Origin of the sequence: Archangium sp., assembly GCF_036277355.1 — a bacterium.
In the GTDB taxonomy this organism is placed as follows: domain Bacteria; phylum Myxococcota; class Myxococcia; order Myxococcales; family Myxococcaceae; genus Archangium.
On the sequence record NZ_DASUNC010000034.1, the window covers coordinates 1 to 56,989 of the forward strand.

Sequence of the window (56,989 nt, forward strand, 5' to 3'; positions counted from 1 at the left end):
CGTTGCCGCCACAGGCACTACGGCAACGCGAGCCGAATGAAACGCCTTCTTCAGTGAACCCGACGCAACGTAATGACGTGGGACATAAACGCAGCGCTCTTGCCGACCCATGGCGTCGTGACGGACGTTTCGGGCAGCACCACTACACCCCACGAGAAACATGCAGAGCAGCGCGGTCCACCCGCGTGACATGCCGCACCTCCTGTCGTTGACCGCGTCCACTCGGCGAGGGCCGCCCCCGGCCAACCAAGGAAGCGGCCAGACCCTCTCAGGTGGCCGAGACCGGAGCAGCGGAGCGCGCCCGCCGCTTGCGGAGCGCCTCGGCCACGCGGATGGCGAAGAGCAACGCCAGCACTCCGCCGTAGACGAGCGGCTCGGTGAGGTCCTTCTTCACACGCCAGACGAAGTGCACCACGCCCAGCGAGGCCGCCACGTAGGCGAGCCGGTGCAGCCGCTGCCATGCGGGAAAACCCATGCGGCGCACCATGCGATTCGTGCTGGTGACGGCCAGCGGCACCAGCAGCACCAGCGCCAGGAAGCCCACGGTGATGAAGGGCCGCTTCGCGATGTCCTCGAGGATGACGCCGAGGGCCAGCCCCTGGTCCAGCACGACGTACGTGAGGAAGTGCAGCGAGGCGTAGGTGAAGCCCAAGAGGCCCAGCAGCTTGCGCAGGCGGATGGGCCACGTCCACCCGGACACCACCTTGAGCGGCGTGCACGCGAGCGACGCCACCAGGAAGATGAGGGCGAGCAGCCCCGTCTGGTTGAGCACGCGCTCGATGGGGTTGGCGCCCAGCGCCCCCTGTGCGAACGCGAGCGCCAGATGGGCCAACGGGTAGAGGCCGCCCACGAGGACGGCCGGCTTGAGCCAGGGGTGTGGAGGGGAGGCCATGGGCGTCAGAAGTTCTTGCTCAGGTCCATGCCCTTGTAGAGGCCGGCCACCTGCTCGGCGTAGCCGTTGAAGGGCAGCGTGGGGCGGCGGCGCAGCTCTCCGATGCGGCGCTCGGAGGCCTGGCTCCAGCGCGGGTGCGCCACCTCGGGATTCACGTTGGCGAAGAAGCCGTACTCGCGGGAGTTGGCCTGGCTCCACGTGGTGGGCGGCTGCTTCTCGGTGAGCGAGATGCGGACGATGGATTTGATGCCCTTGAAGCCGTACTTCCACGGCACCACCAGCCGCAGCGGCGCGCCATTCTGGTTGGGCAGGACGCGGCCGTACATGCCCACCGCCATCATCGTGAGCGGGTGCAGGGCCTCGTCCAGACGCAGGCCCTCGACATAGGGCCAGTCGAGCACGGGATACTTCTGGCCGGGCATCTGCTCGGGGTCCTTGAGGGTGGTGAAGGCCACGTACTTCGCCTTGCTGGTGGGCTCCACGCGGCGCAGCAGGCCCGCCAGGGGGAAGCCGAGCCACGGAATCACCATGGACCAGGCCTCCACGCAGCGCATGCGGTAGACGCGCTCCTCGAGCGGGAACCAGGACTGGAGCGTGTCCAGGTCCACGCGCTGGGGCTTGTGCACCTCGCCGTCGATGACGACCGTCCAGGGCCGGGGCTTGAGGGTGTGCGCGTTCTCGGCGGGCTCGCCCTTGTCGAGGCCGAACTCGTAGAAGTTGTTGTAGGTGGTGGCGTCCTCGTAGGACGTGGCGCGCTCATCCGTGTCGTACGGGCCGCGGGGCCGCACCACCTTGGGGGCGTCGCCCGGCGTGGCGAGCAGCGAGGGACCGTCACCCCCGGTGGGCCGGTTGCTGAGGAGCTGGAGCCCCGCGCCCACGGCCGCGGCGGTACCGGTGAAGAGGGCGGCGCTCTTGATGAGCTCGCGCCGGCGCAGGTACAGCGACTCGGAGGTGATTTCGGACCCCTGGGGCTCGGGCAGCTTCAGGCGCATGGTTCCCCTCAGTACGCCCGAAGCGGAATCCGGTTACAACCGGGCCTCCTGCGCGGGGGCGGACTGGCGCGCGTCCCTCATCTTCCACAGATGCCACCAGGGGGTGGAGGGCGACTGGTGGTGCTCCCAGTGGTAGCCGAAGAAGTAGCAGGAGAGCATGGCCCACAGGTGGTTGCGCGGCAGGGAGCGGGCGTGGTGGGGCACCATGTCCGGGGTGTCCGGCCGCCGGTGGGGCAGGTAGGTGCCGAAGTAGAAGAGCTGCACCGTGCCGAGCAGGGAGGGCACCACCCAGAATGCCACAATCCGCCACTGCGCCACTCCGAGGAGCAGCAACAGGTTGAACTTGGCGGCCATGACGAGAATCTGGAGCCAGGTGGTGTAGCGCACCATGAAGGTGGCGAACCACGGCCAGAAGGACTGGGTGCGGGTGGAGAAGTCCGGGTCGTCGGGGCCGGTGGGGTCGGCGTGGTGGGCGCGGTGGTTGACCACCAGGCGCCGGTAGGAGAGCCCGGCGAAGAGGAAGCAGGCGGCCATGCCCACGGCCTGATTCACCCACCGCAAGCGGCTCACCGTACCGTGCATCGCGTCATGGCCGGTGATGAAGAGGCCGGTGCACAGGTAGGCCTGCAGGGCGATGTGCAGGGACGTGAGGGGCGAGGCGAGGGACAGATTGGCCGCGGCCAGCAGCCAGACGAGATGGCCCAGCCACGCGCCGAGCACGGTCAGCGCGATGGGCACACCCCAGGGTCCTGGAGGAACGTGGTTCCGCATCTGGCTCATGTCTGCGAACCACCCGGCCCGCCGCGCACGGGAAAACGCACGCGGCGGGCGAGCGGACGGCGGGATTACTTCCCGGCGGGGGTGGAGAAGCCACCGAGCTCGGCGGAGAGCTTCTCGGCGGTGACGTAGCGCGGCGCGATGTCCACGGGCACGTTGCTCAGCTTGTCCAGGACGCGCTTCACCTCGGGACGCACCACGCCCATCTTCTCGAGCAGCGACTCGGCGTTGGCGCGGTTGCCGCTGGCCTGCAGCTCCATGAGCTGCTTCGTCAGGGCGGTGACGGACTCCTTGATCTTCCCGGGGACCACCGCGAAGGTGCCGTCCTTGTTCACCACCACCGCGCCGGTGTCGAGGAAGTGGTTGAGCTGCAGGGCGACGCCCTTGCCGTGCGCCTCGTTGAGGCCGAAGCGGATGGAGCGGAACGAGGACGCCAGGAAGGTGGTGTACATGGTGCGCTCCAGGTCCTTGGAGAGCACGCCCTTGTCCACCAGCTGCTGCAGGGCCCACAGGCCGGAGATGTCCGCCTTGGCCTCCTCGATGGCGCTGGAGGACGCCTGGAGCGCCTGACGCACCGTGGTCTGCTTGCCCTCGACGGTGATGTTGTGGGGCCCCAGGCCGTGCATCAGCTCGTGCATGAGGATGTGGGTGAAGAAGGCATCGAAGGAGACGTCCTTGCGGTCCTTCGCCGGGAGCGACACCTGGGCGATGGGCAGCAGCACGCGCTGGAACTTGGCCTCCTGGATGTTCTTGAGCATCACGCGCTTGGTGCCCTTCTCGGCCGCCACGCGCTCGTCATTGGGCAGGTTGTAGGCCGCGGTCTGCACGCCGCGGTAGCCATCCCCGGAGGAGAAGAGGCTGTTGACCACGCGGATGGGAGCGAGCGCGCCCAGCTTCGGGTTGCGCAGCTTCGGGTCGATGGGGAGGAGGTTCTCCAGGCCCTGGAGCTCGCCGCTGAACTTCGCGAGCTTCTGCGTCTCGGCGTCATCGCGCAGGGTGATGAAGGCCTCGAAGGCGGCCTTGGAGTTGAACCACTCGTCCTCGTAGACCTCGTAGGGCCCGATGGTGGGCTCGATGCTGGCGTCGAGCTCCATCCAGGCGACCTCGCTGGGGTAGTAGTCGTTGCTGAGGAAGCCGTCGGCGCGCTTCTCGAGGAAGGCCTTGAGCGTGGGCTGGGTGGTGAGCGCGGCGGCCTCGCGCAGCAGCTGCGCGGCCTGGGCGAGCTCGCCCTGGTACTCTACGCTGTAGGGGACGGTGACGAACTTGCCGGTGGTGTCGCGGCGAATGGTGGTGAAGAAGCCGGTGGCCTCGCGCTGCTGGGCCTCGGGGAGGGACTTCACCCAGGCCTCGATGTCGGCCTTGGAGGCGCCGGCCGGGTAGAAGTTGCCCTCGGGGGGCTTGGCGGGGACACCGGAGAGGAAGGGCGCGTTGTGGTCGAGCCGGGACCAGGGGCCCTTGTTGAGGATGAAGGAGTGCAGCCGCTCGCGGCCGAGCGGGGAGGTGTCCTCGAGGAGATCGAGCAGGAGCGTCTCGTTGCCGGCCCAGACCTGACGCAGGAAGAGCGAGTCCATGAGCTTCGCGGCCTGGACGGTCCTGGCGAGGGCTCGGCGCTCGTTCTCGGGGAGCTTGGAGACATCGACCTGGATGTCGACGGGGGCGAAGCGGGACGTCATGCGCTTGAGCTCGGCGGCGTTGGGCGGACGGGCGGGCGCCTCGGCGGCGGCGGAGCCCGAGAAGAGCAGCGCGGCGGCGGCGAGGGAGAGGAGTCGTCGGGTCATGGCGGCCCTTCTAGCCGGTGGAAGACGTGTAGGACAGCGCTCACCCACTCCCTCGCCCTCCGGGGGAGGACTGGGGGGGGGGGGTATCGGACATCGGCGGCCGGGAACCTACAATCAAGGCCCCAGAGCAGACCCCATGAGGCCCCCGCGTCAATCCATCGTCATTTCATCGTCACCCGAGCGTCAGCGTAACCCAGACGTTGCAAAACACGCTGGAACGGCGTCCAGGTGACCGATAGTCTTTGTGTGTCTTTGATGAAATTCTTCAGCTCATGAACGCGCGGCAGCCGCGGGAGCGGCAATCAGGCCAGGCGATGGTGGAGACGGCGCTGACGCTGCCGCTCATGGTGTTCCTCATCCTGGGGACGCTGCAGCTCTTCCTGATGTTCCAGGGGCGGGTGCTGGCGCAGTACGCGGCCTTCCGGGCGACCCGCGCGGGCAGTGTCAACCATGGCGACTGCGAGCGCATGAAGCACGCGGCGGTGCTGGCGCTGCTGCCTTCGTTCGACTCCTTCCTCTCGCCGAGCAAGCCGGGCGGCTCGCGGGCCCAGAAGCTGGCGCTCGCCTTCGCCGCGCGCAAGGACAACAAGTTCAACCCCGCGAAGGACTCGGGCCACGACGGCCACATCGTGTGGCTGATGCGCGAGAGCCCGCGCGCCGCGGACGTGGACGGAGACCAGGACCGCTCCTTCGATCAGCCGGGCAACCTGATGCGGCTCGAGGTGCGGCTCATCTACTGGTTCCCGATGCGCGTCCCCTTCGCCAACTGGGTCATCAGCCGCATGTTCCTCGCGCACCTGGGGCTGCGCGACTATACGGCCGCCAACCCGCTCATGCCCACCGACAAGGACCGGTGGACCCGGGAGCCGGGCAGCGGAGACCTCCGGGCGGACGTGAGGTCGGAGCTGCTCTCGCGCATCGGCAAGCGGCAATACACCCTGCCCATCGAGACGTCCTTCACCATGCGGATGATGACGCCCGCCATCCGCGCCCACTTCTCCTCCCCCATGTGCCGTTGAGGTGCCGTCCGATGCGAGCGCTCCGTTTCAACCGAGGTCAGACGCTGGTGCTCTTCGCGCTCAGCCTGATGCTGCTCACCCTCATGGTGGTGCTCACGCTGTCGCTGTCCATGAAGGTGCGCGAGCGCACGGAGCTGCAGACCGTCACCGACGCCGCCGCCTACTCCAACGCGGTGGCCACCGCCCGCACCTTCAACAACATCGCGGTGCTCAACCGCGCGCAGATCGCCTTCGCCGTGTCCCAGGCCGGCGCCCAGAGCCTCATCAGCTGGAGCACCGCCTACCTGGGCTATGTGGAGGGTGGCATCGACGGCTTCAAGAAGATCCAGAAGCCCTACAAGTTCTTCAAGAGCTTCGGCTGCCCCTGCTCCCCCTTCAGCAAGTTCTGCAAGCTGGCCTGCCGGTGCGGCAAGCGGGGCGTGAGTGACACCGACCGGTTCATCAACCGGCTGAGCCAGGAGCGCAAGCGCCTGCAGCAGGTCTTCAAGACGATGGACCCGGCAGCGGCCCGCCAGGTGGCGGCCATGCAGATGTTGATGCGCCTGACCATCTACGCCGACGAGGAGGTGGCCTTCCGCGGGCTGGTGGGCAAGCTCGGAGATCAATCGCTGGCCCGGAGCGTGGTGGACCACGCCGCCGGCGGCACGCGCTGGAAGGAGCAGTGGGTGGTCCCCTCGGGCGCGGGGGACGTGTCCGAGGGCGAGGTGGCGGGCGGCCCCTTCTGTCTGACCGGACAAGGCGCCGGCTGCGACCTGCCGCTCACCGTGGCCCACTCGGTGAACGCCGCCATGGGCAGCCGCGGCTATCCCTTCGTCACCTCGCGCCAGGGCTTCGAGACCGCCTTCAACGCGCAGTTCCTCCGGCTCATCCCGCCGCCGGACATCCTCTTCGTCTTCAACCACAAGGGCAGTGGCTGGTTCACCCAGGAGCATGGCGGCTCGCTGTCCATCCTCCCCGCCTACGCCAAGACGGCGGGCGCGGACGACCACGGCAACCTCTTCGCCATGTACCTGCACATCGCCCACGGCGGCGCCCTGCCGTGTCCTCCCGTGTGGTTCGACTCGAAGGGCGAGAACAGGATGAAGGTGGAGGTGCAGGGCGGCCCGTCCCCCGTGCACAGGTGGTTCAACGGAGGGGACGCCCAGCCCCAGGTGCACCGGCTCATCCCGTGCCTGGGCGGCATCTCGAGCTGCCCGGGCGTCTGGCCCCCCTTCGTCGACTACAACATCGGACAGGTGCTCAACCAGGACAACAACTTCGGCCAGCCGAAGAACTTCGCCATGGTGCAGCGCGACCCGGGCAAGCGCGGCGTGAAGGATCCCTGGAACCTCTCCTTCCGCTTCCGCTTCGCCTCGCGCGACTCGTCCTTCAACAACCTGGATCCCGCCACGGATGTCCAGACGGCGCTCTCCACGGGCATCGCCTACTACCACCGCAGCAGGCCGCCCCTCATCGACTTCGAGCACTGGAGCGAGCCGCCCAACCTCCTCAACCCCTACTGGCGCGCCACGCTCGTCGCCCCGGATACCGACGACAAGCGGCTGGAGGATGTGCGCAAGACGCTGAAGGCGGGGGGCAATGCCGAGGGCGCCGAGGTCGTCCAGGCCCTCCAGGACCAGGGCTTCAAGGGATTCCAATGAGCACGCGACACCATTCGAGGCACATCCGCAAACACGTCCGCGGCCAGGCGGTGACGGAGCTGGCCATCGGCCTGACCGTGTTCGTCACGGTGCTCGCCTTCGGCATCTACTTCGCCGAGGTGGGCTTCCTGTCCCTCAAGGTGCAGGAGTCCGCCATCTCGGCGCTCTGGGACGGCACGGCGGGGAAGATGCACACCCTGCCCGTGAGCTTCTCGGAGGCCGGGGGCTCCATGAAGAAGGCCGCCGAGCGCGCCGAGGAGCGCTACGCGGACTTCAACGGGCTGAGCTCCGAGACGAACGCCACGATGCAGCAGGTGTTCACCCGGGGCTCGCGGCTGGACGTGAGCTGTGACGTGGGCGGTGGCCCCTCGTATGGAGGCGCCATCCTCACGCGCATCGTGTACCGGGACAACGGCGGCGCCCGCTGCGGCGCCGAGGCCTCGCTCTCCGCCTACCGCTTTCCCCGCTCCTTCCTGGACCGGGGCCCAGGCGCGCTCTTCAACGAGCGGAACATGAAGAACACGCACACCACGCTGAAGGTGTGCGGGGTGGGACGGGCCGTGGGGGGCGAGTGCAACGGCAGCTTCGGCATGCTGGTGGATGACTGGGGACTGGCCGGCACGTCGGAGAGCCTGCCCTGCAACATGATTGGCAGCGGCATGGGGGCCTGCACCAACCCGCAGTACGCCGCGACCGTGTACGGCGTGTACAAGCCCATGTCCCTCACCTTGATGATGTTCGGCGGCATCTACGGCGCCTCCAGCAAGCTGGCCCAGGCCGCCGTGGGCTACTCCCCCATCGACGAGCACGCCTTCTTCATCAGCGCCGCCAACGAGGAGACGAACTTCACGCAGCTGCCCACCCTCCCGCGCGACAGGGGCGGGACCGCGTGGGGAACCAGCCCGGGCGCCGCCGTGAGCATCCAGACGCTCCCCTACACCCTGTCCTACGTGAAGCGGTTGTCCAACGGGAACTGCTTCCTCGGCAAGAAGTGCAAGAACCCATGAACACCTTGAGGGAGAAAGCCATGACGAAGACCGCCTGGTGGAGCGCCGTGCTCCTGGGGGGGATGCTGCTGGCCCTGCCGGCGGCCGCGGACCCGGAGAAGTGCGAGACCGACTGCGCGAGCAAGAGCTCCGAGGTCATCCAGCAGTGCGTCCTCAAGTGCCCGGAGCCGAGCAACCCCGCCAATACCCGCGCGTACCAGTCGTGCGCGATGCGCTGCTCGGAGCGGCACCAGAAGGAGTTCGACGCCTGCGCGAAGTCGTGCGACGGCGGCGGCAAGAAGAAGGCAAAGCGCTAGGAGCCGTCATGCCGTCCGCCTCGTCCCTCCTCGTCCTCATGCTGTTGCTCGGAGCCCCGGCTCCCGGAGCGCCTCCCCCACCCGGGAAGGCCGCCCCGGCGCCGAAGACCGCGCAGCCCAGTCGCCCGGCGAAGGCCTCGGAGAAGAAGCCGGCGCCGCCGCCCTCCGGTGGCAGCTGCGCCGCGAGCGCGGAGGCCACGGAGCCCATGCAATGCAACACCCGCACCGTGGCGGACCTGGTGAAGTCCGTGCAGGAGGCGGAGGCGGCGGAGGAGCCCGAGGAGGAGTGGAAGCCCGCGCCGCTGCCCTTCACCTGGGACGTGCCGCGCGTGCTGGACATCATCCCCATGAGCGACGTGATGGAGGCCAACGGATTCCCCGTGAAGCTCAGCGCGGTGCTGAGCGCCGAGCGTCCCGAGGTCATCCTCCAGCACATGGTGGATCGCTTCGCGCAGGCGGGGCTCTACCTCCCGCCCGTCGAGCACCAGCCCCAACTGCTGCGCGAGCCCCAGCTCACCGCGCTCGATCCGATGGGGCTCATCTCCTACACCTTCATCCTCCAGCCCAACCCCAACAAGACGACGACCGTCATCCTCGGGGAGACAAACGTGGGAGCGCGGAGGACTCCGGACTCGGACGTGGCGCCCGTCATGCCGGGGGCCTCGGCGGTGCTGCACAGCCGCCAGGAAGCAGCCCGGACGCTCGCCTACACCGTGGGCACGCCGGAGGAAGAGGTGCGCGCCTTCTACCGCAAGCAGCTGGGTGGCTCCGGCTACCAGGAGCGGGAGCCCGGTCTCTACCGCAAGGGCACGGACGAGCTGCGGGTGTCCGTCCACTCCGGCGAGGCGGGCCAGACGGCGGTGGTCATCATCCGCCGCACCGCCACGGGCGACGAGGACACTCCGTGAGCGTCACACCGCCGGCAGCAGGATGACGATGAGCAGATCCCACAGGGAGTGACTCACCACCGAGGCCACGAGGCCGCGTCTCCACTCAGCGAGCAGCCCCCACGCGAGCGACGTGGGGAACGCCGCCAGCGCCAGCAGCGGCTCACGGAAGGCGAGCAGCACCAGGCTCGACAGCGCCGCGGCCACCAGTGCGCCACCGGCGCGCCCGAGCCTCGGCCGCAGCGCCTGTTGCACCGCGCCTCGCCAGAAGAGTTCCTCGGCCGGAGCAATCACCAGCGCCAGCGCCAACGCCGCTCCCAGTGAGCCCTGGCCGAACGTCGCGTAGATGGCCGTCAGGGGCTCGCAGAGGACATTCGTGAAGCCTCCGCACATCGCCCACAGCACCGCCCGCGACCCCACGTACAGCACTCCCGCCAGCGCCACGCCCCACCACACGTCCGCGCGATTCGGCAGCAGGAGGGCTCGGGCCTCATGGCCCAGCGCCTTCCACGAGAGCCCGTTCCACACCGCGCAGTAGAGCGCCGCCCACAGGAAGAAGCGCGGCGGGTGCACGTGCACCAGCGCGGTCCACGGAAGCACGGCCACCGCCGCGGCCAGGAACCAACCCGGGTGACGGATACCCTCACCCCGACCCTCTCCCGGAGGGCGAGGGGAGATGGGCTCAGTCGAGGCCACGGTCCCTCAGGAGGGCTTCGGCGGCCCGGCGCCCCGAGACCATGGCTCCCTCGATGGAGCCGTTCTCCCGGTAGTCCCCACAGACGTACAGCCCTGGTGACAGCCGCACCTTCCGGTGGGGCTCCTCGAAGGACTCGGGCGGCTGGGCCGGCAACGCGTTGGGAATCGCGTACGTGCGCAGGTGTCTCCACTGCGCCACCCCCGTGCCGAACCACTCCGTGAGTTGCTCGCGCACCCGCGTCTCCAGCGTCTCCGAGTCCTCCCCCGCCTCCACCACCGACACCGAGATCAGCGCCTGACCTTGCGGCGCGTACGTGGGCGCCACCTCGCTCATCACCGCGAGGTTGTTCACCGGCCCCCTCCCCTCCCCGTTCAACACCAGGTAGGGCCCTCGCACCGGCGGCTCCGGCGCCGCGAAGTACAGGCACGTCACCGCGTTCATCGCCCTCGGCGGCATGCCCGGCAACAGCTCCTCCGCCGCGGGCGCGTCCGTGGCCACCACCACCGCGTCGGCCTCCTCCCGTGCCCCCGTCGTCAACCGCACCCGGTGGCCCCACACCTCCTCCACCGGCGTGTTCAGCTGTACCACCCCGAAGGGCAGCTTCGACGCCAGCTGCTCCGGGATCGCCCCCATGCCCCTCGCCGGTACCGCCGTGGCCCCCGTGGCGAACATCCGGAAGACGAACTCCAGCACCCGGCTCGAGGTGCGCAGCTCCTTCTCCAGGAAGATGCCGCCGAAGAAGGGCCGGAAGAAGGCCTCCACCATCTCATCGGAGAAGCCCACGTCGCGCAGGTACACCCGCGACGGCCACTGCCTGCGCAGGAGCACGTCCTCCACCGAGCCCGCCAGGGCCTGCTGACGCAAGTCGAGAATGTGCAACTTGTCGGCGAACGAGCCCACCGGGTTGAAGGCGTGCGCCGCGGCCTGCAGCGGCCGGCGGAAGGGATCCGCCACCTTGTGCAGCTTCCCCGCGCGCCACACCAGGGCCCCCGGGAAGAAGCGCTGGAAGTCGAGCGCCTTGTAGTCCAGCCACCGCTGAGGCTCCGGGTAGGCGGTGAGGAACACCTGGAAGCCCCGGTCCAGCAGGAAGCCGTCCACCGCGTCCGTACGCACGCGGCCTCCCACGCCATCGCCCGCCTCGAGCACCCGCACCTTCACCTTGGCCTGGTGCAGCAGCCGGGCACACGTCAACCCCGCCAGTCCGGCCCCCACCACGATGACGCTCGGCCTCGCCAAGGCGCACCCTCCGTAAAAATGAAAATTCCCGTCCTACATTGATTCCCGCATACCGCTTGGCGAGACTCTTCGGGAATTTTGAGAAGAAGTGGACACCTTTTCTTCCTGCGAAGTCCCTCCGCTCTTCTTACGCAGTGCTTCAACCCGGCCGCCCCCCCCTTGGCGGCCCACTTCGGAGACCCGAGTAGGCACATGACGCTCAAGGAAGCGCTGGGCAGAGTGGTGGGCCGGCGCGATCTGTCGCGCGAGGAGATGGCCCGCGTCATGGGACAGATGCTCGCGGGAGAGGCAACGCCAGCCCAGGTGGGCGCCTTCGCGGTCGCGCTGCGGATGAAGGGAGAGACCGAGGACGAAATCCTCGGGGCGGCGGAGGCCATGCGCGCCTGCGCCACGCGCATCCACCCCCGGGCCGAGGTGGTGTTGGACACCTGCGGCACCGGCGGAGACGGCGCGCACACCTTCAACATCTCTACCGCCGTGGCCTTCGTGGCCGCGGGCGCGGGGGTGACGGTGGCCAAGCACGGCAACCGGGCGGTGTCCTCGCGCTGTGGCAGCTCGGACGTGCTGGCCGCGCTGGGCGTCCCCATGGACCGCTCGCACGAGCAGGTGACGCGGGACGTGGACGAGCACGGCGTGGGCTTCCTCTTCGCCCCCTCGCACCACAGCGCCCTGCGGCACGTGGCGCCCGCGCGGCGCGAAATCGGCCTGCACACCCTCTTCAACCTGCTGGGCCCCCTGACCAACCCGGCGGGCGCGCGCTACCAGTTGCTCGGCACCTTCGCGGGCGAGCGCCTGGAGCAGACGGCCCGCGTGCTCTCCAAGCTCGGCAGCAAGCGGGCGTGGGTGGTGCACGGCCGGGACGGATTGGACGAGATCTCCCCCTGCACGGTGTCCGACGTGGCCGAGCTGCGCGAGGACGGCTCGGTGCGGACCTTCTCCCTCTCCCCGGAGGACGCGGGGCTGGAGCGGGTGCCGCCCGAGGCCATCGCCGGCGGCGACGTGGAGGACAATGCCCGGCGCCTCGAGGCGCTGCTGGCCGGTGAGCGCTCCGGCGTGCGCACGGCGGTGCTGCTCAACGCCGCCGCGGCCCTGGTGGTGGTGGGCAAGGCCCAGGACCTCGAGGAAGGCGTGCTGCGCGCGGTGGAGTCCATCGACTCCGGTGCCGCGGCGGCCAAGCTGCGGGCCCTGGTGAACGGAGGCGTGGCATGAGCGCGCCCGAGACGGACAAGCTCGCCCTCATCTTCGAGCGCAAGCGCCGGGAGCTCGCCGCGCGCAAGCCGCTGGTGGCCCGCGCGCCCCGCCCGCCATCGCGGGACTTCGCCGCCGCCCTCACCCAGCACCGGGCCGGACTGCCGGTGAACGTCATCGCCGAGGTGAAGCGCCGCAGCCCCTCGGGTGGCGACTTCCCCCACCAGGACCTGGTCGCGGTGGCGCGGGCGTACGAGGCCGCCGGAGCGAGCGCGGTGAGCGTGCTCACGGACGACGTGGACTTCGGCGGCAGCCTCGAGGACCTGCTCCAGGTGCGCGCGGCCATCTCGCTGCCGGTGCTGCGCAAGGACTTCCTGGTGGCGCCACAGGAGGTGGAGGAGAGCGCGGCGCTCGGCGCGGACGCGATCCTGCTCATCGCGGATGCGCTCGAGGACGGGCCCCTCGCGGAGATGGTGGCCGCGGCGAAGGCCTGCCGGGTGGCGGCGCTCGTCGAGGCCCACACGCAGGAGCACGCCGAGCGGGCGCTGAAGGCGGGCGCGGAGCTGGTGGGCATCAACAACCGGAACCTCGCCACGCTGCGCACCGACATCAACACCGCGCTGAAGGTCATCCCCACGCTGCGCAGCCGCGCGAAGGCGCTGGTGGCGGAGAGCGGCCTCAAGACGCGCGAGGACTTCGCGGCGGCGCGGGCCTCGGGAGCCGATGCCGTGCTGGTGGGCGAGTCCCTGCTGCGCGACGCCGAGCCGGGCCGTGCGCTGGCGCGGCTGCTCGCGGGGGCACCGTGAGCACCCGGGTGAAGATCTGCGGCGTCACCCGCGTGGAGGACGCACGGATGGCCTGGGCCGCGGGCGCGGACGCGCTGGGGCTCAACTTCTACCCGCGCTCGCCCCGGTACGTGACACCGGAGGTGGCGGCGGCCCTGGCGCGCACGCGGCCGGCCCTGGGCGCGGTGGTGGGCGTCTTCGTCAATGAATCGCCGGACGTCATCCGCGCGCGGGTGCGGGACTGCGGGCTGACGTCGGTGCAGCTGCACGGCGACGAGCCGCCCGAGGCCTGCGCGGGCTACGGCGTGCCCGTCATCAAGGCCCTGCGGGTGCGCGGGCCCGAGGACGTGGAGAAGGCGCGCACCTACGTGGGCGCGGGCGACGTGGCCACGCTGCTGCTGGACGGGGCGGCGCCGGGCTACGGGGGCGGCGGCGTGGGGTTCGACTGGTCGCTGGTGGCGCGGCTCGCGGACGCGGGCGTGCCGGTGCTGGTGGCCGGGGGACTCAACCCCGAGAATGTGCGGGAAGCCGTACGGGCCACCCGGCCCTACGGAGTGGATGTGGCGAGCGGGGTGGAAGCCAGCCCCGGCGTCAAGGACGCGGACGCGGTGCGCGCCTTCGTGCGCGCCGTGAAGACCCTGACTTGGGAGTGATGGAGAACATGGACACGCAAACCGCCCCGGGCCGCTTCGGGCGTTATGGCGGCCGTTATGTGCCGGAGACGCTCGTGCCGGCGCTGCTGGAGTTGGAACAGGCCTATGCCGAGGCCCGCAAGGACCCGGCCTTCGACGAGCAGGTGGCGCAGGTGCTGCGCGAGTTCGTCGGGCGCGAGACGCCCCTGACGCCCGCGCGCCGGCTCACCGAGAAGTGGGGAGGCGCCGAGGTGTGGCTCAAGCGCGAGGACCTCGCGCACACGGGCGCCCACAAAATCAACAACACCATCGGCCAGGTACTGCTCGCCAAGCGGATGGGCAAGAAGCGCGTCATCGCGGAGACGGGCGCGGGCCAGCACGGCGTGGCCACCGCCACCGCGTGCGCCCTGTTCGGCCTCACCTGCGAGGTGTACATGGGCGCGCTGGACGTGGAGCGCCAGGCGCTCAACGTCTTCCGCATGAAGGCGCTCGGGGCCACGGTGCACGCGGTGGAGTCGGGCTCGCGCACGCTCAAGGACGCGATGAACGAGGCCATGCGCATCTGGGTGGCCCAGGTCGAGGACACCTACTACGTCATCGGCAGCGCGGCCGGTCCCCACCCCTACCCCACCATCGTCCGCGACTTCCAGTCCGTCATCGGCCGGGAAATCCGCACGCAGTCGCTGGTGGCCTTCGGCAAGCTGCCGGACGCCATCATCGCGTGCATCGGCGGCGGCTCGAACGCCATCGGCGCGCTCCACCCCTTCATCGAGGACAAGGGCGTGCGGCTGGTGGGCGTGGAGGCCGGTGGCCACGGCCTGGACTCGGGCCAGCACGGCGCTTCTCTGACGCTGGGCACGGAGGGCGTGCTGCACGGCTCGCGCTCGCTCGTGCTGCAGGACGAGAACGGGCAGATCATCGAGGCGCACTCCATCTCCGCGGGCCTGGACTACCCGGGCGTGGGGCCGGAGCTGGCGCACCTGGCGAAGACGGGACGGGTGGAGGTGCGCACCGCCACGGACGACGAGGCGTTGGCGGCCTTCTACATGGTGTCGCGCACCGAGGGCATCCTCCCCGCGCTGGAGACGTCGCATGCCTTCGCGCGCGCGGCGGACCTGGCGCGCGAGCTGGGCAAGGGCAAGCACCTGGTCATCAACACGTCGGGCCGCGGCGACAAGGACGTGGCCACCATCGCGGCGCGGGGGATTCCTCCCGCCGTCGGTCAGGAGAAGTCATGAGCGGCGAGATCGCGGAAGCGTTCGCCCGGGCCAAGGCCCATGGTGAGGGCACGCTGGTGGCGTATGCCATGGCGGGAGACCCGGACCTGGCCCGCTCGGTGGACGTGTTCGCCGCGTGCGTGGAAGGCGGCGCGGACATCCTGGAGATTGGCGTGGCGTTCAGTGACCCCATCGCGGACGGCCCGGTCATCCAGGCCGCGTCCGAGCGGGCGCTGAAGGCGGGCGCCACGCTCAAGCGGGTGCTGGACGAGGTGGTGCCGGCGGTGCGCGCGCGCTGCCCGCAGACGCCGCTGGTGGTGATGACGTACGTCAACGTGGTGATGGCCCTGGGCGAGGAGCGCTACGCGAAGCTGGCCCGGGAGCGCGGCGTGTCGGGCACCATCCTGCCGGACCTGCCGCCCGAGGAGAGCGCGGGCATCCGCGCGGCCTTCGACCAGGAGGGGTTGGAGCTCATCCCCCTGTGCGCGCCCACCACGTCCCCGGCGCGGGCGGAGAGCATCGTCAAGGACGCGCGGGGCTTCGTGTACTGCGTGTCGGTGGCGGGCGTGACGGGCATGCGCTCGGAGCTGCCGGCCAACCTGTCCGAGCGGCTGGAGATGGTGCGGCGCGCGTCACCCGTCCCCGTGGTGGCGGGCTTCGGCATCTCCAACGCCGAGCAGGCGCGGGTCGTTGGTGCCCATGCGGATGGCGTGGTGGTGGGCAGCGCCATCGTCCGCGCGGCCGAGGCCGATGGGCCCGCGGCGGCCCGTCAGGTGTGCGCGGAGATCAAGCGCGGCCTGAAGCGCTAGGTCCGGGACTTCCACTCTCGGACGCCTTGCTGTTTACTCCGGGTGAAGAGCTTTACCCGGAGGTCGTCATATGTCGTCGGGCCATCGCAATCCGCCCGGAAGCAGCAGTGCCCCGTTCCCCATGGTGAGGAGAGCGGGAGTGGCCCTCGTGACGCTGCTGCTGGCGCTGGCCGGCGCGCGCACCTGGGCCGCGCAGGACTCCCACTCGGGCTCGAACGGTCCCGTCGAGTCCTTCTTCGGGGCCTACACCACCCGGGTCCCCCTCGCCGTGCCCCGGTTCCGCGGGTTGGAGCCGCCGCTCGAGCTGGCCTATGGCTCCACCGGCGCCAACGGGCCGCAGGGCATGGGCTGGAGCCTCACCGGCTTCTCCACCATCGAGCGCGCCAGCGCGGGCCGGGGAACGCCCCGCTATGACGGCGCGGACATCTTCCTGCTGGATGGGCAGGAGCTGATGGCGTGCACCGCCGGCAGCAGCAGCCCGAGCTGCCTCACGGGCGGTACGCACGCGACGAAGATCGAGAGCTACCAGCGCATCCGCTTCGACGGCACCACGTGGACGGTGACGCAGAAGGACGGCAAGCGCGCCGTCTACTCGCCCCTCTTCCCCACCTCGCGGGGCACGTTCCGCTGGGGCCTGACGAGCGTGGCCGACACCGTGGGCAACACCGTGTCGCTGGGCTGGTGGTGCGACGGCGCTCCGGTGGAGGAGTGCTACCCGGACAACGTCCAGTACAACGGGACGGTGGTGAAGCTGTACCGGGAGCCTCGCCCGGACGTGCTCACGTGGGCCCACGGCGCCGGCCTGGGGCAGACGCGCTACCGGCTGAAGACGGTGGACGTGACGGTGAGCGGCAGCCGGCTGCGGGCCTATGCGCTGCGGTACACGACGAGCGGGAGCACCTGGCGCTCGCTGCTGGTCAACGTGCAGCAGTACGGAAACGACGCGGTGCTCGATGGCTCGGGCACGGTGGTGGGGGGCACGGCCCAGCCGGCGTACACCTTCGGTTGGCAGGGGGGCGGCACCGGCTTCCGGGGGACGTTCGGCTCCGGCGTGGTGGACTGGGGTTATGAGTCCGGCCGCCAGTGGGTGGACTTCAACGGCGACGGCAAGGCCGACTACTGCCGCGTGGTGGGCAACACCAATGGCTCCTCCAGCTACCTGGCCTGCACCGTGTCCACGGGCACGGGCTTCGGCGCCACGTACGGCTCCGGCGTCATCGACTGGGGTTACGAGTCGGAGCGGGCCTGGGTGGACTTCAACGGCGACGGCAAGGCCGACTACTGCCGCCGCGTGGGTGGCACCAACGGCGTCAACAGCTACCTGTCCTGCACCGTGTCCACGGGCACGGGCTTCGGCGCCACGTACAGCTCGGGCGTCGTGGACTGGGGTTACGAGTCGGGACGAGCGTGGGTGGACTTCGACGGCGACGGCAAGGCCGACTACTGCCGCACGGTGGGCAACACCAACGGCTCCTCCAGCTACCTGGCCTGCACCGTGTCCACGGGCACGGGCTTCGGCGCCACGTACGGCTCCGGCGTCGTCGACTGGGGCTATGAGTCCGGCCGCCAGTGGACGGACTTCGACGGCGACGGCAAGGCCGACTACTGCCGCCGCGTGGGCGGCACCAACGGCGTCAACAGCTACGTGTCCTGCACCGTGTCCACGGGCACGGGCTTCGGCGCCACGTACGGCTCCGGCGTGGTGGACTGGGGCTACGACACCGGCCGCCAGTGGGTGGACTTCAACGGTGACGGCCGCGCGGACTACTGCCGAGTGGTGGGCAACACCAACAGCTCCTCCAGCTATCTGTCCTGCACGGTGTCCACGGGCATGGGCTTCGCGGGCACGTACTCCTCGGGCGTCATCGACTGGGGCTATGACAGCGGGCGCGAGTGGACGGACTTCAACGGCGACGGCAGGGCGGACTACTGCCGCCGCGTGGGCGGCACCAACGGCGTCAACAGCTCCATGTCCTGCACCGTGTCCACCGGCACGGGCTTCGGAAACACCTGGGCCACGGGAGTCGTGGACTGGGGTTATGACACCGGGCGCCAGTGGACGGACGCGGATGGCGATGGCCTCTCGGACTTCTGCCGCCTCGTGGGCAACACCAACGGCTCCTCCAGCTACCTGGCCTGCACCACCGCGTCGGGGCCCGTGCCGGATCTCCTCACGTCCGCGGCCAACGGCCAGGGCGGGACGACGACGGTGCAGTACCAGCCCTCCTCGGCCTGGGCCAACACGTACCTCCCGATGGGCGCGGTGCTGCAGACGGCCTCCGCGGTGACGCTGAGCGATGGCCGCGGCAACAGCTCCACCACGCGCTACCAGTACCAGGGCGGGCTGTGGTCCTCCCGCGAGCGGCGCTTCCTCGGCTTCCGCAAGGCCACCGCCGTGCTCGACGCCGCCGGCAACTACACGGAGACGTACTACCACCAGCACCTCGGCTGCATCAGCAAGCCCGAGGTGACGTACTACCGCGATGCCTCCGGTGCCCTCTTCAAGTACTCCACCTTCGAGTACTCGGAGAACGCGGCGCCGCCCTACACCTCGCTGATGACGTCGCGCTGGGAGCTCGAGTGCAACCAGTCGGCCTCCTGCCGCCGCACCCTGTTGCAGATCGGCTACGACACCTACGGCAACGGCTACCTCACCTACGAGCACGGTGACTACGACGTGGCCGGTGACGAGCGCACCTCGCTGCGCGGCCTGGTCCCCAACACCTCGGCCTACGTGGTGGGCCTGCCCGCCTACGAGAACATCTACGCCGGCCTGGGCACCGGCGGCGCGCTGCTGCGGCAGACGCTGTACGAGTACGACCACAGCGGCTCCTACACGCGGGCGCCCACGGCGGGACTGCTGACGCGGCAGCTGGCGTGGAACAACCAGACGGGCGGCTACTCGGTACGCGGCTTCGGCTACGACGCCTGGGGCAACCGCACCTCCGAGACCGATCCCCGCGGCTACGTCTCCACCGTCACCTACGACTCCACCTACCGCCTCTACCCGGTGAGCCGCTGCAACGCCCTGGGCCAGTGCTCCAGCCAGACGTGGGACGCAGCCCGCGCCCTGGTGAAGGCCGAGACGGACCTCAACGGCGGGGTGACGAGCTACGCGCATGACGCGCTGGGGCGGCCGATTCGCACCACGCTACCCGACGGCTCCGTGGAGACCTTCGCCTACCTCGACCGGGGCAACCCCTTTGCCCAGCGCGTGCGCCGCACCCTGTCCGACGGCTCCGCCGACGGGCTGTGGCTGGAGGCCTACGAGGATGGGCTCGGCCGCCGCTACCGCACCGTCAAGGAGGGCGGCGCCACCCAGGAGACCCTCTTCAGCAACGCCTCCAACCGGGTGTGGAAGCAGTCGGCCTGGTTCGGCGCGGGCGAGACGCCGCGCTACCAGACCTTCTCCTACGACGGCCTGGGCCGCCTGCGCACCGTCACCAACCCCGACGGCACCTCCGCCCAGCGCGTCTACGGCAACGGCTACGTCGTCACCTACGACGAGCTCGGCCAGGAGAAGGTGACCTGGACCGACGCCTACGGGCAGTCCACCCAGGTGCGCGAGCGCAATGCCGGCTCCTACGCCTACACCACCTACCGGTATGACCTGCTCGGCAACCTGGTGCGCGTCCAGAACCCGGCCGGCCACGCCACCTCCGTCACCTGGGACTCCCTGGGCCGCAAGCTCCAGGGCTGCGACCCCGACACCGGCTGCACCTCGTACGCCTATGACGCGGCGGGGTTGATGCTCAACCGCCGCGATGCCAAGGGGCAGCTCACCTCCTTCACCTACGACGCCCTGGGCCGCGTACTCACCACCACGTACTCCCATGGCGAGCAGGTGCGCCGCATCTACGACGAGGCGGGACGTGGGGCCAGCAAGGGCGCCCTCACCACCCAGATTGATGCCTCCGGCAGCGAGAGCCGCAGCTACGACTTCGCCGGCCGCGTCACCTCCTCCACCAAGTGCGTCACCGGCCTTTGCTACACCACCGGCCGCTCCTACGACTCCGCCGGCAGACTCTCCTCCGTCACCTACCCCGACGGCGAGCTGGTGCCCTACAGCTACGACGCCTCGGGCAACCTGCTGTCCGTGGGTGGCTACGCCTCCGGCCTCACCTACGACGCCAGCGGCCGTCTGCTCGCCCTCAATTACGCCAACGGCACACGCACCACCTACACCTACGACGCCAACCGCCAGTGGCTCTCCAGCGCCCTCGTCTCCGGCCCCTCCGGCACCGTCTACCAGGCCGGCTACTCCTACGACGCCAAGGCCCGCGTGCGCGGCATGTCCTCCTCCACCCACTCCCAGTCCAACCTCTCCTTCTCCTATGACGAGCTGGACCGCCTCACCGGCGTGAGTGGCGCTCAGTCCCAGGCCTTCTCCTACGACTCCCTGGGCAACCTCACCTACAACTCCCAGCTCGGCGGCTACGGCTACGCCGATGCCTCCCACCGCCACGCCGTCACCGCCGCGGGTGGCTTGGCCTACGCCTATGACGCCAACGGCAACATGACCTCCGGCGGCGGCCGCTCCTACTCCTGGGATGGGGACAACCGCCTCACCCGCGTCACCCAGTCCGGCGGCACCACCGACTTCACCTATGATGCCTCGGGCCAGCGCGTGAAGCTCTCCGGCCCCGCCGGCACCACCTGGTTCTTCGGTCCCCACCTCGAGTACGGCAACAACGGCCTGACGAAGTACTACTACGCCGGCCCCCTCGTCGTGGCCCGCCGCGACAACTCCGGCGTCCACTGGTACCACCAGGACCACCTCGGCTCCGTGCGCGCCCTCACCAACGCGTCCGGTGCCCGCGTGGCCAGCTACGAGTACTCCGCCTTCGGCGTGCCCGTGGCCTCCAGCGCCTCCGTCGCCAACACCCGCGGCTTCACCGGCCACACCGCCGACACCTCCGGCCTGGTGTACATGGGCGCCCGCTACTTCGACCCCGTCCTCGGCCGCTTCCTGTCCGCCGACTCCCTGGTGCCCTCCTCCCACTCGCCCCAGGCCCTCAACCGCTACGCCTACGTCTACAACAACCCCATCTCCAACACCGACCCCACCGGCCACGTCCCCGTCGTGGCCGCCATCGCCACCGCCGCCAGCGTCGGGGCCGCCGTGGGGTGGACCAGCACCGCCTTCATCATCGCCACCATCGGCGCGGCCACCACCACCGCTGGCTACATCCTCAAGGATCCGATGCTCATGAGCATCGGCAGCATCCTGCTGGGAGGCGCCTCCGGCTTCGCCTTCGGCGTGGGCTACCTCAGCACCACCGAGCCGCTGTTGAACGCGGTGATTGGAGGCTCCATGGCCGCGCTCACCTCACCCGTCAGTCCCCTGGACTCGAGCCTGAAGAACGCGTTGGGCTGGGCCTACACCGCCCAGAACCTGCTCTTCGAGTTCAACCGCCTGGACGAGCGCATCCAGACCGGTGCCGAGAAGGTACGCAAGGACCTGGACACCCGGTATCTCGAGGCCTCCAAGGCGCAGATGATCGACACCTTCACCGACGAGCAGATAGCGCTGATGCAGAGCCCGGAGAAGTGGACGTCCAAGCAGCAGATGTACGGTGAGGCCATGGAGCGTGCCACGGGCGGAATCATCAAGAAGGGCGAGGCCATCGCGCTCAACAGCTCGGGCGGCCTGGTGGGCCCGGGGGATGGGTTGTTCGCCCAGGTGCTGGATGTGACCACGGGCTGGATTCCGGGTGTGCGCGCGCACGCCGTCGTCCACGACCTGTCCGGCCACCTGGTCACCACCTTCGGCGTGGGCAATGGCTACAACTACGCCGGCAGCTGGTTCGGCCTGTCCAACAGCAACCCCCTGGCGGGCCAGATCGAAGGCATCTTGAAGACCGGCGGCCACTCCGCTTCCGCGCTCTTCCAACGCCTCTACTGAGGCGCACGGGCGGAGCGGAGCCTGGCGAGCAGGGGGCCTGGAAACAGGCCCCCTCTCCACGCGGGACGACGATGAATCCGAGAGACATCCTCTATTCACTGCCCACCCTCTCCAACGAGCTCCCCGGCCTCGAGGAGGGCTCGGCGCAGCCGGGCCAGCGGGTGCTCGAGCTGCACGAGGACGAGTGGCGGCAGCTCGAGCTGGTGGCGCACACGCTCGAGGCCTCCATCGAGAAGGACATGAGGGCCGTGGCGCGCATCCACCAGAAGCACCGCCAGGGCGCCGGCTTCGACGCCATCCACATCCGGAAGGAAGTGCCCTCGCCGCTGGAGGGAACCTGGCTCACCCTGGAGGAGCTGCGAGGAGACCTGGGGGAGAAGTCCTCGTGGTGGGACGGGGTGTCGTTCCAGGGCACGGCGGGACGGGTCGCGGGGGGCTTCGCCGTGAAGCAGCCCTCGGGGCTCACGCTGTACGGGCAGCAGCGGGGAGGACGCATCCAGGTGCTGGCCCTCCGTTCGCCGGAGGGACTCACCGGCGCCGAGGAAGACCTCCGCCGGGTGGCGGGATTCGCCGCGCGGCACCAACTGTACCTGGTGGACTGGTGCAGGGTGGACCAGTTCCCGCCCACGGCCGCGTACTTCCAGGAGTGGCTGTCGGGCCGGAGTTGAACCACCAGCGGCCAGCGTCACGCCAGACGGACGCCACACCACTCGCCATCCCGGCGTGAGCCCGAGCACCTGATTCCGCCGGGCAGCTCGCCTCTGGCCGAGGTCCCGAGGGGCGTTTCGCGGGTGGGACTCCCATCCTTCCTCGTGGACGGGTGAGCGAGGCATGGACTCCGTCCTTCCGAGGGGCACACCTCCCCCACGGCATTGGCAAGGGGCCTGCAACCGGAGCGCGGACACCACCGCCGCGCGTCTACTTCTCCAGGCGCGGCGGCAATCCCCACGAGGAGTCACCATGAAGCGCCCCTACCGCATCTTCTCTCTCCTGTTCGTGCTCCTGGCCACCGGCTGTGGCCCCGCAGGTCAGTCCTTCCACGGCATCTACAGCGCTTCGGGAGTCACCACCCTGCTCATCACGGGATACTCAGGTGCTACCGGGCAGGTCACGGGCACTCGACGCATCTCCGAGGGAGTGACCTCGGACCTCATCATTTCCGACTCGAGCGGGCAGTGCTTGCTGCCCGCGAATCTCGAAGGCGACGTGGCCGTCGTCTCTCCCGGCGCCTCCTGCACCCAGATCATCGAAGGTGTCACCATCACCATGAGCATTACCACCGGGACAGCCTCGCTTTCCGGCAAGGTCGTCGAGCTCCGCCTCGCCGGTAACGTGACGATGGCATCCCAGGGGAAGTCGTACTCGGGCACCTTCTCCGAGAACAGCACCCTCACACGCGTCGCGAAGTAACGGCGCGAGGCCACGAGGCCTGAAAACACCGAGGCCGGAAGCCCCTGATTCGTCGAGGGGGCTTCCGGCCTCCATGTTTTCAGCGCCAAAGCGAAGTACGGGAATCGGTGGACGAGGGGTAAAGACCTGCTTCAGGGGGGGGTGTTCCTCCGCGCCCCCGAGCGGTGGCAGAGTTCACCCGTCCCGAGAGGAACACCATGAAGCCAGCCGCCCCCGTGCTCGTCCTCGTCCGCCATGGAGACACCGCCTGGAGCCGCAGCGGCCAGCACACCGGCCGCACGGACATCCCGCTGCTCGAGGAAGGCCGCCGCCTGGCCACGAAGCTGCGCGAGCCGCTGCGCGCCTGGGACTTCGCCGCGGTGTGGACCAGCCCCCTGAGCCGCGCCAGCGAGACCTGCGCACTCGCCGGCTATGGGGACGTGGCGCAGCTGCGCTCGGACCTGATGGAGTGGGACTACGGCACCTTCGAGGGCAAGACCAAGGCGGAGATCCGCGCCACCAGCCCGAACTGGATGCTGTGGACGGATGGCGTGCCGTGCGGCGAGTCCGCGCGGGACGTGGGTGCACGCGCGGACCGCATCATCGCCGAGGCCCAGTCCGTGGACGGCAACGTGCTCCTCTTCGCCCATGGCCACCTGCTGCGCGTGCTCGCCGCGCGCTGGCTGGGGCTGGCGCCCACCGAGGGCCGCCTCTTCACGCTGAGCACCGCCTCCATCAGCGTGCTCGGCCTGGACAGTGACGGGGACCAGCAGGTCCTCCAGCTCTGGAACGACACCACCCACCTGCGAGGTTGAGTGAAGGAGCGTGACGTCAGTCGCAAGCGGCTGAGCCTGCTCCTCGTGTGCCCGGAGAATCCATGGGGAATGAACCATTCAAGATTACCCAATCTCAACTCAATACGTTCCCGGGCAAGAAGATTCAGGAGTGCCCCAGCAACTGGGTTGAGCTCAAGTACCTCTATCCTGATGGAACACCTGTTTCAGGTGCCAAATACTTCGTAGAGGACGCCCACGGCTCTTTTCAGACCACGGGTAATCTCGACGCCAACGGTTTTGCCCGCGTCGCACTTCCGCCCAATGTTGGCAAGGTCAAGTACTGGTTCCAGGATGACCCAGACACCCTCGATATCCGGGTGCAACCCAAGCCACACGGGCAGCAGGCGCCCGCTGGCTGGATTGACCGGATGGGTGGAAAGCTCAAGGATTTCGGGTCGTGGATGTGGGGGGTCGTTCAAGGTGATTTCAACGAGGACCCGACAATCGATCAAATCATCGTTGGGACAATCATCACCATGTTTCCCGTCGTCGATCAACTCGCCGACATCCGGGATCTCGTTGCCGGCCTGAAGCAATTGCTCTGGGACAAAAAGTACGATGACTACTTTGTATGGGTGGGGCTCGTACTCACCCTGATTGGCCTCATCCCCGTACTTGGCTCGCTCGTCAAAGGCATTTGCAAGACGGTCTTGATCTATGCCAAACGCCTTACCTTGCAAGAACTCCTGAAGGTCTTCAATTTCTTCGCCAAGGGGAACGGTTTCAAGTGGCTCAAGAAACTCCGAGCAACGGAGCTTTCATCAATCGGCTCGCAGGTGAAATCCAAGTTGCACGGTCTGTTGGACAAGCTTCAGGATACACTCAAGACCCTCAGGCGATATACACCCGACTTAGCGGATGACATCCAGGCCGGCATCGCCAATCTGCTGGATGCCATCAAACAGGTCAAATCTCGCGTGGATCGCATGGTGGATCAAACGATCCATCAAATCGAAGCGAGCATTGATGACATCATGCGGCGCTATGAGCCCGTGCCAGCGATGGGTCCCGCCCGGCAAACACACGTCTACAAACAGGAAATGTTGGAGCCGGGCAAATCACCAGGCTCCTTCACTGGCACGGTCGGCAAGAAGCCCGTGGAACTTCCCGGTGTCAAAACACAGAAGCTCTCATATACAAAACGGGATCGAGCCGAATACGAGAAGCTCCGCAACAAGTTCGACAGTACCGAGCGGGAGAAGTTCCTCAAGTCGCTCGCGAACGATCCCGACAAGGTCGAACAACTGAAAAAGGCGGGGCTTGATTCCAACGACATCGCAAGCATGAAAGCAGGGAAGCCCCCAGAGGGCTACAGAGTACATCACAAACTCTCTCTTGACGACGGCGGCGACAACAGTTTCGACAACCTGGTTGTAATCAAAGAAGTACCCTACCACCAGACAATCACCAACGAACAATCTGCGCTATTCCGAAGCTTGAAGGTCGGAGAGACCAAGGTGGCCGACTTCCCCATTCCCGATGGATTCATCTATCCACCCAAGGCCCACTGACGGGGCAACACCACAGCAAGGAGAGTCAACGTGCCATCCATCCCTTATCAACAGGTTCTGCAGGATTTCGAAAAGCAGTTGAGACACCATGGCAGGCGTATGCAGCCCCCCTGTTCACAGGAGGAGTTGGTGAGGCTAAGACTCGGAGCCAAACAAGAACTCGGAAGCGACATACCCGACCCGCATGTGGATCTCCTGCGCTGGCACAATGGGCTTACCTGGAACGGACTCACCATCTATGCGAGCGAGACCAGCCTCATCGCGGGCCGTGCGGATCGCTTCATCGCTGGATTCGTGGAGTCCAACAAGCTCTTTCAGCAGGGCGTTCCTGAACTGGTGGATTACCTCATCTTCGCCGACTCGGAGTTCTACTTCTATGCGTATGACAAGAAAAACAACGAATACGTCAGATGCGATCGCATCTCCCTGGAGAAATACGAGACCTTTTCTTCGTTCGAGGACATGATCTCGTCCGCGCTTCTATCCCATCTCTGAATGCATTCCAGCGGCACCGCTGTTCGTCAGGCCGTGGTACTTCTTCCTCGCGAGGGGTGCTTCCGCTGAAAGGCCAGACCACCAGACACATACACAAAGGAGCATGGCTTTACGAGTGCTTGCGTTGAGGATGACCGCTTTAGAGACAAAGGCTTTCCGGGGGGGTGTTCCTCCGAGCTTTCGAGCGGTGGCAGCGTTCGCCCATCTTGAGAGGAAAACCATGAAGCCAGCGTCCCTCGTGCTCGTCCTCATCCGCCATGGAGACATCGCATGGAACCGCCGCCTCTTCACGCTGAGCACCGCCTCCATCAGCGTGCTCGGCCTGGACAGCGATGGAGACCAGCAGGTCCTCCAGCTCTGGAACGACACCCCCCATCTGCGCGGCTGAGCGGGGGGGTATATTCCCTCCACAACGCGGCCAGGATTAGGCTCCAGATCACACCCCGAGACCTGCCCATGGCCGACAAACCCAACATCTACGCGCCTGAAATCTGGAGCGACCCGCACCCCTTCTATGCCTCGCTGCGGCGTGAAGCGCCCGTCAGCCAGGTGGAGCCGGGAGGCATGTGGGCGGTGACGCGCTACGAGGACGTGCTCCACGTCCTCAAGAATCCGCAGCTCTTCTCGTCCGAGGGCTTCCGCCCCGCGGTGCAGCCGGCATGGCTCCAGCAGCGCAACCCGGTGGCCGACTCCATCCTGATGATGGATCCTCCGACGCACACCCGCCTGCGCGCGCTCATCACCCGGACGTTCTCGGCTTCGGGCGTGGCCCGCCTGGAGCCCTCCATCCGCGACTCGGCCCGGTCGATCGTCGACGGCATGCTGGAGCGCCGCCGGGTGGACTTCATGGAGTCCATGGCCCTGGTGCTGCCCTCGCGCGCCATGAGCGCCCTGCTGGGATTGGACCCTTCGTTGGCGCCGCGCTTCAAGACCTGGGCGCATGCGGTGACGGGCGTCGGCATCGTCCCCGCGGAGGACATGAAGCGGCGCACCGAGCTGACGGGCTACCTGGAAGAGCTCAAGCATCACCTGACGAGCGTCCTGGAGCTGCGCCAGCGCGAGCCCGGCAATGACGTGGTGACGGATCTGCTCCAGGCCCGCGCGCAGGGCGGCTCCATGTCGGATGACGAGCTGCTGGGCTACTGCGTCCTGCTGCTCGTCGCGGGGCTGGAGACGACGTATGACCTGCTCGGCATGTGCGCGCTGACGCTGACGGACGACCCGGACCTCTGGGCGCGGCTGAAGAAGGACCGGGCGCTCATCCCCAGATTCGTCGAGGAGGTGCTGCGCTTCCACGCCCCCTCGCAGTCCACCATCCGCACCACCACCCAGGAGACGGAGCTGGGCGGAGTGCGGCTGCCCAAGGGCGCGACGTTGCTGGTGCAGTTCGTCTCGGCCAACCGCGACGAGTCCGTCTTCCCCAACGCCCACCGCTTCGACCTGGAGCGCACGGGCTCGCCGCACCTCACCTTCGGCCAGGGCATCCACTTCTGCGTGGGTGCGCCCCTGGCGCGCATGGAGGCTCGCCTGGCCCTGGAAGCGCTGCTCGAGCAGTGCGACCGGATGGTGCGCGAGCCCGGGCCGGTGAAGTGGAACGTGGCCATCACCACCCGCGGGCCCGCGGTGCTGCCCCTGGAGCTGTTCCCCGCCTGAGCGCAGTGGAGCGGTGGCCCCACGCGCGCCACCGCTCCCTTCCTTGCGGCCCCCCAATTTTGACTTTGATTCTCAGTTTCGCTATCGAGCCAGCCCATTCGACGGAAGCACTCGAAAGGGCCGCACATGAAGAAGCTGGGATGGATGGCACTGGTGGCGGGGGCGCTGTCCTCCGTGGGCTGTGGGACGGAGCCGCTGGAGGAGTCGCGGGCGAGGCCGGTGGTGGAGCGCTATGCGGCGCTGGTGAACGAGAACTACACGGACGCGGTGACGAAGGCGAAGGAGCTGCGGACGGCGGTGGAGGCCTTCGTGGCGGACCCCACCGAGGCGAAGCTGACGGCGGCGCGCAACGCGTGGCTGGCGGCGCGTCCCGCCTACGGGCAGAGCGAGGCCTTCCGCTTCTACGGCGGCCCCATCGACGACGAGGACACGGGCCCCGAGGGCCGCATCAACGCCTGGCCGCTGGACGAGGCGTACATCGACTCGGTGGAGGGCTCGCCCAACGCCGGCATCATCAACGCCACCACCGAGTACCCCACGCTCACCGAGGAGCTGCTCATCTCCCTCAACGAGCGCGACGGTGAGACGAACATCGCCACCGGCTACCACGCCATCGAGTTCCTGCTGTGGGGCCAGGATCGGAGCGTGACGGGCCCGGGCAACCGGCCGGCCTCGGACTTCGTGACGGCGCCCAACGCCGAGCGCCGCCGCCAGTACCTGAAGCTCGCGACGGAGCTGCTGGTGAAGGACCTGGAGTCGGTGCAGGCGCAGTGGACGCCGGGCGCGGACAACTACGGCAAGAGGTTCGCCGCGCAGGAGCCGCAGGAGGCGGTGCTGCAGGTGCTCACCGGCCTGGGCAGCCTGAGCGGCGCCGAGCTGTCCGGCGAGCGGATGACGGTGGCCTACGACAACAAGGACCAGGAGGACGAGCACTCCTGCTTCAGCGACAACACGAAGGCGGACCTGTACGCCAACGCGCTCGGCATCCAGAACGTGTACCTGGGCCGCTACGGCACCGTGGACGGCAAGGGCCTGGACGAGCTGGTGGCGGCGGTGGACCCGAAGCTGGACGAGGAGATGAAGCAGCGCCTGCAGGCCAGCCTCGACGCCATCCAGGCGATCCCCGGCCCGTTCGACCAGGCCATCCTCGGCGCGGACAATGCCGGGGGCCGGCAGAAGGTGAAGACGGCCATCGACGCGCTGAAGGCCCAGACGGAGACGCTCGTCGACGTGGCCACCGCGCTGGGCATCACGCTGAACCTGGAGTGAGGACGAACCATGTGGCGCACGATCAGTCTGTTGCTCCTCCTCGCCTGTGCGTGCGGTGAGGAAGGGCCGGAGCCGGGCGAGGAGCTGTCCGGCGGCGACACCACCGTCCACGACACCACGCGCAACGCCTTCACCCTGGCGGCGCGCAACCTCCAGGGCGATCGGCGCGATGCCTTCTTCACCGGCAACGCGCTCTTCAATCGCAACTGGGTGACGGCCCCCGCCTCCACCACGGGGCTGGACGGACTGGGCCCCACCTTCAACGCGCCCTCGTGCGCCGCATGTCATTTCAAGGACGGGCGCGGCAAGCCCCCGACCGAGCCGGACGAGAAGCCGCTGTCGCTGCTCTTCCGGTTGAGCATCCCCGGGCAGGACGCGCATGGCGAGCCGCTCGGGGACCCCAACTATGGAGGGCAGCTCCAGCCGCAGGCCCTCCTGGGCGTGCCCGCGGAGGGCGAGGTGGCCCTCACGCACACGCCGCGCGAGGGCCAGTACGCGGACGGGACGGGCTACGCGCTGGAGGAGCCGCACTACACGCTCACGAAGCTGGCCTTCGGCCCCGTGCACCCGGAGTTGATGATGAGCCCGCGCGTGGCCCCGGTGATGGTGGGGCTCGGCCTGTTGGAGGCCATTCCGGACGCGGCGCTGGAGGCGCTCGCGGATCCGGACGACAAGGACGGCGATGGCATCTCCGGCCGCATCAACCACGTCTGGGACGTGGAGCATGGCGAGACGCGCGTGGGCCGCTTCGGCTGGAAGGCCAACCAGCCCTCCCTGCGCCAGCAGAACGCGGGCGCCTTCCGGGGGGACATCGGCATCACGTCGGATCTGTTCCCCACGGAGGACTGCCCTCCCGTGCAGACGGCGTGTCACGACGCGCCCTCGGGGGGAGCGCCCGAGCTGGAGGCGGAGAAGCTGGAGCAGCTGACGTTCTACACGCGGACGCTGGCCGTGCCCGCGCGCCGGGACGTGGACAAGCCCGAGGTGCTGCGCGGGCGGCGGCTGTTCCGTGAGCTGGACTGCGCGAAGTGCCACGTGCCGCGCCACGAGACGGGGACAGTGGCGGACGCGCCGGAGCTGTCGAAGCAGATCATCTTCCCGTACACGGACCTGCTGGTGCACGACATGGGGCCGGAGCTGGCCGATGGGCGCCCGGACTTCGAGGCCACGGGGAGTGAGTGGCGCACACCGCCGCTATGGGGTATCGGGCTGGTGGAGACGGTCAACCGCCACACGCGTTTCCTGCATGATGGGCGGGCCCGCTCGCTGGAGGAGGCCATCCTCTGGCACGGGGGCGAGGCCGAGCGCTCGCGGGAGCGCTTCCGCAACCTGACCGTGAAGGACCGTACCGCGCTGCTGCGCTTCCTGGAGTCGCTGTGAGCCCCATCTTCCGCCGTCTGATTGCCCCCACCCTCCTGCTGTCGCTCGCCGTGGTGAGCTGCGGCGATTCCCAGGGCACGGCCCTGCGCTCGGCCTTCCTGAAGGAGCTGGCCGGGGACGTGGCCCTCCCGGCGTACCGGGACCTCGACACGCGCACCGAGGCGCTGGCCGGAGCGCTCGCGGCGCTGGAGGCCACCCCCACGGAGACCACGCTCACGCAGGCGCGAACCGCCTGGAGGGAGGCGCGAGGGGCGTGGCTGCGGCAGGAGGCCTTCCGCTTCGGCCCGGCGGAGGAGCAGCACACGTCGGCCTCGGTGAACCAGGTGCCGTCCACCACGGGCATCGACAGCCTGCTCGTGGGAGACGTGGAGCTCACGGAGACCTACGTGGCGGAGCAGGGAGCGAACCGCAAGGGACTGCTCGCCATGGAGTACCTGCTCTTCGACGCGGGGGCCACGGAGGAAGGGAGCGCGGGCGCGCGGCGGCGGGCGTACCTGAAGGCGCTCGGGGCGCTGCTGCACGAGGACGCCACGGCGGTGAGCACGGCGTGGGAGCCCGAGCAGGGCAACTACGTCGCGCAGTTGTCCAACGCGGGGAACGAGGGGAGCCCCTACGCCACGCAGAAGGACGCGGTGGACACGGTGGTGAACCGGCTCATCTCCAGCGTGGAGGTGACGGAGCAGAAGCTGTCGAAGCCGCTCGGCTTCGAGACGGGAGGCACGGTGCGTCCCGAGCTGGAGGAGGCGCGGCGCAGCGACAACTCGCTGGAGGACCTGAAGAACGCGGTCCTGAGCATGGAGCGCGTCTGGCTGGGGGCGAGCGGGAACGGCGGACTGTCGAAGGTGGTGGCCGCGAGCAACAAGCAGGTGGACGCGACGGTGCGTGGGGACCTGGCGGCGGTGCGCTCGGCACTCGAGGCGATTCCGCCGCCGCTGCGCACGGCGCTGACCAATGACCGTGAGTCGGTGGAGGCGGCCCGGGCGGCGCTGTCGACGCTGCGAGCCACCCTGGCCTCCGAGGTGGTGTCCAACCTGGGCGTGACGCTCAAGTTCAACGACAACGATGGCGACTGAGCAGGCGCCGCTGGCCCCCACCACGCCCCTCGCGCCCACCACGCCCCTCGCGCCCATCACTCCCCTCGCGCCCGTCACTCCCCTCGCCCTCCGGGAGAGGGGCGGGGGTGAGGGTGCCACGGGCCCCGGGTTGCCCCTGCGCGCCCTCCACGAGCGCCTCACGGCCACCCTCTTCGCGCCCGTGGACCCATCCTCGCTGGTGGCGTACCGGGTCGTCTTCGGGCTGCTGATGATGGTCGCCGTCGCGAGGTTCTTCGCGTACGGGTGGATTCACGAGCACTACCTGGCACCCAAGGTGCTCTTCCCCTACGCGGGGCTGGAGTGGATCCGCCCGTGGCCGGGGGTGGGCATGTACGTCCACTTCGCGCTGATGGGGCTGGGAGCGCTGGGCATCACGCTGGGAGTCGCATACCGGGCGAGCGCACTGACGTTCCTGCTCACGTTCACGTACGCGCACCTCATCGACAAGACGTACTACCTCAACCACTACTACTTCATCTCGCTGGCGGGGCTGTTGCTGGTGGCGCTCCCGTTGGACATGAAGGGGCGGAGCCACGTGCCCGCGTGGTGGCTGTGGCTGATGCGGGCGCAGGTGGGGCTCGTGTACTTCTTCGGCGGGGTGGCGAAGCTGAAGAGCGACTGGCTCGTCCACGCGCAGCCGATGAAGATCTGGCTGGCGGCGAGCACGGACCTGCCTGTGCTGGGCCGGCTCTTCGAGCAACCATGGGCGCCGCACGCCTTCAGCATCGCGGGAGCGGTGTTCGACCTGTGCGTGGTGCCCGCGCTGTTGTGGAAGCGGACGCGGTGGCTCGCCTACGCGGCGGTGGTGGGCTTCCACGTCATCACGCGGATGCTCTTCCCCATCGGCATGTTCCCGTGGCTGATGATGGCGGGGGCGCTGCTGTTCTTCCCACCGGACTGGCCCCGGCGGCTCGCGAGCTGGCTGCGGCGCGAGCCAGTGAAGCACCGCGAGCCCGAGTCCCCCTCCTTGCCCACGAGACACTCCTGGCTCGGGCCCGCGTTGGCGGTGGCCTTCCTGGGGGTGCAGTTCCTCCTGCCGTTGCGGCACCTGCTCTACCCGGGTGACGTGATGTGGACGGAGGAGGGCTTCCGCTTCTCGTGGAACGTGATGTTGATGGAGAAGAACGGGGTGGCCGAGTTCCACGTGAGCGAGCCCGCCACGGGGAAGCGGTGGGTGGTGTCGCCGGGCCAGCACCTCTCGCCCTACCAGGTGAAGATGATGGCCACGCAGCCGGACATGCTGCTGACGTTCGCGCACTACCTCGCGCGCCACTTCGCCGAGCAGGGGCACCCGGGAGTCGAGGTGCGCGTGGACGCCTTCGCGAGCCTCAATGGCCGACCCCGCCAGCGGCTCGTGGACCCCACGGTGAACCTGGCCGCGGTGGGCCCGTGGGACAGCGTGCACGGGTGGGTGCTGCCCTTCCGCGAGGTGGCACCGCCCTGAGCCGGAGAGGGGCTCCGCGACGACTGCACGGAGCCAGCCCGGGACCTCCAATACCCTCACCCCGGCCCTCTCCCGGAGGGCGAGGGAGGGGAGCTACAGCTTCCCGTCGAGGAAGTTGCGCACCAGCCGGGGGCCCTCGGGCGTGAGGACGCTCTCCGGATGGAACTGCACGCCCACCACGGGCCGCTCACGGTGCCGCAGCCCCATGATGAGCCCGTCCGGCGTCCACGCCGTCGCCTCCAGCTCCGCCGGCAGCGTCCCCGCGTCCACCACCAGCGAGTGGTAGCGCGCGGCCTGGAAGCCCGTCGGCACGCCCTCGAAGATGCTCCGGCCCTCGTGGCGGATGGACGCCGTCTTGCCGTGCACCGGCTCGGGCGCCCGCACCACGTTGCCGCCGAAGACGGCCCCGATGGACTGGTGGCCCAGGCACACGCCCAGCACCGGCACCTTCGCGTCGCGGATGGCCGCCATGCACACCCCGGCCTCGTGCGGCGTGCACGGCCCGGGCGACACCACCAGGTGCGAGGCGCCCGAAGCCGCCACGCCCGCGGCGTCGATCTCATCGTTGCGCACCACCTTCACCTCGGCGCCCAGCGTGTACAGCAGCTGCACGAGGTTGAAGGTGAACGAGTCGTAGTTGTCGATGACGAGGATCACCGCACACCTCCCTCACGCGCCTGCTTCAGGGCCGTGGCGAGCACCCGCGCCTTGGCCTCCGTTTCGTCCGCTTCCTTCGAGGGCACCGAGTCCGCCACGAGTCCCGCGCCCGCCTCCCACAGCGTGCGGTCCCCGTCGATGTAGAAGGTGCGCAGGGCGATGGCCAGGTCCAGCGCGCCGCAGAAGGACAGGTAGCCCACCGCGCCCGCGTAGGGGCCGCGGCGCACGGGCTCCAGCTCGTCGATGATCTGCATCGCGCGAATCTTCGGAGCCCCGGACACCGTGCCCGCCGGGAAGGTGTACGCCAGGGCATCGAGCGCGTCGTACTTCGCGTCGAGCTTGCCGCGCACCTGCGAGACGATGTGCATCACGTGGCTGTAGCGCTCGATGACCATCATGTCCTCGACGCGCACCGAGCCCGGCGCGGCCACGCGGCCCACGTCGTTGCGGCCCAGGTCCACCAGCATCATGTGCTCGGCGCGCTCCTTCTCGTCGGCGAGCAGCTCCTTCTCGAGGGCCTGGTCCTCGGCCTCGGTGGCGCCGCGGCGCCGGGTGCCGGCGATGGGGCGCACCACGACGTCTCCGTCGCGCACCTGCACCAGCAGCTCCGGAGAGGCGCCCACCAGCGCGCGCGCCTCGCCCAGCTCGATGTGGAAGAGGTACGGCGAAGGGTTGATGCGGCGCAGCGAGCGGTACAGCGAGAGCGGCGGCGGCGCCCCCCGCGCCTCGAAGCGGCGGGCGAGCACCACCTGCATGCAGTCACCGGCGCGGATGTATTCCTTCACGCGCTCGACAGCGGCCTCGTAGCCGGCGCGGTCCCAGTTGACGGAGACCTCCGCCTCGCCGCGCATGGGCGGATGGGGGACATAGGCGTCCACGGGCAGCGGGCGCAGCAGCCGCTCGGCGAGGGCCTCGGCACGGGCCTCGGCATCGGCGAGCGCCTGGGCGACGCTGCCATGACGGTTGGGCCGGGCGATGGCGGTGGCGTGCAGCGTCTGGGTGCGCGAGTCGTGGGTGACGAACTCATCGCACAGCAGCCACTCGGAGTCGGGGAAGGTGGTGTCGGAGGTGTGCCGGTCGGGCACATGGCGCTCGAACCAGGACATGCAGTTGTAGCCGAGGTAGCCCACGAGGCCGCCGACGAACGGGGGCTCACCGGGGAGCTTGGCCACGGCGTGGTCGCGCCAGACGGAGCGGAGGACGTCGAGCGGAGCACCCTCGAGACGCTGCTGCTGCTCGCCGCGCCAGAGGGTGCCGCCGGTGCGGTCGAGCCGGAGCCGGCCGGAGGGTGCGGTGCCGATGTGGCTGTAGCGGCCGAAGCGCTCGCCACCGTGGCAGGACTCGAGGATGAAACCCCGAGCACCCCCGAGCTTGAGGTAGGCGGACAGCGGGGTGTCGAGGTCGGCGGGGAGCACGACCGAGACGGGAACCGCCTCGCCCTTCTCCGCGCGTTGGCGGTAGGCCGCCTTGCGCTCCTGAGCGTTCATCACGTTCCTCTGTGTAGGCCCCCTCTCCCTCTGGGAGAGGGCTGGGGTGTGGGTGTTCCGGAAGTCACCCCATCACCGGCGGATTGTCCCCGTTATTCGCGGACAGGGAAAGGGCCACGGACGTCCGATACCGTCCCACCTGCCCGGCTTGACACGACCGTGACCTCGACCCCTCTCCGAGCGGGCATGGGGTACACGCGGAGTCCAGGTGGGCCGCTCAGCCCTCGCGGGGGCCGGTGCCGAACAACCACTCCAGGCCGCGCCACACGTTGTCGCGCCAGGCCGAGTAGTTATGGCCGCCGTGGTACTCGCGGTACTCGGCGCGGTGTCCGGAGGCGCGGAGCACGGGGAGCATGCGCTCATTGCCCTCGACGAGCGCCTCGAAGTGGCCGCAGTCCAACCACACGTCGAGCGGCCGGGAGGGAGCGCTCCGGGCGAGGTCGAACACCACGAAGTCGCGGTTCCACACGCTGAAAGCGCCCGACTGCGAGAGCACGCGGCCGAAGACGTGCGGGGCACGCAGCCCCGTGTACAGGGCGATGAGCCCGCCCAGTGACGAGCCAAGAACGGCATGGGCGCCAGGCTCGCGCGTCTCATCCAGGAGGTTCAGCTCGCCACGGGCGAGCGGCAGGACCTTGTCGAGCAGGAAGGCCAGGGTGGCCTCGCTGCAGGCGTACTCGACGGTGCGAGCGGGGCCACCATTGGCCACCATGGCCAGCGCGAGAGGGCGGATGCGGCCCTGGGCGATGAGGTTGTCCACGATGGAGGGCAGCTTCGCGCGGCGCAGGTAGTCCGGCCCGTCGAACACCACCACGAGAGGGCAGGGCTCGGAGGTGGGAGGCGCGTAGAGGTGGACGGCGCGCTGCGAGCCCACACAAAGCTCATGCGTCTCCACCAGGTGACGGGTGACGGTGCCACGCGGCACGCCCCGCTGCCGCAGCGCGAGGGGCGTGGGTTGCGACTCGGGCATGTGGAAGTAGTGGTTGAAGTCCCCGAAGCCGTTGGAGGTGAGGCGCTCGTTGAGGGGATCCCTCACCCGCCGGCCCCTGGCGTCCTGGAAGGCGTACTCCACATACGTATCGCGCGGCAGCTTCAGCGTGTGCGTCCACAGCCCGGGCGCCACCTCCTTCAGGGGGATGGGCTCGCCCGACCAGTCCAGGAAGTCCCCCGCGACGGACACGGGCCTGCGCCCCCGCCACACGAAGGTGGCCGTCTCTCCGTGGATGACCGGTGTGCCCTCCTCGCGGGCCCGCTGCTCCAGTGTCGTGGTGTCCATGGCTCAACCCAGGGTGGAATGGAGAGGCGGAGACGTCGAGTGTCGACGTCCTCCAGCCGCGGCGCGCGTGTAGTAGCCGCCCTGCTCCAGCATCACCACGCGGCGCCCACGCTCGGCGAGCAGGCGCCTCCGAGTCATCTTCCACATGGGGGCGGACGGTAACCGCCCCCGGTGGACCCTGCCAACCTCGCCGCTAGCGTGCGAGGGCGGCACGAGCCGGGCGGATGGCCACCCATCCCAGCAGGGCGGCGACCAGCCAGCGGCCCCAGTGCGAGCGCTTCTCCACGGGGTGGTTGCGCGGGGCGTGCTCGTCGAAGAGCGTCACCATGCCCTTGATGAAGTGGCGCATGTCGTGGGGCCCGCGGCTGGAGAACCAGCGGTCATCGCGGACGCCGGGCTCATCCATCCACTGGGCGCCCGCGTTGCGGAGGTCGTCCTTGATGCCGGGCCACGAGGCCAGCTTGCGTCCACTGGCCAGGCCCGCGGACACGAGCACCCAGGGGCCATGACAGAGCGTGGCGATGGGCCGGCCGTGGCGGTCGAACTCGCGGACGAAGTCGAGCACCTCCTCGCTCTGGCGGAGCTTGTCCGGGTTGACGAAGCCGCCAGGGATGAGGAGCGCGTCGAAATCCGTGGGGCGGACGCTGTGCACCGTCTCGTCCACGCGGACCTTCTTGCCCGGCCACATCAGGTTCATGCCCCGGATGCGCCCCTTGTGAAGGGAGATGATGTCCACCTGGGCGCCCCGCTTGCGCAATACCTTCACGGGAATGGTGAGCTCCACCTGCTCGAAACCATCCGCGGCCAGCACGCCCACCCGGATGCCTCTCAATGTCTTCCTCGCCATGTGCCTGCGCCTCCCGGTTTTCTTCCCGGGCAATCGTCGGCATCCCTCCGGCGCGCGGCATTCTCCGCCCCCTGGACTGGAGGGCGGCCAGGAGAGCGGCCGGAAGGACTCACGGCCCCATGGCCTGCGTGGCCTCCCGGGAAGCGCCATGCCTGGCGAGTATCTGTTTGGCGAACTCGGTCGTGCAGACCGCCACCACGTCATCCAGGTCCCGGTTGAGCTGGATGACTTCAGCGGGCGTCACCTCGCCTGGCTGCTCCGCCCAGAGGCCCAGCACCACGTCCCGGAGCACCGCGAGCTCCGCGAGCACCTCCACGAGGTCGAAGTCGTCTCCGACCCGCTGGAAGGCATGCACCCGGGAGAGCATCTGGCTGCCGTAGACATCCGCCGCGTCGCGCTCGCGCAGCCGCACCACGAGCCAGTCGCTCAGGTCCGGAACGTGGTTCTCCAGGTGCTCCTCGGAGAGGTGCCGTGCGTCACTGAGCGTGCGCACTATTTCCTTCCAGCGGGCGAGGACCTCCTGCCGATGAAGCGCGATGAGTTGAGAGAGTCCCATGGTTGTTTGAATGTCGGTGTGGCCGTGCATGCCCACAAGGGCCCCTTGTCCTCCGGGACAAGGCACGAGCCCCCAGGCAGGATGCCGAGCATCCGGGAGGGAGCACCATGTCGAAGGCCTTCACGAAGGAAGACGCGGGTGGAGAGGACGTTCTGCTGCCTCCGCGGCCCCGCTCGACGACCGGAGAGACGCGGTACATCACGCCCGAGGGCTACCGGGCCGTGCAGGAGGAGCTCGCGGCGCTGACGGCGCTCCCAGTGGCGGCGCGGCCTCCGGACTGGGCGCGCCGGACGCGGCAGCTGGCCACCACCCTGGAGGAGGTCAAGGTGGTGGACGCGGAGCACCCCGACGAGGAGCACGTCTACTTCGGCGCGTGGGTGACGCTCGAGGACGAGGAGGGGGAGGAGACGGCGTACCGCATCGTCGGCCCGGACGAGGCGGACGTGAAGTCGGGCCGCCTCAGTGTCGAGTCGCCCCTGGCGCGGGCGCTCCTCGGCAAGGAGCCCGGCGAGTCCGTCCGGGTCGAGCGCCCCCGCGGCGCCATGGAGTACACCGTCACCAGCGTGTCCTACCAGCCGCCCACCTCCTCCTGAGCCGCTGCCGGCGCTGTCAGGGATGCGGGCTTGCCTCGTCAGGCTTGGTGTTCATATAACACCAACCACGCGAGGACCCTCATGAGCGACACGCAGCGCAGGTTCACCTTCTTCTGGCGGCAGCAGTCCCCGTTCTCGCAGTGGCACCCGTCGGAGTTCATGGTGGAGGGCGTGCGCTTCACGTGCGCCGAGCAGTACATGATGCACGGCAAGGCGATGCTCTTCGGGGACGCGGAGATGGCGGCGCGCATCCTGGAGGCGAGGACGCCCAAGGAGCACAAGGCGCTGGGGCGCAAGGTGCGCGGCTTCGACGGCGCGGTGTGGGAGCGCGAGCGCGAGCGCATCGTCTACGAGGGCAGCCACGCCAAGTTCACGCAGAACGCGGAGCTGCTCGCGGCGCTGCTGGCCACGAAGGGGACGGAGTTGGTGGAGGCCAGCCCGATGGACCGCATCTGGGGCGTGGGTCTCTCGGAGGAGGACCCGCGCATCCAGGACCCCGCGACGTGGCGGGGTCAGAACCTGCTCGGCAAGGTGCTCACACGCCTGCGCGAGGACCTGCTCGCCGCGGGCGTCAGGGCCTGACCTGCTTCATCATCCGCGAGGCGAGCCGGTCGATGACGCCCGGCACGAGCGCCTTGACGGCCAGCAGCAGCCTCGCGGCCGGCATCATCACCAGCTCGCGCTCGCGGCGCTCCATGGCGCGCAGGATGAGCTCCGCGCAGGTGCGCGTGTCCATCACCCGGTTGCCCTTCTCCTCGGCGATGTCCGTGTGGCCCGCCGAGCCATCCGGGCCGAGCGCCCGCGAGCGGATGTTGGAGACGACGAACCCGGGGGACACGACGAGCACGTCCACCCCGGCGCCGCTCAGCTCGATGCGCAGCGAGTCGAAGAACCCCTGCATCGCGTGCTTGGTGGCGGCATAGCCGCTGCGGGTGGGCACGCCACTCTTGCCCGTCAGCGAGGAGATGGCGACGAGCAGTCCCTTGCGCGCCTTCAGGTGCGGGAGCGCCGCGTGCGTGCAGTAGACGGCCCCCAGGTAGTTCACCCGCATGAGGCGCTCGAAGATGGAGAGGTCCGTCACGTCCTCGAAACGGCCCCGCATCGCCATCCCGGCGTTGTTCACGAGGCAGTCGATGCCGCCGAACGCCTCCACGGCGCGCGCCACCAGGCGCCGGCACGCCTCCGGGTCACCCACGTCCGTGGGGACCACCACCGCGCGGCCTCCCGCCCGCTCACAGCGCTGCTTCACCCGCTCCAGCTCCGCCTCGCTCCGGGCCGCGAGCACCACCTGGGCCCCACGCTCCGCGAGCGCCACCGCCAGCTCTTCACCGATTCCCGAGGACGCCCCGGTGATGACCACCGTCTTTCCTTGCATGGACGGCATGCTCGCTCCACCCCCACCCCCCATGGCACCCGGCGCCCCTTCCATCTATTAGAAGAGGTGTGAGCTCCGCCAAGCGCCGCCGCATCCTCGACATCGTGGCCACCGACGCCACCTTCGAGCGCACCGACCACCGCGGGCGCGAGGTGTGGCTCGGAAAGTGCCTGCACTGCAACACGTACCTCGCCATCAGCCTGGAGGGCGAGCCCATCAGCCGCGCCACCATCGAGCACATCATCCCCCGGGTGCACGGCGGCACGGATGCGCTGGAGAACCTCGGCCTGGCGTGTGCCCGCTGCAACCAGGGCAAGGGCAGCCGGCATGATCGCCACTTTGATCGCGATCCCCGGGTCCGACAGTTGGTGGACCGACTGCTCGAGCGCCGCCGCGAGCGCTGGCGCGATCCAGAAGACGCCTGAGCCGCGTGGGTTCAAGCTCCCTTCCATCTCGTAGAAGAGAACATCATCCAGACAAGTTTCCGCCCGCGCCACAACGTGGCGGGTCGTGGTATCCCCCTGCTCGCGGACAGAGAAAGGTTGACACCCGGATAATGATGCTCGATGGTCACGCGCCGCGTTGGGACGGGACGAGGAGGAGGGACCCCGCCCACCGCACATCTTCAGTCGGATGGGGTCGGGCGTGTCCGCATGTCTCCTGCCAGGGCAGGAGCCGTCGCAGCCACAGCAACGCCGTGCATGAGCTTCTTGTTCCAGTCTTCCTGTGTCACCTCCGGTCCGGCCGCACCGTCCTCCCGGTCGCGTCCTTCCGGAGCTGCCCCAATTGACTAGCCCCCGGTCCTGGATATGAGCGGTCCTCTCTTCCCACGCTGGACGAACACGGTGTCGCGAGCCTCGGCCGCGGCGCTTCTTGCAATCCCCGCGATCGCGCTGGGCGGTCTGATGGCGTACGTGCGTTCCCCGTTCGTCACCAACCAGAACCGGCCCATCGAGCAGCCGATCGAGTTCGACCACCGGCACCACGCCGGTGACGAGCAGATCGACTGCCGCTACTGCCACTTCTCCGTGGAGAAGTCGCCGTCGGCGGGTATCCCCTCCACCACCGTGTGCATGTCGTGCCACGCGCAGGTGTGGAACAAGAGCCCGTACCTGACGCTGGTGCGGCAGGCGTACTTCACGGACCAGCCCATCCCCTGGGTGCGCGTCCACAACCTGCCCGACTTCGTCTACTTCAACCATGCCATCCACGTGGCCAAGGGCGTTGGCTGCGTCACCTGCCACGGCCGCGTGGACCACATGGCCGCCATCGAGCAGTACCAGCCGCTCACCATGCAGTGGTGCCTGGACTGCCACCGCAACCCGAAGCCCAACCTGCGTCCGCAGGAGTTCATCACCAGCATGACCTGGCAGCCGCCCGAGAATCACGAAGAGGCCGCCAAGCTCGCCGACACGCTGGCTGAACAGTACGACGTTCACTCGCGCACGAGCTGCTCCACATGCCACCGCTGAAGCCCAAGCTCGACGGAGCCCCCATGAAGGACACCCCTACTTCCTTCGCCCTGCCGGTCGTCTCCGACAAGGCCGAGGCCGCGCACGACCACGACCACAACGACGTCGTGGGTGAGGCGCTCGATCACGCCGCCGCGCACTCCGTGCAGTCCGAGGGCGCCTACGGGAAGACCTACTGGCGCAGCCTCGAGGAGAGGCTCGGCCAGCCCGAGTACCTTGAGGAGACCCGCCCCGAGTTCCCCACGGGCGCGGACCTGCCTCCCACCGGCGTGGCCCGCCGCGAGTTCATGCAGCTGCTGGGCGCCTCGCTGGCCCTGGCCGGCGCCACCGCCTGCTCCACCCGTCCGGTGGACGAGCGCATGGTGCCCTACACCCGCACGCCTCCCGAGATGGTGCCGGGCAACCCCCTGCACTACGCCTCGGGCATGACGTTCGGGGGCCACACCTCCGGTCTGCTCATCACCGCGCGTGAGGGCCGCCCCATCAAGGTGGAGGGCAACCCGCAGCACCCCGTCAACCTGGGCGCCGCCGGTCCCTTCGAGCAGGCCTTCCTGCTCTCCCTGTACGATCCCCAGCGCGCCCGCGTGCTGCGCTACCGCAAGGAGCCGCGCTCGCTGCGCACCTTCGGTGAGGACATCGGCACGGTCATCGCCAAGGCGGCGCAGGAGAACGGTGGAGCGCGCGTGCGCTTCCTCACCGAGCCGAACGCCTCCCCGGTGCTCGGCGACATGCGCGCGCGCATCCAGCAGCGCCTGCCCAACGCGAAGTTCATCACCTACACGTCCGTCACCCAGGACCCGGCCAACGAGGGCACCCAGGCGGTGCTCGGCACGCCGGCCACCCCGGTGTTCGACTTCGCGAAGGCGGATGTCGTCGTCTCCCTGGACGCCGACTTCCTGGAGAGCCGCCCGTCCAACCTCGCCTACGCCCGCGCCTTCGCGCGCCGGCGTGACCCGGCCGAGGGCAACCTCAACCGCCTGTACGTCGCCGAGCCGCGCTTCACCCTGACTGGCGGCATGGCGGACCACCGTCTGCGCGCGAAGTCCCAGGAAGTGCTCGCCATCGCCGCCGCCCTCGCCTCGCGCGTGGGTGGAGGGGCCGAGGGCCTGGGCGCCGCCGCCGCCGCGAAGGCCCAGCTGAACAGCGCCCACCAGAAGTGGGTGGATGCCGTCGCCGCCGACCTGCGCGCCGCCGCGGGCCGCAGCGTGGTGGTGGCCGGTGAGCGTCAGCCCGCCGCGGTGCACGCCCTGGCCGCCGCGCTCAACTCGGCGCTCGGCAACGTGGGCCAGACGGTGCGCTACGTGGCCCCCGTGGTCACCGAGAACACCCAGGCCTCCGGCCTCCGCCCCCTGGTGGAGGAGCTGAACAACGGTGGCGTGGACGTGCTCGTCATCACGTCCTGGAACCCCATCTACAGCACCCCGGCGGACCTGGGTCTCCAGAAGGCGCTCAGCCCGGAGAACCCCCACCGCAACAAGGTCACCGTCGTCTACACCTCGCTCTTCGAGGACGAGACGAGCGCGTACGCCGACTGGTTCATCCCGGCCGCGCACGAGTTGGAGGCCTGGAGCGATGGCCGCTCCGCCGACGGCACGGTCACCGTGGTGCAGCCGCTCATCCAGCCGCTCCACAACGGCGTGCCCGCCACGGAGCTGCTCGCCCTCTTCCTGGGTGAGCCGTACCGCACCAGCTACCAGATCCTCCGCGACTTCTGGCGCGGCCGCTCCGCCGCCATCGCGGACTTCGAGACGGCCTGGGAGACGTGGGTGTCCGTGGGCATCGTGCCGGACACGGCCTCGCCGGCCGTCACCGCCACGCCCAACCTGGACGCCGCCCGTGCCCTGGTGGATGCCTACACCCCGCCCACCTCCGGCGGCCTCGAGGTGAACTTCGTCACGGACTACAAGGTCTACGACGGCCAGTTCGCCAACATGTCCTGGCTGCAGGAACTGCCGGATCCCATCTCGAAGATCACCTGGGACAACGCGGCCTACGTCAGCCCGGCCACCGCCGATGTTGAGAATCTGCACCCGGGTGACAAGGTCAAGCTCACCACCCGCACCGGCTCGCTCGAGGTCCCGGTGTGGATCATCCCCGGCATCGCCGACGGGGTGATCGTCCTCCCGCTGGGCTATGGCCGCACGGGTCTGTTCGAGACGGTGGCCAAGGAGGTGGGCTTCAACGCCAACCTCGTGCGCAGCGTGGACGCCCCCTGGTTCGAGGGTGGCGCGAAGCTGGAGAAGGTGAAGGCCACGCACAAGTTCGCCCTCACCCAGAGCCACTGGCGCACCGAGGGCCGGCCCATCGCCCTGGACATGTCGGTGGAGCAGTTCCGGCACGAGCAGGAGCAGGAGAAGAAGAACGCCAGCCCGCTGCTCTTCCGCGTCCGCGGCGACGTCGAGGGGCCCAACCTCATGCCGGATTTCAAGTATGAGGACTACAAGTGGGCGATGGCCATCGACCTGGCCCGCTGCACCGGTTGCGCCGCGTGCGTGGTGGCCTGCCAGTCGGAGAACAACATCCCCGTCGTGGGCAAGGAGCAGGTGTCCCGCAGCCGCGAGATGCAGTGGCTGCGCATCGACCGGTACTTCTCCGGCCAGGAGCTGCACGATCCGGAGATGGTCATGCAGCCCGTCGCCTGCGTGCACTGCGAGAAGGCGCCCTGCGAGTACGTGTGCCCGGTGAACGCCACCGTCCACTCGGACGAGGGCCTCAACGACATGGTGTACAACCGCTGCGTCGGTACGCGGTACTGCTCCAACAACTGCCCGTACAAGGTCCGCCGCTTCAACTACCTGCACTACACCGCGGACAAGACGCCCACGCAGAAGATGCAGATGAACCCGGACGTCACGGTGCGCAACCGCGGCGTCATGGAGAAGTGCACCTACTGCGTGCAGCGCATCGAGCGCGTCCGCATCAAGGCGCGCGTCGAGAAGCGGCCCATCTTCGAGAAGGAGCTGCAGACCGCCTGCCAGCAGACGTGCCCCACCGAGGCCATCGTGTTCGGCACCCTGAGCGATCCCAACGCCCAGGTGACGAAGCACCACAACGACGAGCGCGCCTACAAGCTGCTGAACGAGCTGGGCACCAAGCCGCGCACCGCTCACCTCATCCGCCTGCGCAACCCCAATCCCGCCCTCGCGTCCGCCAGGCCCGCCGGCGAGTCGCACGAAGGAGGCCACTGAGCCATGGCCGAGACCGCTGCTCATACCGCCGCTTCGCTCGATCCGCTCGAGCCGCGGCCCCTCGTCGCGCCGCACCACGACGACAAGTCCCTCAATGACACGCTGTTGGATCACGTGTGGGCCAAGCCCGGCAAGGGCTGGTTCATGCTGTTCGGCCTGGCCCTCGCGGCGCTCGGTCTGCTCGTCCTGGGTGTGACCGTCACCCTGGCCCGCGGCATCGGCATGTGGGGCAACAACCAGCCCAACGGCTGGGCCTTCGACATCGTCAACTTCGTCTGGTGGGTCGGTATCGGCCACGCCGGTACGCTCATCTCCGCCATCCTCCTGCTCTTCCAGCAGAAGTGGCGCACGAGCATCAACCGCTTCGCCGAGGCCATGACGCTCTTCGCCGTGTGCTGCGCGGGTCTCTTCCCGCTGCTGCACACGGGCCGTCCCTGGTTCGCCTTCTGGCTCTTCCCCTACCCCTCTACCCTCGGCGCCTGGCCGCAGTTCCGCTCGCCGCTGGTGTGGGACGTGTTCGCCATCTCCACGTACCTCACCGTGTCCGCCCTCTTCTGGTACGTGGGTCTCATCCCCGACCTGGCGGCCCTGCGTGACTCGTCCAAGGGCAAGCTGCAGCGCACCATCTACGGCCTGTTCGCCCTCGGCTGGCGCGGCTCCGGCCGTCACTGGCACAACTACAAGATCGGCTACCTGCTGCTGGCCGGTATCTCCACCCCGCTCGTGGTCAGCGTGCACACGATCGTGTCCTTCGACTTCGCCACCTCGCTCATCCCCGGCTGGCACGCCACCATCTTCCCGCCCTACTTCGTGGCCGGCGCCGTGTTCAGCGGCTTCGCGATGGTGATCACGCTGATGGTGCCCGCCCGCAAGTACCTCAAGCTCCGGGACGTCATCACCGACCGCCACCTGGAGAACATGAACAAGGTGATTCTGGCGACGGGCCTCATCGTGTCCTACGGGTACATGATGGAGCACTTCATCGCCTGGTACTCCGGCAGCGAGTTCGAGATCTGGACCTTCTACGTGAACCGCGCCCGCGGTCCGTACGCCGGGGTGTACTGGCTGATGATCGCCTGCAACGTCATCACCCCGAACATCTTCTGGTTCAAGAAGTGCCGGACCAGCATCCCCATCATGTGGGTGGCGTCCATCCTGGTGAACATCGGCATGTGGTGCGAGCGCTTCATCATCATCGTGACGTCGCTGACCCAGGACTTCCTGCCGTCGTCGTGGGACCTGTACAGCCCGACCTGGGTGGACTGGTCCATCTACGTCGGAACCCTGGGCCTCTTCAGCACGCTGTTCCTCCTGTTCCTCAAGTTCGTCCCCGCGGTCGCGGTGAGCGAGGTGAAGGAGCTCCAGCTGGAGCTCAAGCACGCCGCCCACCACGCCGCTCATGGCGCGGAGACTGGCGCCGCCGGGACCCTCACCCACGGAGCGCACTGAACCATGTCCGCCGAAACCAAGGTTCTGGATAGCTGGGTGCTGGCCGAGTTCGCCACTCCCGACGCCCTGGTGGATGCCACCCGGCAGATGCGGGAGAAGGGCTACCAAGGCATGGACACCTACTCGCCCTACCCGCTGCACGGTGGGTCCGAGGCGCTGGGCCTGCCGCCCTCGCGCGTCCCCTTCATCGCCCTGGGTGGCGCGCTGACGGGGATGATCACCGCGCTCGCCTTCCAGACGTACATGAACACCATCGACTACCCGCTCAACGTGGGTGGCCGTCCGACGCTGAGCCTGCCGGCCTGGGTGCCCATCACCTTCGAGCTGTCGGTGCTGCTCACCGCGTTCGGCATCTTCTTCGGTCTGCTGGGGCTCAGCCGTCTGCCCCAGCCGTACCACCCGGTCTTCGAGAGCGAGGAGTTCCGCAGCGCGTCCACGCACGGCTACTGGCTGAGCGTGCCCACGGCGGAGACCACCGTGAAGCCCGACGACATCAAGAACCAGCTCACGTCCCTGGGTGCCACCCATGTGACCGTGGTCACGGGAGAGAAGGAATGAAGTGGCTCATCCCCGCGGCCGGGCTCGCCCTGGCCGGCTGCAACGTCCCGTCCGAGTTCCTCCAGCGCATGGAGGCTCAGGCCAAGTACGAGTACTACGAGACGAGTGAGTTCTGGGCGGATGGCAGGGCCATGCGCACCCCTCCCGAGGGCACCATCCCGCGTGAGCGGCCGGTGGGCAACCCCGGCATGAGCACGGGCCGCGTCAACGGCACGCTCGTCTCCGGCATCCCGCTCGAGCTCAACCGCGAGGTGCTCGAGCTGGGCCAGAAGAAGTACAACATCGTCTGCTCGCAGTGCCATGGCCGGCTCGGTGACGGCAACAGCGTGGTGGCCGAGAACATGGCCCTGCGCCTGCCGCCGTCCCTGCTCGAGGTCGCCAACAAGCCGGACGGCCACTTCTATGTCGCCATCAACGAGGGCTACGGCGTGATGCCGTCGTTCTCGGGTGAGCTCAACACCCAGGAGCGCTGGGCCGTCGTGGCCTACGTCCGTGCGCTCCAGCGCGCCCGCAACAGCCAGGTGGGCGGCCAGCCCCTTCCGCAGGAGAACCGGTGATGATTGCCGTGGATCGTTTCAACGGCGGCTCCAAGACGATGACCCTGGCGGGTGCCGTGGGCGTCGTCGGTCTGGTGCTGACCGCCGTGGGGTTCTTCACCGCGCCCCAGCCGACGATGTTCAGCTACCTGTTCGGCTTCACCTACTGGCTGGGCATCTCGGTGGCCGCCATCATCATGGTGGCCATCTTCCACACGGCCAAGGCCAAGTGGATCACCATCCTGCGCCGCACGATGGAGACCATGGGCTCCAGCGTGTTCGTGTTCGCCCTGCTCGTGCTGCCCCTGCTCTTCGGGGCCAGGTACATCTTCCCCTGGGTGGACGGCGCCAGCTGGGTGTTCCCCGGCACGGACGGCGTGAAGTTCACCGAGGTGGAGCTGCACCACCTGCACCACAAGCACCCCTACCTCAACCTGACCTTCCTCTACGTGCGTCAGGCCATCTACTTCGGGGTGTGGATCTTCGTGTCCTGGCGGCTGCGCACCTGGAGCATGGAGCAGGACGCCTCCGGCGCCCTGGAGCTCACCGTCAAGCAGCGGCGCTTCTCCCCCGGCTCGCTCCCGTTCCTTGCGCTGACCATTACTTTTGCTGGTTTCGACTGGCTGATGAGCCTCACGCCGCTCTGGCAGTCCACCATCTTTGGCGTCTATTACTTCGCCGGAAGCTTCCTGGCCGCCTTCTGCGTGCTGACGCTCGCCACGGTGAACGCCCAGGGCAAGGACGAGTACGGGACCTTGGTGACGACGGCGCACTACCACAACCTGGGTAAGCTCATGCTGGCCTTCACGGCCTTCTGGGCCTACATCGCCTTCTCCCAGTTCCTCCTCATCTGGGTGGCCAACATCCCGGAGGAGGCCGGCTGGTTCAAGCTGCGCATCGAGGGCGAGTGGAAGCCGCTGTCCATCGCGCTGTTCGTGATGGGCTTCGCGGTGCCCTTCTTCACCCTGCTGTCGCGCAACCTGAAGCTCAAGCCGCGGCTGCTCGCCGTGGTGGCCGTCTACCTGCTCATCATGCACGCGGTGGACATGTACTGGCTCATCTGGCCGGCGTACTCGCCCAAGGCCCCGTCGTTCCACTGGACGCTCATCACCGCCTTCATCGGCGTGGGTGGACTGTCCGTGGCCGCGGCCATGTGGCAGGCCCGGGGCCGGTACACGCTGCCGGTGAAGGATCCCTACATCTCGGAGTCGCTGAGGTACGTGCAGCCATGAAGAAGACCGAGTCGGAGCTCGAGTCGCGCGTCATCCGTGGCGCGCATGGCGTGGCCGCCGAGGAGGACCACATCCTCACCGGCAAGGTCGTCCAGGTGGGCGTGGTGTCGCTCGTCATCTTCATCGTCGGCGGTATCTGGGCCTGGCGCATCCAGGTGGCGACGACGCACGAGTTCGTCCCCGAGGGTTCGGCCCCCGTCCCGGCGCTCATCACGCCGGACAAGGACGGCAAGACGGCGTACGAGATTGGCATCGTGAACCAGCGCATGTTCCAGCTGGACACGCACGCCGAGGAGAAGATCGGCTCCCAGCAGAAGGCGCTGGAGAGCGGCTGGGCGGACGAGCCCGGCGTGGTGGCCCGTCCCACCATCTCCACGGCGATGAATCAGATCATCTCCGAGCAGGCGGCCAGCCGGCAGCAGCAGCAGGCCCCCGCCAATCCCACCCCGGCGCCGCAGCCCGCGCCCCCGAAGCCGTAGTTTCGCGGTAGAAGAAGAAGCGCGATGTACACCCCCTCCTCTCCCCTCATTCTCCGCGCCGCGATGGCGGCCCTGCTCCTGGCGCTCGGCGCCGGGACGCAGGCGTACGCCCTCCCGGGTGGCGGCAAGGTTCCCAAGAGCATCATCGACGCCCAGTCGGATGCCCCGCCGCAGGTGCGCGGGGTGGACGTCGAGGAGCACCTCGGGGACCTGGCGCCGCTGGAGGCCCAGTTCACCGACGCCTCCGGCAAGCCGGTGCGCCTGCGGGACGTGCTCCCGCGGACCCGGCCGGTGCTGCTCACGCTCGTCTATTACAACTGCCCCCTGCTCTGTAACCTCGTCATCAACGAGCAGATCCGCACCATGCGGGAGCTGGGGCTGGAGCTGGGCAAGGACTACGAGGCGGTGACGGTGAGCATCGACCCGAAGGACACCCCGGCGCAGAGCCACGAGCGGCGCCGCAAGCACCTTCAGTCCATGGGCCTGCCGGAGACGGCGCCCTGGCACTTCCTCACCGGCACCGAGGAGAACATCCACCAGCTCGCGAACACCGTGGGCTTCAAGTACGCCTACGACACGGGCACCCAGCAGTACGTGCACCCGGCCGTTCTGATGGTGCTCACCCCCGAGGGGGCCATCTCCCGCTACCTCTACGGCACGTCCTTCCCCGCGAAGGACATGAAGCTGGCCCTGCTGGAAGCGGCCGGTGGCCGCGTGGGCACCAGCTTCGACCGCATCGTCCTCACCTGCTTCAAGTATGACACCGCCACCCGGCGGTACGGCTTCTACATCTTTGGATTCCTCCGGATAGGCGCGCTCATGGTCTTTGGCGCGCTCGCTACCATGCTCGCCTACTACTGGAGGCGTGAGCTGAAGAAAGGCGCAGCAGCATGAACGAGTTGCTGAACACATTCCTGTTCCTGCCGGAGCAGGCGTCGACCTTCGCGGAGCGGGTGGACCGCCTGCACTACTTCGTCGTCTCCGTGACGATGCTGAGCTCGCTCGCGGTGGGCACGGCGGCGGTCTTCTTCTTCTTCCGCTACCGCAAGCGCAAGCCGAACCAGACGACGGAGTACGTCGTCCCGTCGGTGAAGACGGAGTTCCTCTTCGTCTCGCTGCCGCTGTTCTTCTTCCTGACGTGGTTCGTCATCGGCTTCCGGGACTTCGTCTTCGTCTCCACTCCGCCCAAGGACGCCATGGACGTCTACGTCATGGGCAAGCAGTGGATGTGGAAGTTCTCCTACCCGGAGGGCCCCAACGGCGTGAACGTGCTGCACGTGCCGGCCAACCGCCCGGTGCGTCTGCTCATCACCTCGCGTGACGTGCTCCACTCCTTCTTCGTGCCGGCCTTCCGCATCAAGATGGATGCGATTCCGGGCCGCTACACGCAGACCTGGTTCGAGGCCACCAAGCCCGGCACGTACCAGATTCTGTGCACGGAGTACTGCGGCCTGTCTCACTCCAAGATGCTGGGCGAGGTGGTCGTGCTCGCGCCCGAGGAGTGGGACGCGTGGGTGAAGGAGCAGCGCAAGGGCGCGCTGCAGAACCGCCAGGACGCGCTGGCGGACCTGAGCCTCGTGCCGCACCCGGCCCGCATGGCCGAGCAGGGCCAGAAGGTGGCCGCCGAGGTGGGCTGCTTCAAGTGCCACACCGTCAATGGCGAGCCGCACATCGGGCCCACCTTCCTGGGCCTCTACGGCCGTACGGAGACGTTGGACACCGGCCGCAACATCCGCGTGGACGAGGCGTGGATCACCCAGTCGATGATGGACCCGGGTGCCCACCTCGTGGCCGGCTACCCCAACGTCATGCCCACCTACCAGGGCAAGCTGACGGGCCCCCAGACGGCGGCCATCGTCGAGTACATCAAGACCCTGCGCACTCCGGACATCCGCACCGGCGCTTCTCAAGGACCGACCTATGAGCCCATCCAGTAGCATCGCAGCCGAGCCGGGCGCCGTGCCCGCGCCGGATGAGCATCACGAGCACCACCCGAGCTACCTGGTCGACGGCACCACGGTGAAGTCGTGGCTGCTGACCCTCGACCACAAGCGCATCGGGGTGATGTACCTCATCTGGGTCCTGCTCTTCTTCCTCATCGGCGGCATCTACGCGCTGATCGTCCGCCTGGAGCTGCTGACTCCGGGGCCGACCATCATCGACGCGATGACGTACAACCGCGCCTTCACCATGCACGGCGTGGTGATGATCTTCCTGTTCATGATTCCGGCCATCCCGGGCGCCTTCGGCAACTTCATGCTGCCGCTGATGCTGGGCGCCAAGGACGTGGCCTTCCCGCGGCTGAACCTGCTCTCGCTCTACCTGCTGCTCACGGGCGCGTTCATCGCCATCTGGGGAATGATCAACGGCGGCATGGACACGGGCTGGACGTTCTACACCCCGTACAGCACGCACACGACGACGACGGTGGCGCCCATCCTCTTCGGCGCGTTCATCATCGGCTTCAGCTCCATCGCCACGGGCCTCAACTTCATCGTCACCACGCACACCATGCGCGCCCCGGGCATCACGTGGTTCAAGATGCCGCTGTTCGTGTGGGCCATGTACGCCACGGCGTGCATCCAGGTGCTGGCCACGCCGGTGCTCGGCCTGGTGCTCCTGCTGGTGGTGGGTGAGCACCTGTTCCACTTCGGCATCTTCGACCCGGCGCAGGGCGGAGATCCGGTGCTCTTCCAGCACCTGTTCTGGTTCTACTCGCACCCCGCCGTGTACATCATGGTGCTGCCGGCCTTCGGCGTGATGTCCGAGGTGGTGGCCGCCTTCAGCCGCAAGAACATCTTCGGCTACCGCGCGGTGGCGTTCTCCTCGCTGGGCATCGCCTTCGTGGGCTTCTTCGCGTGGGGCCACCACATGTTCGTGTCCGGCCAGTCCACGTTCAACGCGGGCGTGTTCGCGGTGCTGACCATGCTGGTGGGTGTGTTCACCGCCATCAAGGTCTTCAACTGGGTGGGCACCGTCTACAAGGGCGCGGTCGACTTCAAGACGCCCTTCGCCTACTTCTGCGGCTTCCTGTACTTCACCGTGTTCGGCGGCATGACGGGCGTGGCCTTCGCCACGGCGTCGCTGGACGTGCCCTGGCACGACACCTACTTCGTGGTGGCGCACTTCCACTTCATCATGGTGGGCGCGACCATCATGGCCTTCATGGCCGCCCTCCACTACTGGTTCCCGAAGATGTTCGGGAAGATGTACCACGAGGGGTGGGGCCTGGTGTCCGCGGCGCTCATCATCCTGGGCTTCAACGCGACGTTCATCCCGCAGTTCCTCCTGGGCAACGCGGGCATGCCGCGGCGCTACTACGAGTACCCGGAGCGCTTCCAGACGCTGAACGTGGCCTCCACGGCCGGCGCCTCGCTGCTGGCGTTCGGCTTCCTCATCAGCGCCATCTACCTGACGTACGCGCTGGTGTACGGCCGCCGCGCCGCCTCCAACCCGTGGCGCAGCCGCGGCTACGAGTGGATGACGGAGTCTCCGCCTCCCACGCACAACTTCGTGGGTCCGCAGCCCACGTACTCCGAGGAGCCCCACTTCTACGTGGAGCCCCAGAAGGCCGAGGTGCCCGATGCAGTCTAGTACCGCCACCGCCGGCGTGGCCGGCGTGCCCCACCGGCCCCAGGTGGCCGCGCACTTCGCCTCGCTCGAGGTGCAGAACCACGCGGCCCGGCTCGGCATGTGGCTGTTCCTGGCCACGGAAATCCTGCTGTTCGCCGGCCTGTTCGTCATCTACGCCAACTACCGCTTCCTCTTCCCGGAGGCGTTCGCGCTGGCCAGCCGTGAGCTGAACCTCAACCTGGGCACCTTCAACACCCTGCTGCTCATCACCTCCTCGTTCACCGCCGCCATGGCGGTGCACTACGCCAAGGAGGCGAAGAACAAGCAGGTGGTGGTGATGTTCGTGCTCACCATCCTCATGGCCATGGGCTTCCTCGTGGTGAAGTACTTCGAGTACGCCCACAAGTTCCACGAGCACCAGCTCCCCGGCCCCTACTACGCCTTCCCGGGCCTCACCCTGCCGGGCGCGTCCGCCTACTTCACCATCTACTTCCTCTCCACGGGCCTGCATGCCTTCCACGTCATCGTGGGCATGATCGTGCTGGGGTGGGTGACCCTCAAGGCGATGAGGAACGAGTTCAGCGCCTACAACTACACGGCGGTCGAGCTGGGCAGCATGTACTGGCACCTGGTGGACCTGGTGTGGATCTTCCTCTTCCCCATGCTGTACCTCATCTAAGGGAGCGCCCTTCTCATGTCCGCCATGGCCAACGAGTCGTTCAAGGAAGACCGTGAGATGCGCCAGGAGCACCACTCCGGACCCGGCAAGTACGTCGCGGTCTGGGCGGCCCTGATGGTGCTCACCCTCGTCACGGTGTTCACCGGACGCATGCACATCCCCACGGGCGCGCTGGCGCTCGCGCTGGTGATCGCCTCCGTGAAGGGCGCCCTCGTGGCGCTGTTCTTCATGCACCTGGCCGAGCACCAGGGCGCCAGCCGGCTGGTGTTCGCCACGTCCATGCTGTTCGTGGTGCTGATGCTGCTCTTCACCCTCTTCGACATCGGCACCCGCTTCCGCCCCGCCCTGCCCTCCTACTCCACGCCCGAGGAGTGGCCCGTGCAGACCCGCGGCCAGTCCGGCCGCTACGGCGGGGAGCTGAAGGCCCCGGGTACCAACCCGAAGTAGGCACGTCTCCGGGATGGACTCCACGCGGCGCCGCGGCTCACTGCCCGGCGCCGCGTTCCATTTGCGGGCCCCGTGTGCAACATCCCCACTCCAGCCCCGTCTCAGTGGGAGAGGGAGTTGACGCATGCACCTGGTTGCCGCCTCCGAAGAACAGATGGTCCAGCGCGACGCGCTCACCTACTCCGAGTGGGGCAAGTTCCTCTCCCTCGAGGAGTACGCCGCCCGGGAGAAACGGCTGCGCGCCCACCCGTGGTCCCGCTCGGCCATGCGCACCTGGTTGCTGTGCGGCGAGGACGGCGCAGTGCTCGCCTCCTGCGAGACGTTCCGCACCCCCAGCTTCCTGCGCATCCCGGGGGGCTCGCTCGTCCCGGGCGACAGCTTCGCCATCGCCAGCGTCTTCACCGAGGAGCGGCTGCGCGGCCAAGGGTACGCCACCCGCCTGATGGACCTGCTCGCCGCCGAGCTGGAGCGCCAGCCTCGCGCCCACGCCGCCCTGCTCTTCTCCGACGTGGGCCCCCGCCTCTACGCGCGCTCGGGCTACCAGGAGCTGCCCGCCTGGGACTGGCACCTGTCCCCCACCCCGGGAGACCCCGCCGGGCCCGTGGACTCGCTCCTGCGCGAGGACGAGCTCGCCACGGCCCTCGCCCACCTGCGCCACCCCGAGGTGCCCTTCTTCTTCTGGCCCACCCCGGCCCAGCTCGACTGGCACCTGGAGCGCGGCCGCATCTACGCCGGGCACCTCGGCTGCTCCCGCCCCACCTCCGCCGGTGCCAGGGCCGGGACGTCCACCATCCTCTGGGGACTCGTGGGCCGGAGCCCGGAGTTGACGGTGCTGATGCTCGATGCGCGCTCCGCCTCGGAGACCTGGGCCCTCCTGGAGGCCGCCCGGCACGAGGCCTCCCGCTGCGGCCTCTCCCGCGTGGTCCTGTGGGAGGAGCCCTCCCATGCCACCTTCCTCGAGCTCCTCAAGGGCGGCGGCATCACCCGGGTGGCCCGCAACGGCTCGCTGCCCATGGTGCGGCCCCTCCGCCCCGGCCTGCCCCCCATCACCCCTCTCCTCCCGGCCCCCCGTGGGCTCTGGGTGTGAGGAACCGCTAGGATGCGGCCATGGCCGAACGCACCCGCATCATCGAGGGCACGTGGAACTGCACCTCCTGCGATGCCCGGAACATCCTCGCGAGGCACCGCAGCTGCCCCAGCTGCAACAACCCGCGCGAGGAGACGGGCCAGGAGTCCGAGTTCGACTTCGGTGAGGCGGATGCCACCACCGGCAAGTCCCTCGGCGAGGGCGTCACCGACGAGAAGGCCCTCTCCGCCGCCCAGGCCGGGGCCGACTGGTTCTGCGACTACTGCTCCGCCTCCAACCGCGGCGACTCCCCCATCTGCCGCAACTGCCGCGCCGAGCGCTCCTCCACCTCGCGCGCCCTCGCCGAGGAGCCCGAGGAGCCCATCGAGGCCCCCCGTCCCCGCCGCTCGGCCCCCGTGCCCCCTCCGGCTACCCAGGGCTCCGGGCGCAAGTGGCTCTACGTGGGGCTCGGCCTCCTCACCGTGTTCGGCTCGTGCATGTACTGGGGCTCGCGCACCCACGGCGTCACCGGCCAGGTCACCACCACCGAGTGGACGCGCACCATCCACCGGGAGACCTTCCAGCGAGTGTCCCGCGAGGGCTGGCGCAGTGATTTGAGCGTCCGCTCGTCCCGCATGCCGGTGAATGGCACGGGCGAGGTGGCCGGCGTGGAGAACATCCGCGCCTGCTTCCCCCGCCAGCGCGGCACCCGCCAGGTGGCCGATGGCACCGAGCGCGTGTGCTCCACCAAGACGCGCCGAGAGCAGTGCGGCACCACGGAGAAGTGCACCCGCAAGAAGATGGGCAACGGCTACATGAAGGAGACGTGCCGGGACGAGCCCAAGTACTGCAGCAAGTCCTACCAGGACTGCGACACGCGCACGCGCTACCGCTCCGAGCCCGTCTACGACGTGAGCTGCACCTACGACACCTACGTCTGGCAGCCGGTGGACAAGAAGGTGGAGTCCGGCCACGACTGCGCCCCCCGCTGGCCCGCGCTCGAGCCCGGCCCCCTGGACCGGCTGCGCCGCGAGGAGAAGTACGCCGTGCGCATCGGCTACGAGGACGGCGACACCCAGGAGCACGTGCACGAGCCCAAGAGCGAGGCCGAGTTCCTCACCTGGAAGAAGGGCCAGTCCGTCCCCCTCGAGGTGAACAACTTCGGCTCGGCGGAGATCGTCGCCGGCGATGCCGTGCGCTGAGCCCCTCCCATGCCCATGGAATGCACCCGCTGTGGCGCCTGCTGCGTGGCGCCCGACATCGCCGCCCTCGACAAGCCCCTGGGCATGCGCTGCCCCCACCTCACCGCCGACAACCTCTGCTCCGTCTATGACCGGCGCCCCGACGTCTGCCGCGCCTACCAGGCCGACGAGGTCTGCCGCCTCATCGACGCCCCCACCCTCGAGGAGCGCGTGGGCAAGTACCTCGCCCTCTTCGAGCTGACCGAGGAAGCCCAAGCCCTGCGCGCGCGCGGCTGTTCCTCCATGCGCGAGGCCCGCCGCGGGTGATATCCCCCCGCTCGTGTCCTTCCAACCCACCGAGCCCTTCGCCCCCGCGCGCGGCCTCGCCTCGCCCCACGCGCAGACCATCTTCGCCACGCTCGCGCGCCCCACCCACGCCCCGCCCCTGAAGCGCGAGCGCTGGGAGCTGCCCGACGGAGACTTCGTCGACCTCGACTCCTTCGACGGCCCCCAGGGCGCTCCCCATGTGGTGACCCTCCACGGCCTCGAGGGCTCCTCGCGCTCCGGCTACATCGCCGCCATCCTCCGCGGCGCCGCCGAGCGCGGCTGGGGCGCCACCGCCATCAACTTCCGCTCCTGCAGCGGCGAGCCCAACCGCCTCGCCCGCTCCTACCACTCGGGCGACATCGGCGACGCGCTCTCCGTCATCAAGCACCTGCGCGCCCGCCTCACCGGCCCGCTCTTCGCCGCGGGCTTCTCCCTGGGCGCCAACGTGCTGCTGCGCCTCATGGAGGAGACAGGGGACAACTCCCTCGTGGACGCCGCCGCCGCCGTGAGCGCCCCCTTCGACCTGGGCGTCTGCGCCGACACGCTCGACGGGCCCGGCCCCTTCCAGCGCCTCTACCGCGCGCGCTTCCTGCGCACCCTCAAGAGCAAGGCGCGCGAGAAGCTCCGCCGTTTCCCCGGTGTCTTCGACGGCGCCGCCATGGAGCGCGCCAGCACCATCCGCGGCTTCGACGACGCCGTCACCGCCCCGCTCCACGGCTTCCGCGACGCCACCCACTACTACGCCGAGGCCTCCTCGGGGCCGCGCCTGCACGCCATCCGCCGCCCCACCCTGCTGCTGAGCGCCAAGGATGACCCGATGATCCCCGCCTCCACCCACCCCCAGGACGTGGCGGCCCATCCCGCGCTGCACGCCGTCGTCACCGAGCGCGGTGGCCACGTGGGCTTCGTCGCCGGCAGTCCCTTCTCGCCGTCCTACTGGGGCGAGGCCCAGGTGCTGGCCTTCTTCTCCGCCCGCAATGCGAACACCCGGCCGGTGTGACCCGGCCGGGCTTCCACACAGGGCGACCCCTCGCCCTCCCCACCCACCTACCCCGCGACGGGCGGTCCATCCGCCCCCAACCCCCGCACCACCGCCCCGTCGCGAGGCCCCCCACGGTACCGCCCAACCCACCCCATCCAACCCCATCCAGCAGCACCGCCCCGTCCTGCGCATGGAGGCATG

At 68.8% G+C, this 56,989-nt stretch carries 53 protein-coding genes; 41 read left to right on the forward strand and 12 right to left on the reverse strand.

All coding sequences use genetic code 11. The annotated features are described in order from the left end of the window. Positions 1-268 precede the first annotated feature (268 nt). The 4 genes from VFZ09_RS08125 to VFZ09_RS08140 all read right to left on the reverse strand — a co-directional run bounded on the left by VFZ09_RS08125 (position 269) and on the right by VFZ09_RS08140 (position 4,439). Positions 269-892, reverse strand: coding sequence for a protein-methionine-sulfoxide reductase heme-binding subunit MsrQ (locus tag VFZ09_RS08125; protein WP_329726923.1), 624 nt, complete (start codon positions 890-892; stop codon positions 269-271). A gap of 5 nt (positions 893-897) precedes the next feature. Beyond that, positions 898-1,884: a protein-methionine-sulfoxide reductase catalytic subunit MsrP gene (msrP, locus tag VFZ09_RS08130; RefSeq protein ID WP_329726924.1), complete on the reverse strand. Its 987-nt coding sequence runs from the start codon at positions 1,882-1,884 to the stop codon at positions 898-900. Positions 1,885-1,917: 33 nt separating this feature from the next. Then, complete coding sequence (locus VFZ09_RS08135) at positions 1,918-2,655, reverse strand: fatty acid desaturase (protein ID WP_329726998.1); 738 nt, start codon at positions 2,653-2,655, stop codon at positions 1,918-1,920. Between the two features lie 74 nt (positions 2,656-2,729). Beyond that, positions 2,730-4,439 (reverse strand): dipeptidyl-peptidase 3 family protein, encoded by a 1,710-nt coding sequence (locus VFZ09_RS08140; RefSeq protein ID WP_329726925.1) that lies wholly within the window; start codon positions 4,437-4,439, stop codon positions 2,730-2,732. A gap of 272 nt (positions 4,440-4,711) precedes the next feature. On the opposite strand from VFZ09_RS08140, the gene VFZ09_RS08145 reads away from it, so the two are divergent. The 5 genes from VFZ09_RS08145 to VFZ09_RS08165 are packed head-to-tail and all read left to right on the forward strand — an operon-like array spanning position 4,712 to position 9,309. Beyond that, positions 4,712-5,458 carry a TadE family protein gene (locus tag VFZ09_RS08145; RefSeq protein ID WP_329726926.1) on the forward strand — a complete coding sequence of 249 codons (747 nt, stop codon included), beginning with the start codon at positions 4,712-4,714 and terminating at the stop codon, positions 5,456-5,458. 11 nt (positions 5,459-5,469) lie between these two features. Then, on the forward strand, positions 5,470-7,098 hold the full coding sequence (locus VFZ09_RS08150) for a pilus assembly protein TadG-related protein (RefSeq protein WP_329726927.1): 1,629 nt from the start codon (positions 5,470-5,472) through the stop codon (positions 7,096-7,098). Continuing rightward, positions 7,095-8,105, forward strand: coding sequence for a pilus assembly protein (locus tag VFZ09_RS08155; protein ID WP_329726928.1), 1,011 nt, complete (start codon positions 7,095-7,097; stop codon positions 8,103-8,105). Before VFZ09_RS08150 ends, VFZ09_RS08155 begins: the two co-directional genes overlap by 4 nt. 20 nt (positions 8,106-8,125) lie before the next feature. Continuing rightward, complete coding sequence (locus tag VFZ09_RS08160) at positions 8,126-8,401, forward strand: hypothetical protein (protein WP_329726929.1); 276 nt, start codon at positions 8,126-8,128, stop codon at positions 8,399-8,401. An 8-nt stretch (positions 8,402-8,409) separates the two neighbouring features. Continuing rightward, on the forward strand, positions 8,410-9,309 hold the full coding sequence (locus VFZ09_RS08165) for a hypothetical protein (protein ID WP_329726930.1): 900 nt from the start codon (positions 8,410-8,412) through the stop codon (positions 9,307-9,309). 3 nt (positions 9,310-9,312) lie between these two features. On the opposite strand, the gene VFZ09_RS08170 is transcribed toward VFZ09_RS08165, so the two are convergent. Beyond that, the gene (locus VFZ09_RS08170) at positions 9,313-9,888 is read right to left on the reverse strand and encodes a CPBP family intramembrane glutamic endopeptidase (protein WP_329726931.1); all 576 of its coding nucleotides are present in this window, start codon (positions 9,886-9,888) and stop codon (positions 9,313-9,315) included. 82 nt (positions 9,889-9,970) lie between these two features. Next, the gene (locus VFZ09_RS08175) at positions 9,971-11,221 is read right to left on the reverse strand and encodes an NAD(P)/FAD-dependent oxidoreductase (RefSeq protein ID WP_329726932.1); all 1,251 of its coding nucleotides are present in this window, start codon (positions 11,219-11,221) and stop codon (positions 9,971-9,973) included. Positions 11,222-11,413: 192 nt separating this feature from the next. Here VFZ09_RS08175 and trpD point away from each other — a divergent pair, with 192 nt between their 5' ends. The 17 genes from trpD (at position 11,414) to VFZ09_RS08260 (ending at position 32,828) form a co-directional block, all read left to right on the forward strand. Further along, positions 11,414-12,430 (forward strand): anthranilate phosphoribosyltransferase, encoded by a 1,017-nt coding sequence (gene trpD / locus VFZ09_RS08180; protein WP_329726933.1) that lies wholly within the window; start codon positions 11,414-11,416, stop codon positions 12,428-12,430. Then, a complete protein-coding gene (locus VFZ09_RS08185; RefSeq protein WP_329726934.1) occupies positions 12,427-13,215 on the forward strand; it encodes an indole-3-glycerol phosphate synthase TrpC in 789 nt (262 codons plus the stop codon). Before trpD ends, VFZ09_RS08185 begins: the two co-directional genes overlap by 4 nt. Continuing rightward, complete coding sequence (locus tag VFZ09_RS08190; RefSeq protein WP_329726935.1) at positions 13,212-13,847, forward strand: phosphoribosylanthranilate isomerase; 636 nt, start codon at positions 13,212-13,214, stop codon at positions 13,845-13,847. Before VFZ09_RS08185 ends, VFZ09_RS08190 begins: the two co-directional genes overlap by 4 nt. Before the next feature lie 8 nt (positions 13,848-13,855). Next, the gene (gene trpB, locus VFZ09_RS08195; protein WP_329726936.1) at positions 13,856-15,064 is read left to right on the forward strand and encodes a tryptophan synthase subunit beta; all 1,209 of its coding nucleotides are present in this window, start codon (positions 13,856-13,858) and stop codon (positions 15,062-15,064) included. Then, positions 15,061-15,852 (forward strand): tryptophan synthase subunit alpha, encoded by a 792-nt coding sequence (gene trpA / locus VFZ09_RS08200; protein ID WP_329726937.1) that lies wholly within the window; start codon positions 15,061-15,063, stop codon positions 15,850-15,852. Before trpB ends, trpA begins: the two co-directional genes overlap by 4 nt. A gap of 139 nt (positions 15,853-15,991) precedes the next feature. Continuing rightward, positions 15,992-21,757: a toxin TcdB middle/N-terminal domain-containing protein gene (locus VFZ09_RS08205; protein ID WP_329726938.1), complete on the forward strand. Its 5,766-nt coding sequence runs from the start codon at positions 15,992-15,994 to the stop codon at positions 21,755-21,757. A 71-nt stretch (positions 21,758-21,828) separates the two neighbouring features. Beyond that, a complete protein-coding gene (locus tag VFZ09_RS08210) occupies positions 21,829-22,425 on the forward strand; it encodes a hypothetical protein (protein ID WP_329726939.1) in 597 nt (198 codons plus the stop codon). A gap of 292 nt (positions 22,426-22,717) precedes the next feature. After that, the gene (locus VFZ09_RS08215; RefSeq protein WP_329726940.1) at positions 22,718-23,167 is read left to right on the forward strand and encodes a hypothetical protein; all 450 of its coding nucleotides are present in this window, start codon (positions 22,718-22,720) and stop codon (positions 23,165-23,167) included. Positions 23,168-23,364: 197 nt separating this feature from the next. Next, a complete protein-coding gene (locus VFZ09_RS08220; RefSeq protein WP_329726941.1) occupies positions 23,365-23,961 on the forward strand; it encodes a histidine phosphatase family protein in 597 nt (198 codons plus the stop codon). 62 nt (positions 23,962-24,023) lie between these two features. Continuing rightward, complete coding sequence (locus tag VFZ09_RS08225) at positions 24,024-25,493, forward strand: hypothetical protein (RefSeq protein WP_329726942.1); 1,470 nt, start codon at positions 24,024-24,026, stop codon at positions 25,491-25,493. Between the two features lie 30 nt (positions 25,494-25,523). Continuing rightward, complete coding sequence (locus VFZ09_RS08230; protein WP_329726943.1) at positions 25,524-25,988, forward strand: YrhA family protein; 465 nt, start codon at positions 25,524-25,526, stop codon at positions 25,986-25,988. Between the two features lie 220 nt (positions 25,989-26,208). Beyond that, positions 26,209-26,376, forward strand: a complete 168-nt coding sequence (locus VFZ09_RS08235) for a hypothetical protein (RefSeq protein WP_329726944.1) — start codon at positions 26,209-26,211, stop codon at positions 26,374-26,376. Positions 26,377-26,444: 68 nt separating this feature from the next. Beyond that, positions 26,445-27,641 carry a cytochrome P450 gene (locus VFZ09_RS08240; RefSeq protein ID WP_329726945.1) on the forward strand — a complete coding sequence of 399 codons (1,197 nt, stop codon included), beginning with the start codon at positions 26,445-26,447 and terminating at the stop codon, positions 27,639-27,641. Between the two features lie 126 nt (positions 27,642-27,767). Continuing rightward, the gene (locus VFZ09_RS08245; protein ID WP_329726946.1) at positions 27,768-28,910 is read left to right on the forward strand and encodes an imelysin family protein; all 1,143 of its coding nucleotides are present in this window, start codon (positions 27,768-27,770) and stop codon (positions 28,908-28,910) included. Positions 28,911-28,919: 9 nt separating this feature from the next. After that, positions 28,920-30,290, forward strand: coding sequence for a di-heme oxidoredictase family protein (locus tag VFZ09_RS08250; RefSeq protein ID WP_329726947.1), 1,371 nt, complete (start codon positions 28,920-28,922; stop codon positions 30,288-30,290). Further along, positions 30,287-31,363: an imelysin family protein gene (locus tag VFZ09_RS08255; RefSeq protein WP_329726948.1), complete on the forward strand. Its 1,077-nt coding sequence runs from the start codon at positions 30,287-30,289 to the stop codon at positions 31,361-31,363. Before VFZ09_RS08250 ends, VFZ09_RS08255 begins: the two co-directional genes overlap by 4 nt. Continuing rightward, positions 31,353-32,828: an HTTM domain-containing protein gene (locus tag VFZ09_RS08260; RefSeq protein WP_329726949.1), complete on the forward strand. Its 1,476-nt coding sequence runs from the start codon at positions 31,353-31,355 to the stop codon at positions 32,826-32,828. Before VFZ09_RS08255 ends, VFZ09_RS08260 begins: the two co-directional genes overlap by 11 nt. Before the next feature lie 93 nt (positions 32,829-32,921). Here VFZ09_RS08260 and VFZ09_RS08265 read toward each other — a convergent pair whose 3' ends face one another. From VFZ09_RS08265 to VFZ09_RS08285, 5 genes are all read right to left on the reverse strand, one after another. After that, entirely contained in the window at positions 32,922-33,485 is a 564-nt protein-coding gene (locus VFZ09_RS08265) for an aminodeoxychorismate/anthranilate synthase component II (protein ID WP_329726950.1), read from the reverse strand. After that, positions 33,482-34,972: an anthranilate synthase component I family protein gene (locus VFZ09_RS08270; RefSeq protein ID WP_329726951.1), complete on the reverse strand. Its 1,491-nt coding sequence runs from the start codon at positions 34,970-34,972 to the stop codon at positions 33,482-33,484. The genes VFZ09_RS08265 and VFZ09_RS08270 overlap by 4 nt, the downstream gene beginning before the upstream one ends. A 217-nt stretch (positions 34,973-35,189) precedes the next feature. Next, positions 35,190-36,248 carry an alpha/beta hydrolase-fold protein gene (locus VFZ09_RS08275; RefSeq protein WP_329726952.1) on the reverse strand — a complete coding sequence of 353 codons (1,059 nt, stop codon included), beginning with the start codon at positions 36,246-36,248 and terminating at the stop codon, positions 35,190-35,192. 193 nt (positions 36,249-36,441) lie between these two features. Continuing rightward, complete coding sequence (locus VFZ09_RS08280) at positions 36,442-37,095, reverse strand: type 1 glutamine amidotransferase domain-containing protein (protein ID WP_329726953.1); 654 nt, start codon at positions 37,093-37,095, stop codon at positions 36,442-36,444. 109 nt (positions 37,096-37,204) lie between these two features. Beyond that, a complete protein-coding gene (locus VFZ09_RS08285; protein WP_329726954.1) occupies positions 37,205-37,651 on the reverse strand; it encodes an RsbRD N-terminal domain-containing protein in 447 nt (148 codons plus the stop codon). 107 nt (positions 37,652-37,758) lie between these two features. On the opposite strand from VFZ09_RS08285, the gene VFZ09_RS08290 reads away from it, so the two are divergent. Then, positions 37,759-38,244, forward strand: a complete 486-nt coding sequence (locus VFZ09_RS08290) for a GreA/GreB family elongation factor (RefSeq protein WP_329726955.1) — start codon at positions 37,759-37,761, stop codon at positions 38,242-38,244. A gap of 81 nt (positions 38,245-38,325) precedes the next feature. Continuing rightward, positions 38,326-38,826 carry an NADAR family protein gene (locus tag VFZ09_RS08295; protein ID WP_329726956.1) on the forward strand — a complete coding sequence of 167 codons (501 nt, stop codon included), beginning with the start codon at positions 38,326-38,328 and terminating at the stop codon, positions 38,824-38,826. Here the strand turns inward: VFZ09_RS08295 and VFZ09_RS08300 are convergent. Continuing rightward, positions 38,816-39,628, reverse strand: coding sequence for an SDR family oxidoreductase (locus VFZ09_RS08300; RefSeq protein WP_329726957.1), 813 nt, complete (start codon positions 39,626-39,628; stop codon positions 38,816-38,818). The two genes, VFZ09_RS08295 and VFZ09_RS08300, sit on opposite strands and share 11 nt — an antisense overlap. Positions 39,629-39,687: 59 nt before the next feature. Here VFZ09_RS08300 and VFZ09_RS08305 point away from each other — a divergent pair, with 59 nt between their 5' ends. From VFZ09_RS08305 to VFZ09_RS08385, 17 genes are all read left to right on the forward strand, one after another. After that, positions 39,688-40,044: an HNH endonuclease gene (locus VFZ09_RS08305; RefSeq protein WP_329726958.1), complete on the forward strand. Its 357-nt coding sequence runs from the start codon at positions 39,688-39,690 to the stop codon at positions 40,042-40,044. Between the two features lie 384 nt (positions 40,045-40,428). After that, complete coding sequence (locus VFZ09_RS08310) at positions 40,429-41,091, forward strand: cytochrome c3 family protein (RefSeq protein WP_329726959.1); 663 nt, start codon at positions 40,429-40,431, stop codon at positions 41,089-41,091. Continuing rightward, positions 41,088-44,279 carry a TAT-variant-translocated molybdopterin oxidoreductase gene (locus VFZ09_RS08315; protein ID WP_329726999.1) on the forward strand — a complete coding sequence of 1,064 codons (3,192 nt, stop codon included), beginning with the start codon at positions 41,088-41,090 and terminating at the stop codon, positions 44,277-44,279. The genes VFZ09_RS08310 and VFZ09_RS08315 overlap by 4 nt, the downstream gene beginning before the upstream one ends. 3 nt (positions 44,280-44,282) lie before the next feature. Further along, positions 44,283-45,728 carry an NrfD/PsrC family molybdoenzyme membrane anchor subunit gene (gene nrfD / locus VFZ09_RS08320; RefSeq protein WP_329726960.1) on the forward strand — a complete coding sequence of 482 codons (1,446 nt, stop codon included), beginning with the start codon at positions 44,283-44,285 and terminating at the stop codon, positions 45,726-45,728. 3 nt (positions 45,729-45,731) lie between these two features. Beyond that, positions 45,732-46,286, forward strand: coding sequence for a DUF3341 domain-containing protein (locus tag VFZ09_RS08325; RefSeq protein WP_329726961.1), 555 nt, complete (start codon positions 45,732-45,734; stop codon positions 46,284-46,286). After that, positions 46,283-46,843, forward strand: a complete 561-nt coding sequence (locus VFZ09_RS08330) for a cytochrome c (RefSeq protein WP_329726962.1) — start codon at positions 46,283-46,285, stop codon at positions 46,841-46,843. The genes VFZ09_RS08325 and VFZ09_RS08330 overlap by 4 nt, the downstream gene beginning before the upstream one ends. Continuing rightward, positions 46,843-48,054, forward strand: coding sequence for a hypothetical protein (locus VFZ09_RS08335; protein ID WP_329726963.1), 1,212 nt, complete (start codon positions 46,843-46,845; stop codon positions 48,052-48,054). Before VFZ09_RS08330 ends, VFZ09_RS08335 begins: the two co-directional genes overlap by 1 nt. Beyond that, positions 48,051-48,533, forward strand: a complete 483-nt coding sequence (locus VFZ09_RS08340; RefSeq protein WP_329726964.1) for a hypothetical protein — start codon at positions 48,051-48,053, stop codon at positions 48,531-48,533. Before VFZ09_RS08335 ends, VFZ09_RS08340 begins: the two co-directional genes overlap by 4 nt. A gap of 24 nt (positions 48,534-48,557) precedes the next feature. Continuing rightward, positions 48,558-49,427 (forward strand): SCO family protein, encoded by an 870-nt coding sequence (locus VFZ09_RS08345; protein ID WP_329726965.1) that lies wholly within the window; start codon positions 48,558-48,560, stop codon positions 49,425-49,427. Then, entirely contained in the window at positions 49,424-50,470 is a 1,047-nt protein-coding gene (gene coxB / locus VFZ09_RS08350; RefSeq protein ID WP_329726966.1) for a cytochrome c oxidase subunit II, read from the forward strand. Before VFZ09_RS08345 ends, coxB begins: the two co-directional genes overlap by 4 nt. Further along, on the forward strand, positions 50,454-52,127 hold the full coding sequence (locus VFZ09_RS08355) for a cbb3-type cytochrome c oxidase subunit I (RefSeq protein ID WP_329726967.1): 1,674 nt from the start codon (positions 50,454-50,456) through the stop codon (positions 52,125-52,127). The genes coxB and VFZ09_RS08355 overlap by 17 nt, the downstream gene beginning before the upstream one ends. Continuing rightward, entirely contained in the window at positions 52,117-52,785 is a 669-nt protein-coding gene (locus tag VFZ09_RS08360; protein WP_329726968.1) for a cytochrome c oxidase subunit 3 family protein, read from the forward strand. Before VFZ09_RS08355 ends, VFZ09_RS08360 begins: the two co-directional genes overlap by 11 nt. A gap of 15 nt (positions 52,786-52,800) precedes the next feature. Then, positions 52,801-53,232 (forward strand): cytochrome C oxidase subunit IV family protein, encoded by a 432-nt coding sequence (locus VFZ09_RS08365; RefSeq protein ID WP_329726969.1) that lies wholly within the window; start codon positions 52,801-52,803, stop codon positions 53,230-53,232. A 124-nt stretch (positions 53,233-53,356) separates the two neighbouring features. Continuing rightward, a complete protein-coding gene (locus tag VFZ09_RS08370) occupies positions 53,357-54,319 on the forward strand; it encodes a GNAT family N-acetyltransferase (protein WP_329726970.1) in 963 nt (320 codons plus the stop codon). A gap of 20 nt (positions 54,320-54,339) precedes the next feature. Then, positions 54,340-55,500, forward strand: a complete 1,161-nt coding sequence (locus tag VFZ09_RS08375) for a hypothetical protein (RefSeq protein ID WP_329726971.1) — start codon at positions 54,340-54,342, stop codon at positions 55,498-55,500. 15 nt (positions 55,501-55,515) lie between these two features. Then, entirely contained in the window at positions 55,516-55,806 is a 291-nt protein-coding gene (locus VFZ09_RS08380) for a YkgJ family cysteine cluster protein (RefSeq protein WP_329727000.1), read from the forward strand. A 13-nt stretch (positions 55,807-55,819) separates the two neighbouring features. Beyond that, positions 55,820-56,806, forward strand: coding sequence for a YheT family hydrolase (locus VFZ09_RS08385; RefSeq protein ID WP_329726972.1), 987 nt, complete (start codon positions 55,820-55,822; stop codon positions 56,804-56,806). The last annotated feature ends 183 nt before the right edge of the window (positions 56,807-56,989 follow it).

Coding starts and splice junctions, on each gene's coding strand:
- VFZ09_RS08125 (WP_329726923.1), bottom strand. CDS start 892: ATGGCCTCCCCTCCACACCCCTGGCTCAAGCCGGCCGTCCTCGTGGGC.
- msrP (WP_329726924.1), bottom strand. CDS start 1,884: ATGCGCCTGAAGCTGCCCGAGCCCCAGGGGTCCGAAATCACCTCCGAG.
- VFZ09_RS08135 (WP_329726998.1), bottom strand. CDS start 2,655: ATGCGGAACCACGTTCCTCCAGGACCCTGGGGTGTGCCCATCGCGCTG.
- VFZ09_RS08140 (WP_329726925.1), bottom strand. CDS start 4,439: ATGACCCGACGACTCCTCTCCCTCGCCGCCGCCGCGCTGCTCTTCTCG.
- VFZ09_RS08145 (WP_329726926.1), top strand. CDS start 4,712: ATGAACGCGCGGCAGCCGCGGGAGCGGCAATCAGGCCAGGCGATGGTG.
- VFZ09_RS08150 (WP_329726927.1), top strand. CDS start 5,470: ATGCGAGCGCTCCGTTTCAACCGAGGTCAGACGCTGGTGCTCTTCGCG.
- VFZ09_RS08155 (WP_329726928.1), top strand. CDS start 7,095: ATGAGCACGCGACACCATTCGAGGCACATCCGCAAACACGTCCGCGGC.
- VFZ09_RS08160 (WP_329726929.1), top strand. CDS start 8,126: ATGACGAAGACCGCCTGGTGGAGCGCCGTGCTCCTGGGGGGGATGCTG.
- VFZ09_RS08165 (WP_329726930.1), top strand. CDS start 8,410: ATGCCGTCCGCCTCGTCCCTCCTCGTCCTCATGCTGTTGCTCGGAGCC.
- trpD (WP_329726933.1), top strand. CDS start 11,414: ATGACGCTCAAGGAAGCGCTGGGCAGAGTGGTGGGCCGGCGCGATCTG.
- VFZ09_RS08185 (WP_329726934.1), top strand. CDS start 12,427: ATGAGCGCGCCCGAGACGGACAAGCTCGCCCTCATCTTCGAGCGCAAG.
- trpB (WP_329726936.1), top strand. CDS start 13,856: ATGGACACGCAAACCGCCCCGGGCCGCTTCGGGCGTTATGGCGGCCGT.
- trpA (WP_329726937.1), top strand. CDS start 15,061: ATGAGCGGCGAGATCGCGGAAGCGTTCGCCCGGGCCAAGGCCCATGGT.
- VFZ09_RS08210 (WP_329726939.1), top strand. CDS start 21,829: ATGAATCCGAGAGACATCCTCTATTCACTGCCCACCCTCTCCAACGAG.
- VFZ09_RS08215 (WP_329726940.1), top strand. CDS start 22,718: ATGAAGCGCCCCTACCGCATCTTCTCTCTCCTGTTCGTGCTCCTGGCC.
- VFZ09_RS08220 (WP_329726941.1), top strand. CDS start 23,365: ATGAAGCCAGCCGCCCCCGTGCTCGTCCTCGTCCGCCATGGAGACACC.
- VFZ09_RS08225 (WP_329726942.1), top strand. CDS start 24,024: ATGGGGAATGAACCATTCAAGATTACCCAATCTCAACTCAATACGTTC.
- VFZ09_RS08235 (WP_329726944.1), top strand. CDS start 26,209: ATGAAGCCAGCGTCCCTCGTGCTCGTCCTCATCCGCCATGGAGACATC.
- VFZ09_RS08240 (WP_329726945.1), top strand. CDS start 26,445: ATGGCCGACAAACCCAACATCTACGCGCCTGAAATCTGGAGCGACCCG.
- VFZ09_RS08245 (WP_329726946.1), top strand. CDS start 27,768: ATGAAGAAGCTGGGATGGATGGCACTGGTGGCGGGGGCGCTGTCCTCC.
- VFZ09_RS08250 (WP_329726947.1), top strand. CDS start 28,920: ATGTGGCGCACGATCAGTCTGTTGCTCCTCCTCGCCTGTGCGTGCGGT.
- VFZ09_RS08260 (WP_329726949.1), top strand. CDS start 31,353: ATGGCGACTGAGCAGGCGCCGCTGGCCCCCACCACGCCCCTCGCGCCC.
- VFZ09_RS08270 (WP_329726951.1), bottom strand. CDS start 34,972: ATGAACGCTCAGGAGCGCAAGGCGGCCTACCGCCAACGCGCGGAGAAG.
- VFZ09_RS08275 (WP_329726952.1), bottom strand. CDS start 36,248: ATGGACACCACGACACTGGAGCAGCGGGCCCGCGAGGAGGGCACACCG.
- VFZ09_RS08280 (WP_329726953.1), bottom strand. CDS start 37,095: ATGGCGAGGAAGACATTGAGAGGCATCCGGGTGGGCGTGCTGGCCGCG.
- VFZ09_RS08285 (WP_329726954.1), bottom strand. CDS start 37,651: ATGGGACTCTCTCAACTCATCGCGCTTCATCGGCAGGAGGTCCTCGCC.
- VFZ09_RS08290 (WP_329726955.1), top strand. CDS start 37,759: ATGTCGAAGGCCTTCACGAAGGAAGACGCGGGTGGAGAGGACGTTCTG.
- VFZ09_RS08295 (WP_329726956.1), top strand. CDS start 38,326: ATGAGCGACACGCAGCGCAGGTTCACCTTCTTCTGGCGGCAGCAGTCC.
- VFZ09_RS08300 (WP_329726957.1), bottom strand. CDS start 39,628: ATGCCGTCCATGCAAGGAAAGACGGTGGTCATCACCGGGGCGTCCTCG.
- VFZ09_RS08310 (WP_329726959.1), top strand. CDS start 40,429: ATGAGCGGTCCTCTCTTCCCACGCTGGACGAACACGGTGTCGCGAGCC.
- nrfD (WP_329726960.1), top strand. CDS start 44,283: ATGGCCGAGACCGCTGCTCATACCGCCGCTTCGCTCGATCCGCTCGAG.
- VFZ09_RS08325 (WP_329726961.1), top strand. CDS start 45,732: ATGTCCGCCGAAACCAAGGTTCTGGATAGCTGGGTGCTGGCCGAGTTC.
- VFZ09_RS08330 (WP_329726962.1), top strand. CDS start 46,283: ATGAAGTGGCTCATCCCCGCGGCCGGGCTCGCCCTGGCCGGCTGCAAC.
- VFZ09_RS08335 (WP_329726963.1), top strand. CDS start 46,843: ATGATTGCCGTGGATCGTTTCAACGGCGGCTCCAAGACGATGACCCTG.
- VFZ09_RS08340 (WP_329726964.1), top strand. CDS start 48,051: ATGAAGAAGACCGAGTCGGAGCTCGAGTCGCGCGTCATCCGTGGCGCG.
- VFZ09_RS08345 (WP_329726965.1), top strand. CDS start 48,558: ATGTACACCCCCTCCTCTCCCCTCATTCTCCGCGCCGCGATGGCGGCC.
- coxB (WP_329726966.1), top strand. CDS start 49,424: ATGAACGAGTTGCTGAACACATTCCTGTTCCTGCCGGAGCAGGCGTCG.
- VFZ09_RS08355 (WP_329726967.1), top strand. CDS start 50,454: ATGAGCCCATCCAGTAGCATCGCAGCCGAGCCGGGCGCCGTGCCCGCG.
- VFZ09_RS08360 (WP_329726968.1), top strand. CDS start 52,117: ATGCAGTCTAGTACCGCCACCGCCGGCGTGGCCGGCGTGCCCCACCGG.
- VFZ09_RS08365 (WP_329726969.1), top strand. CDS start 52,801: ATGTCCGCCATGGCCAACGAGTCGTTCAAGGAAGACCGTGAGATGCGC.
- VFZ09_RS08370 (WP_329726970.1), top strand. CDS start 53,357: ATGCACCTGGTTGCCGCCTCCGAAGAACAGATGGTCCAGCGCGACGCG.
- VFZ09_RS08375 (WP_329726971.1), top strand. CDS start 54,340: ATGGCCGAACGCACCCGCATCATCGAGGGCACGTGGAACTGCACCTCC.
- VFZ09_RS08380 (WP_329727000.1), top strand. CDS start 55,516: ATGGAATGCACCCGCTGTGGCGCCTGCTGCGTGGCGCCCGACATCGCC.